This is a genomic window from Streptomyces sp. NPDC005302, assembly GCF_040607345.1.
GTDB lineage: Bacteria > Actinomycetota > Actinomycetes > Streptomycetales > Streptomycetaceae > Streptomyces.
Genome location: NZ_JBEXGN010000009.1, coordinates 1 through 57671 on the forward strand (window position 1 = coordinate 1; position 57671 = coordinate 57671).

The window sequence follows — 57671 nt, forward strand, 5'->3', positions numbered from 1 at the left end:
ACCAGGACCTCGTAGAAGACGGCGCGCTTGAACCACTCGGGATCGCGGTCCTTGGCCGGGGTGTCCTCGAACGTATCCGGGACGGGCTCATTGACGATCATGTGGTGGGTGACCCTCCGATCTGCGGTGAGGACGGTCGCAGGACGGTGAAGACGTGCGCGGGCCGGTGCCCCGGCTCCAGGCGCACATAGTTGGTCCTGCCCCAGTTGTAGGTCTCGCCGGTGAGCTCGTCGCGCACCGGCACGGACTCGTGCCAGTCCAGGCCGAGCTGTGGCATGTCCAACGAGACCGTGGCCTCCTGGGTGTGGTGGGGGTCGAGGTTCGCGACCACCACAACCGTGTTCGAACCACGTGCGTCACTGGCGGACTTCGAGTAGGCGATCACCGCGTCCCGGTCGGCGTGGTGGAAGTGCAGGTCACGCAGTTGGCGCAGGGCCGGGCTGCGCCGCCGGACCGCGTTGAGCAGCGTCACCAGCGGTGCGATGCTGCGGCCCTCCCGCTCCGCCGACTCCCAGTCACGCGGGCGCAGTTGGTACTTCTCCGAGTGGAGGTACTCCTCGCTCCCGGTGCGCAGCGCGACGTTCTCGCAGAGTTCGAAGCCGCTGTAGATGCCCCAGGTGGGGGAGAGGGTCGCGGCGAGCACGGCCCGCAGCTCGAAGGCCGGCCGGCCGCCCTGCTGGAGGAACTCGTGCAGGATGTCCGGGGTGTTGACGAAGAAGTTGGGCCGCATGTGCGCGGCCGCCTCACCGGAGAGCTCGGTGAGGTACTCCGTCAGCTCCTGCTTGGTGTTGCGCCAGGTGAAGTAGGTGTACGACTGCTGGAAACCGGCCGCACCCAGCGTGCGCATCATGGCCGGCCGGGTGAACGCCTCGGCCAGGAAGATGACGTCGGGGTCCGTCGCGTTGATCTCCGCGATCACCTGTTCCCAGAAGACGACGGGTTTGGTGTGGGGGTTGTCCACGCGGAAGATGCGGACGCCGTGGTCCATCCAGTGCCGCAGCACGCGCACGGTCTCGGTGATGAGGCCGGGCATGTCCTTGTCGAAGGCGATGGGGTAGATGTCCTGGTACTTCTTCGGGGGGTTCTCGGCGTAGGCGATCGTGCCGTCACAGCGGTGGTGGAACCATTCCGGGTGCTTCTCGACCCAGGGGTGGTCCGGGGAGCACTGGAGCGCGAAGTCGAGGGCGATCTCCAGGTTCAGCGAGGTGGCCCGGGCGACGAAGGCGTCGAAGTCCTCCAGGGTGCCCAGGTCGGGGTGGATCGCGTCGTGGCCGCCCTCGGGGGAGCCGATCGCCCAGGGCACGCCCACGTCCTGGGGGGCGGCGGACAGCGTGTTGTCCGGACCCTTGCGGAAGGTGGTGCCGATGGGGTGGATCGGCGGGAGGTAGACGACGTCGAAGCCCATCTCCGCGATGGCGGGCAGCCGTTCGGCCGCGGTGCGGAACGTGCCGTGCGTCGGCGGGTCCAGCCGGCCGGACTCCGAGCGCGGGAAGAACTCGTACCAGGAGCCGTACAGCGCCCGCTCCCGCTCCACCAGCAACGGCAACGGCTCGGACGACGTCAGCAGGTCGCGCAGCGGGTGACGGGCCAGTACCTCGTCCACCTCGGGGGTGAGCGCGGCGGCGAGCCGGGTGGCGACGGGACGGTCGGGGTCGCGCAGCGCGTCGACGGCGGCGAGGACCGTGTCCCGGTGCCGCTTCCCCGCGGGCCCCTTCGGGATGCCGGCGGCGGCCCGCTCGTACAGCCGTGCGCCCTCCTCCAGCACCAGTTCCGTGTCCTGACCGGCCGGGATCTTGATCCCCGCGTGGTGCCGCCAGGTGGTGACGGGGTCGCCCCACGCCTCCACCGTGTACGTCCAGCGGCCCTCGCCGCCGGCGCTCACGCGGGCGCCCCAGCGGTCCGTGCCGGGAGCCAGCTCGCGCATCGGCGACCAGGGACCGGGGCGGCCCTCCGGGTCGTACAGGACGACGTTCGCGGCGACCGCGTCGTGGCCCTCGCGGAACACCGTGGCCGAGACCTCGAACTCCTCGCCGGTCACGGCCTTCGCGGGCCGTCGGCCGCCCAGCACCACCGGGTGGACGTCGAGGACGGGAATGCGCCCGACGGCGGTCGCCGGAGCGACGGCGGCGGTCACGGGCGAGTCGGCGGCACGGGTGGCCGGGACGGCGGACCTGCTCTTCTTGCGGGCCGGCGCGCCCGACGCGGAGGCGGCCGCCTTGCGCGGGGCGGCCTTGCGGGGGGTGGTGGTGCGTGGCGCCGGGGCCGCGGGCACGGCGTCGCCGGTCTCCGGGACGGCGGCGGTGGCCGCGCCGTCGGCGGGAGCACCGCCCTCGGCGGCGGGTTTCTCCGGGGTGCGGGGACGGGGCTCGGTCTTGCGCTTTCGGGGCTTCTCGGAGGTGGTCGTCGGGGGTGGCGACGAGTGGTGCGTGGCGGGCATGACCGCTCCTGTCCGCGTCAACGTGGGTGGGCGGATGGGGGTGTGGGGAGGTGGACCTACGAGGTGTACCGGAGGAGTCTTCCCACCCTATGCGGGTGAGCATTCCGGCACTTTGTTAACTACTCACGCGTATGTCTACACACAAGACCGGCCTCGTCCCGGGCAGGCGAGGCCGGTGCGGTGTGGCCGAATCACCCTGGTTGTACCAGCATCCCGCCGCCGTCACCCGACGTTCAGCAGTTTGTTCGGTGAACCGGGGCCGACACCTGACAGCTTCCCCGGAACGGCTTGTTTCACCAGCGCCTTCGCGACCTGTTCCGGAGCGGCCCGCGGATGGCCGGACAGATACAGGGCGGCGGCGCCCGCGACATGAGGGCTCGCCATCGAGGTGCCGGAATAGGCCACTTGCCCCGTGTCGCTCCTGTACGAAGCTGACGTGATTGCCACCCCCGGTGCGAACAGGTCGACCGCGGGACCGGTGTTGGAGAACCTCGCCCGGGCGTCGGCGCGGTCGCTCGCGCCGACCGTGATGGCCTGAGCGACCCGCGCGGGGGAGTAGCGGGCGGCCGACCGGCCGTCGTTGCCGGCCGCGACCGTGTAGGTCACGCCGGAGGCGATGGAGTTGCGGACGGCCGCGTCCAGCTGGGCGTTGCCGTACCCGTCGAGGCTGAGGTTGGCCACGGCGGGTTTACGGGCATGCCGGGTGACCCAGTCGATTCCGGCGATGACCTGGGCGGTGGTGCCGGCCCCCCGGTCGTCCAGGACGCGGACGGCGACCACCTTCGCCTTACTGGCGACGCCGTACCGGCCGCCGACGACGGTCGCGGCCACATGGGTGCCGTGGCCGTTGCCGTCGCGGGCCGTCCGGTCGGCGTCCACGAAGTCCCATCCGTAGCTCGCCCGGCCGCCGAAGTCCCGGTGGGTGACCCGGATGCCGGTGTCAATGACGTACACCGTCACGCCCGCGCCCGCCGGCCCGGAGACCGTGTACCGCCCGTCGAGGGGCCGGCTCCGCTGGTCGATCCGGTCCAGGCCCCACGGGGGCGCGTACTTCCGGGCGCCTTCGAGGGCCACCCGGGTGTCCTGGACGACCGAGGCCACCCGGGGATCGGCGGCGAGCCGCCGGGCCCGTCTCTCGTCGACGCGTACGGCGAAGCCGTTGAGAGCCGTGCCGTAGGTGTGGCTGATTCTCGCCCCGTATTTCTCGGCGATGTCCGGGCCGGCCGCCGACGGAGCACGTGTACTCCCCTTGAGGGTCACGATGTAGCTCCCGCTGACGGAGCCGGGATCCCCCGCTCCGAGGATCCGCCCCTCGGCGGCCGCCTGAGCCGGTGGCGCGATGGCCGAAAGCACCGCGGTCGTCGTGACCGCGGCGAGACCCGCCCCCCAGCGCCGACGCCACTTCCTCGTCCGTGCCATGGCTGCTGTTCCCCTCCTCCACGTCGACGTACGCGGTCCGGGGCCCTCCTCGCGGACGGGGCCCGGCCGTACGTCACCTGGCGAGCCTCTCCCGGCGGGGCGAAGCACCACAAGGCCGCCCAGGAGGGCGGAATCGGCCATACCGAACATGGCGGCCCCGTGAAGGTCGCGGCGCGTTTCCGCCGGTGTCACACAGTCGGACGGATCCGGGGGCGTGCCGCGATGCGCCGTGTCGCGAAGGCACCCCCGCCGCTACCGTCGTGGGTGACGAAGGCCGCACAACGCCGTGCGGTCCTCTGCCGCGTACGTCCTCCGTGAAGGTGGAATCCGTGAAGGCGATCCGCAGATTCACCGTCCGACCAGTACTCCCCGAAGCCCTTCACCCCCTCAGTGACCTGGCACGCAACCTCCGCTGGTCCTGGCATGCCGAGACCCGTGACCTCTTCCAGTCCGTCGACCCGGAGCGCTGGGCAGCCTCCGACGGCGACCCCGTACGACTGCTGGGCAGCGTGTCGGCCGCCCGGCTCACGGAGCTCACCGAGGACAGCCGCTTCCTGCGCCGCCTCGCCGAGGTCTCCGACGACCTGCGGGAGTACATGACCGGCGACCGCTGGTACCAGACGCAGACTTCCGACCTGCCCGCCGCCGTCGGCTACTTCTCGCCCGAGTTCGGCATCACCGCGGCGCTCCCGCAGTACTCGGGCGGCCTCGGCATCCTCGCGGGCGACCATCTCAAGGCGGCCAGCGACCTGGGCGTCCCGCTCATCGGAGTGGGCCTGCTCTACCGGCACGGCTACTTCCGCCAGTCCCTGTCCCGCGAGGGCTGGCAGCAGGAGCAGTATCCGGTCCTCGACCCCAACGAACTGCCCGTCGTCCCCCTGCGCGAGGAGGACGGCACCGCCGCGCAGGTCTCCCTCGCCCTGCCCGGCGGCCGCGCCCTGCACGCCAGGATCTGGCTCGCCCAGGTCGGGCGCGTCCCGCTGCTGATGCTCGACTCCGACGTCGAGGAGAACGACCTCGGCGAACGCGGCGTCACCGACCGGCTGTACGGCGGCGGCAGCGAGCACCGGCTCCTCCAGGAGATGCTCCTCGGTATAGGAGGGGTGCGTGCGGTCCGGACGTACTGCCGGCTGACCGGGCACGCGCCGCCCGAGGTGTTCCACACGAACGAGGGCCACGCGGGCTTCCTCGGTCTGGAACGGATCGCCGAACTCGGTGACGCCGGACTGGACTTCGCCTCCGCCCTGGAGGCGGTCCGGGCCGGCACGGTCTTCACCACCCACACCCCGGTCCCCGCCGGCATCGACCGCTTCGACCGTGAACTCGTCGCCCGCCACTTCGGCGCCGACGCGGAACTCCCGCGCATCGACGTGGAGCGGATCCTCGCCCTCGGCATGGAGACCTACGCCGGCGGTGAGCCGAACCTGTTCAACATGGCCGTGATGGGCCTGCGGCTCGGCCAGCGCGCCAACGGGGTGTCCCTGCTGCACGGCCAGGTCAGCCGGGAGATGTTCTCCGGACTCTGGCCCGGATTCGACCCCGAGGAGGTGCCGATCACCTCCGTCACCAACGGCGTGCACGCGCCGACCTGGGTGGCCCCCGAGGTCTTCCGGCTCGGCGCCCGGCAGATCGGCGCGCCGCGCACCGAGGACGCGCTGACCGTCGGCGGCTCGGACCGGTGGGACGCGGTCGCCGAGATCGCCGACCAGGAGATCTGGGACCTGCGCCGGGTGCTGCGGGAAAAACTGGTGCTGGAGGTGCGCGAGCGACTCCAGGCGTCCTGGCGCCAGCGCGGCGCCGGTACCGCGGAACTCGGCTGGATCGACGGGGTGCTGGACCCCGACGTCCTCACCATCGGCTTCGCGCGCCGCGTCCCCTCGTACAAGCGTCTGACGCTCATGCTGCGCGACCGGGACCGGCTCATGAATCTGCTGCTGCACCCCGAGCGGCCCGTCCAGATCGTGGTCGCGGGCAAGGCTCACCCCGCCGACGACGGCGGTAAGCGGCTGATCCAGGAACTGGTCCGGTTCGCCGACGACCCCCGGGTGCGCCACCGGATCGTGTTCCTGCCCGACTACGGCATGGCGATGGCGCAGAAGCTGTACCCGGGCTGCGACATCTGGCTCAACAACCCGCTGCGTCCGCTGGAGGCGTGCGGCACCAGCGGTATGAAGGCGGCGCTCAACGGCTGTCTCAACCTCTCCGTCCTGGACGGCTGGTGGGACGAGTGGTTCCGGCCCGACTTCGGGTGGGCGATCCCCACCGCGGACGGCACCGCGACCGACGACGACCGCCGGGACGAACTGGAGGCCGGGGCACTGTACGACCTGCTCGAACAGCGGGTCGCCCCACGGTTCTACGACCGCGGTCAGCACGGCCTGCCCGACCGGTGGATCGAGATGGTCCGTCAGACGCTGACCCACCTCGGCCCGAAGGTGCTGGCCGGCCGGATGGTCCGCGAGTACGTGGAGCGCCTGTACGCCCCCGCGGCGCAGGCCCACCGCTCACTCACCGCCGACACCGCGCGCGAGCTCGCCGGCTGGAAGGCCCGGGTCCGCGCGGCCTGGCCGCAGGTGACGGTCGACCACCTGGAGGCGACCTCGGCCACCACGACCGCGGAACTGGGCGCCACCCTGTCGCTGCGCGTCCGCGTGGGGCTCGGCGATCTCGCCCCGGACGACGTGGAGGTCCAGGCCGTCGCGGGCCGCGTCGGCACGGACGACCGGATCGCGGACGCGGTGTGCGTCCCGCTGAAGCCGGCCGGCGGCTCCGACCTGGAGGGGCGCTGGGTGTACGAGGGTCCGCTGTCCCTCGACCGCACCGGCCCCTTCGGCTACACGGTGCGCATCCTGCCGGCCCACCGGCTGCTGGCCTCCGGTGCCGAACTGGGCCTGGTGGCGGTGCCGTCGGAGGAGCCGGGCGAGGGCGCCGGGCTGCTGATGCGCTGACCCGGGGGAACCACGAAAGCCTCCGGATCCACGGCCGCCGGGGCCGGACCGCACACCGCGGTCCGGCCCCGGCGGACCGCGTCCGTTCGTGGGGCGCGGGCGGGGTTCAGCTGTCGAGCCCCGCGCACAGGCGGCGCAGCACCGTTCCGCAGCGCTGCGCGTAGACGTTCTGCAGGCCCCGGGTCGCGGCTCCGCCCGCCCGGGCGTACCACTTGACCGCGCGGCTGAACGCCGTGACCGTCAGCCAGACGGTTCCGTCGCCGGTGCGGGAGACCACGAAGGCCTCCTCCCCGCATTCGGGATGACCGGTCAGCGTGCCGTAGGCCCACGCGGTGCGCCGGGGTTCCTCGGCCGTCCAGACCACGCGGCAGGGGGCCTTGACCGGGCCGATGCCGACCGTGACGTCCACGCCGGGCGCCGCCCTGTCGGCCTCGGAGACCATGGTGACCCCCATGGTGCGGTGCATCTCCCAGGTCATCAGGGCATCGGAGGCCCGTCGGAAGACGGCCTCGCCCTCGCCGATCCGGGAGCGGACGTGCAGTCGGTGGAAGCCCGGAGGGCAGCGGTCCTCGCGGGTCGCGCCCACGTCCTCGTACGTGTAGGGCATGGGGGCAAGAGTAAGGCGGCACCCGGGGGAGTCCTCGCCCCGGGTGCCGCCTCGTTCGAACCGCCGGTCCGCTAGTTGACGTTCACGGCCGACCAGGCGGCCGCGACCGTCTTGTACTCGGTGCTGGTGGAGCCGTACAGGGCCGACGCCGCGGAGAGCGTGGCCGTGCGGGCACCCGCGTACTTGGTCGTCGACGTCATGTACGTCGTCAGCGCCTTGTACCAGATCTGCAGCGCCTTGGCCCGGCCGATGCCGGTGACCGTGGAGCCGTTGGACGTCGGGGAGTTGTAGCTGACCCCGTTGATCGTCTTGGCTCCGCTGCCCTCCGAGAGGAGGTAGAAGAAGTGGTTCGCGACACCCGACGAGTAGTGCACGTCGAGGTTGCCGACGGTGGAGGACCAGGAGTCCTTCGAGCCGCCGTCCTTGCTGGGCTTGTCCATGTAGCGCAGCGGTGTGCCGTCACCGTTGATGTTGATCTTCTCGCCGATGAGGTAGTCGCCCACGTCGGAGGAGTTCGCCGCGTAGAACTCGACGCCGGTTCCGAAGATGTCGGAGGTCGCCTCGTTCAGGCCGCCGGACTCGCCCGAGTAGTTCAGGCCCGCGGTGTTGGAGGTGACACCGTGGCTCATCTCGTGGCCGGCGACGTCCAGCGAGGTCAGCGGGTGCGTGTTGCCCGAGCCGTCGCCGTAGGTCATGCAGAAGCAGCTGTCGTCCCAGAACGCGTTCACGTACGAGCTGCCGTAGTGCACGCGGGAGTAGGCGCCGACCCCGTTGTTCTTGATGCCGCTGCGCCCGAAGGTGTTCTTGTAGAAGTCCCACGTCTCCTGGGCGCCGTAGGCGGCGTCCGCGGCGGCGGTCTGGTCCGTGGTGGAGCTGGACGCGGTGCCGGTGCCCCACACGTCGTCGGCGTCGGTGAACAGCGTGCCGGTGCCCGACGTGCCGTGCTTGAGGTTGTAGGTCTTGTGGCCGCCGCGCGTGCCGTCCGTCAGGTTGTACGTCGAACCCGACAGCGTGGTGCTGAGCGTGACCGTGCCCGAGTAGAGGCTCTTGCCCGTACCGGTCTCGATGCCCTGGTACTCGTAGAGCTTCTTGCCGGTGGCGGCGTCGGTGATGACGTGCAGCTCGTTGGGGGTGCCGTCGTCCTGGAGTCCGCCGACGACGGTCTCGTAGGCGAGGGTCGGCTTGCCGGTGGCGGCCCAGATCACCTTGCGGGGCGCCTGGTCGGCCGAGGTCTTGTCCGAGCCGGCGTCCTTGGCGGCGGTGAGCGCCTGCTTCTCGGCCTTGGCGGTGGTGACCGCCGCCTTGAGCGAGGAGACCTTGATGGTCGCCTTCGTCGCCTTGGAGACGCCTTCGGTCTTCCCCGCCTTGGTCTCGTGCACGACGAGGTCGCCGCCGAGGACCGGAAGTCCGTTGTACGTCCGTTCGTACCGCGTGTGGACCGTGCCGTCGGCGTCCTTGACGACGTCTCTGACGACCAGCTTCTCCTTGGCGCCGAGACCTATCTCCTGGGCCGTCTCCGCCGTGGCGGCGTCGGCCTTCTGGATGAGCGCGGTGCGTGCGGAGGAGGAGAGCTGGACGGGCGAGCCGGCGAGGGGGGTGGTCTTGCCGGTGGGAAGCGCCGCGGTCTGGGCGGCGGCACCGGTGGTCATACCGGTGGCGAGCAGGGCTCCGGCGGCGACAGCGGTGGCGATGGCCAGAGTTGTGCGCTTGTGACGCGCGTAGAGGGGGGTCACGCAAGCTCCTTCTCGTGGGGGCGTCCGAACGGCTTGGGGATGCCGGGCGGACGATTGTGAAGTTGCGGTGCGGGTGAGCCGTGCGGTGGAAGCGTGCCACTTGGGGCGCGTACATGTCAGGAGGGCCTAAAGACCTTGGCTGAAAATCGTCGATCAGGTGAACACTGAGGGGGCGCGGGAGCGTTCAACTCCCCTCAAGGGGCGGTCAAATCAAACTCCCGCACGGGTAAAAGAGGGCGCCGCCCCGGGGAGTCGAACCTCCGGGGCGGCGTCCTGTCTCGTGGGGTTCCGCGCGGCCTGGCGCGGACCTCCGGGTCGGTCTACGGGAAGGTGATCTTCCAGCTGTTGATGTAGCCGGTGTCCTGGGCCGCCTGGTCCTGGACCTTCAACTTCCAGGTGCCGTTGGCGACTTCGGAGGACGCGTTGACCGTGTAGGTCGCGTTCACGTTGTCCGCCGAGTCGGACGAGCTGAAGTTCTTCAGGCGGTACGTGGACCCGTCCGGAGCGACCAGATCGACCACCAGGTCACCGCGCCAGGTGTGCACGATGTCCACGGCGACCGCGAGGTTCGACGGGGCGTTGCCGGTCCGGCCGCTGACCGTGATCGACGACGTGACCGCCGCGCCGTTGTCCGGAATCGATACGTCGGCCGTGTTCTCGAACGACGTGCCGCCACCGCCGCCACCGCCGGGACGCGAGCCGACGGCCACGGCCGCCCAGGCGTTCGCCACGGCCGTGTACTCGGCGCTGGTCGTGCCGTACAGCTCACCCGCCGCCGCGAGCGTGCCGGTACGGGCCGACGCGTAGTTGGTGGTCGAGGTGAACTTGGTGGTGAGGGCGCGGTACCAGATCTGCAGCGCCTTGTCGCGGCCGATGCCGGTGACCGGAAGCCCGTCGGACGTGGGCGAGTTGTAGCTGACGCCGTTGATGACCTTGGCGCCGCTGCCCTCGCTCAGCAGGTAGAAGAAGTGGTTGGCGATGCCCGACGAGTAGTGCACGTCGAGGTTGCCGACACCCGAGTACCAGGAGTCCTTGGAGCCGCCGTCCTTGCTGGGCTTGTCCATGTAGCGCAGCGGCGTGCCGTCACCGTTGATGTCGATCTTCTCGCCGATGAGGTAGTCGCCCACGTCGGTCGAGTTCGCCGCGTAGAACTCGACGCCGGTTCCGAAGATGTCGGAGGTCGCCTCGTTCAGACCGCCGGACTCACCCGAGTAGTTGAGCCCCGCGGTGTTGGAGGTGACACCGTGGCTCATCTCGTGGCCCGCGACGTCCAGCGCGGTCAGCGGGTCGGCGTTCCCGGAGCCGTCGCCGTAGGTCATGCAGAAGCAGCTGTCGTCCCAGAACGCGTTCACGTACGAGTTGCCGTAGTGGGTGCGGGAGTAGGCGCCCACGCCGTTGTTCTTGATGCCGCTGCGGCCGAACGTGTTCTTGTAGAAGTCCCACGTCTCGGCGGCGCCGTAGTGCGCGTCGGCGCCGGCCGTCGCCGCGTTCGACGTGGTGCCGTTGCCCCAGGTGTCACTCGTCTGGGAGAACAGCGTGCCGGTGCCCGACGTCCCGTGGTTCAGGTTGTACGTCTTGTGGCCGCCGCGCGCGCCGTCGGTCAGCGTGTAGTTGGAGCCCGACTGCGTGGTCGTCAGGGACACCTGGCCGCTGTACTGGGTGTTGCCGATGCCGGTCTTGATGCCCTGCCACTCGTAGAGCTTCTTGCCGGTGGCCGCGTCGGTGATGACGTGCAGCTCGTTCGGGGTGCCGTCGTCCTGGAGTCCGCCGACGACGGTCTCGTAGGCGAGGGTCGGCTTGCCGCTCGCCGCCCAGATCACCTTGCGGGGCGCGCGGTCGGCGTCCGTGCTCTTCGAGCCGGCGGCCTTGGCGGCGGACAGCGCCTGCTTCTCCGCCGTCGCGGCGGCGATGGCGGGCTTGAGCGTGGCGACCTTGAGGGAGGCCTTCGTCGCCTTGTAGACGTGCCCGGTCTTCCCGGACTTCGCCGTGTCGACGACCAGGTCGCCGCCGAGGACCGGCAGTCCCTCGTACGTCCGCTCGTAGCGGGTGTGGACGGTGCCGTCGTGGTCCTTGATGACGTCGCGGGCGACGAGGCTCTCGTCGGCGCCGAGTCCCAGGTCCTTGGCGGTGGCCGCCTTGGCCGTGTTGGCGTCGCGTATCAGCTCGGCTCGCTGCGAGGCGGTGAGCTTCATGGCGACGGCGCCGGGATTGATCCGGCCGGCCCGAGGTGCCTGCTCGGGGGCGGCGTTCGCGGCGCCCGACTGGACGGCCGCGGCCAGCAGGGCGGTGACGCCGACGAGGGCGACACCGGCGACGCGGCGCTTGGTGGTGTGGGAGGTGCGTCTGTGGGAGGAGCTGCTACTCAACACTGACTCCTTCTGCGTGGCCGCGGGTCGCGCGGCCAGGGGAGACCGGACGAAGGAAGACCCGTCCGGGCAGAACTGGGCTTTACGCGGAACCAGGTGCAATGGGGTCGTGCGGCGCGTCACAGCTGATGGAGCTGTGGGGTTGCTGTGAAGCAGCCGTGGGAAGAGTGGCAGGGGATGACGCTTTCTGTCAGGACCGCGTCAGTACTTTGGCCGGAAACGGTTCGTTGTCCGGTTCGTCATGTTCGGTATACGGACTGTCCGCCGGACCGTGCGGCGGCCTTTCGCCCCGCGTGACGAGGAGTTCACGCACCCGTTACGCCGCACCCGCCCCGGTCAGCGACCGGAGGCGGCCCGGCCGTCCCCGTGCCACGAGTGCCACAGCGCCGCGTACGCCCCCTCGGCCGCCACCAGTTCGTCGTGCGTGCCCAGTTCGGTCAGGCGGCCGTCCTCCATCACCGCCACCCGGTCGGCGTCGTGCGCGGTGTGCAGCCGGTGCGCGATGGCGATCACGGTCCTGCCCTCCAGCACGGCGGCCAGCGCCCGCTCCGTGTGCCGCGCGGTCGCCGGGTCGAGCAGCGCCGTGGCCTCGTCGAGGATCAGGGTGTGCGGATCGGCGAGGACCACGCGGGCCAGCGCCAGCTGCTGCGCGCGCGAACCGTCCACCGCGACCGCCTCGGGCCCCAGCTCCGTGTCCAGTCCCTCCGGCAGCTCCGCGGCCCAGTCGTCGGCGCCGACCGCCGCGAGCGCCGCCCACAACTCGGCGTCCCCGGCGCCCGGTTCGGCGATCAGCAGGTTGTCCCGGACCGTACCCAGGAACACGTGGTGCTCCTGGGTGACGAGGACGACCTGCCGGCGCAGCTGCTCGGGGCCGAGGGCGACGACCGGCACCCCGCCGACCGTCACCGTCCCGCTGTCCGGCGCGTCCACACCCGCCAGCAGCCGGCTCAGCGTGGACTTCCCCGCACCCGAGGGGCCCACCACGGCCAGCCGCTCCCCGGGCCGCACCGTCAGGTCGACCCCGCGCAGCACCTCACCTCCGCGGTCGTACGCGTACCGCACCCCGGCGACGTCGATCCGGTCGTCCGCCGGTGCCGGCGATCCCTCCCGCACCGCCCGCGGAGCACCCGCGAGGCCCTCCACCCGGGCGAACGAGGCGCTGCTGCTCTGCAGTTGCTCGACCTGGTTGAGCATCGTGTCGAGCGGCTCGACGAGTTGGCGCAGATACAACGTCGCGGCGACCACCGTCCCGAGGCTCAGGACACCCCGGGCGTGCAGCGCGCCGCCCACCAGCAGCACGGCGACCACCGGCAGGACGTACGAGATCTCCACCGCCGGAAAGAACACGCTGCGCAGGAACAGGGTCCGCATCCGGCTGCGACGCGACTGCTCCAGCGCGTCCCGGCCCGCCCGGATCCGGCGCTCACCGAGCCCGAACGCCTCCACCGTGCGGGCGCCGGACGCGGTGGCCGCGAGGATCTCCGCGACCTGCGAGGTCGCCGCGCCCTCGGCGAGATAGGCGGTGCGCGCCCGGCGCAGATACCAGCGCAGCGCGGCCCAGATGCCGGCGAGACCCAGCACCGCGCAGCCGCCGAGCAGCGGGTCGATGGCGAACACGGCGGCCAGGATGAACATCGACTGCGCGCCGGAGATCAGCAGCTGGGGGAGCGCGTCGCGCAGCGTGTTGCCCACCAGGGTCACGTCGGCGGTGCCGCGCGCCGTCAGATCGCCGGTGCCCGCCCGCTCCACGACCGAGGCGGGCAGGGCCAGCGTCCGCTCCACGAACTCCTCGCGCACCCGCGCGAGCGTCCGCTCCCCGAACCGGTAGCCCGCGAGGCGGGCCCAGCGCGCCAGCAGGAGTTGGGCGAGCGAGGCGACGAGGATGACGAGCGCAGGACCGTCCACCACCTCCACCCCGCCGCCGCGCCGCACGTCGTCGATGATCCGGCCGAGCAGCCAGGGCCCGACCAGGCCGGCCGCGGCGGCCAGCGCGTTCAGTGCGAGCACGGCCGCGAACACCCGGCCTTCCGCGCGGATCAGCCGGACCGTGGCCCGCCGCACGTCGGCCTGTCCCGCGACGGGCAGGTGGGTGCTCATCGAACGGCCTCCCCGGCCTCGTCCGCCGCCAGGTCGCGGGCCACCAGCGCCCGGTATCCCGGCTCCGCGCCGAGGAGTTCGCCGTGGGTCCCGGTGGCCGCGACCTTGCCGTCGACCAGGAAACACACGGTGTCCGCGCGGTCCAGCACGAGCGGCGAGGTACTGGTGAGGACCGTCGTTCGGTCGCTGCGCCCGGCCCGCAGCCGCCGCGCGACGGCCGCCTCCGTGTGCGCGTCGAGCGCCGAGGTCGGTTCCACCGCGAGCAGCACCTCCGGGTCGGCGAGCAGGGCCCGCACCAGCCGGACCCGCTGCCGCTGGCCGCCGGACAGACTGCGGCCCCCCGCGTCGACGGCCGAGCCGAGACCGTCCGGCAGCCCGAGGACGATGTCGTCGGCGGCGGCCGTGCGCACCGCCCGCGCGATCGCGTCCCCGGTGTGGTCCCGCCGCCCGCCGACCAGCTCGCGCAGGGTGCCCGCGAACAGGTCCGCCTCGTTGTCCGCCACCAGGATCCGCTCCCGCACCTGGTCCAGAGCGACCTCGTCCAGCCGGACGCCGCCCCAGGTCACGTCCGACGGCGCGTACCGGCCGAGCCGGTCCATCACGGCCTCCGACTCGGCGGGCCGGGCCCCGACCAGTACCGTCAGCCGCCCCGGGACGATCCGGACCCCGGACGCGGGATCGTGCAGCACGGCCGGGGACACCGGGGCGTCCAGCGCGTCGACGGGGGCGCGGTCGGGCTCCAGGGACAGGAACCGTACGACGCGCCGCGCGGAGACCACGGCCCGGGAGAGCTGGTAGCCGGCCTCGATGAAGAAGTACACCGGCAGCACCAGCACCGCGACATAGCCGTACACGGACACCAGCTCGCCGATGCTGATGGCGCCCTGCGCGGCGAGCCGGGCCGCGAGCCAGGTCACCACGGCCAGGAAGAGGGACGGCAGCCCGAGACCCAGTGCCTGGATCCAGCTCGTGACCGCGCCGACGCGGTATCCCTGGTCGCGCAGGTGGCGCGATTCGCGCCGGAACGCGTCCGCGAACAGCCCCTTCCCGCCCAGCCCGTTGAGGACTCGCAGGCCGCCCGCCAGATCGGCGATCCGCGCCGTCAGCACGGCCTGCCGCTCCCGGTAGTCCGTCTCGGTCCCCTGGAGCCGGCCCATCAGCGGCCCGACGAGCAGCGCGATCAGCGGCACCCCCAGCAGGATCGCCACCGACAGCGTCACCGACACCGACAGCAGCAGCGCGGCCACCACCCCGTAGGTCACGACCGAGGCCACACCGGGCCCGACGACGGTCAGCGACATACTGATCGTCTGCACGTCACCCACGCCGATCGTCACGATCTCACCGGCCCCGACCTGCCGCGGCAGCGCCGCCCCCAGCCGGACCGCGTGCTCCACCACCACCTTGACCGTGCGGAAGTTGCCGTCCATCCGCACCTTGGTCATCGTGCGGTGCCGTACGACACCCAGCCACGCGTTGAACACCCCGGCGCCCAGCACGGCCCCCGTCCACCCGGCCAGTGCCGTCCCGTCACCCGGCTCCAGACCGTCGTCGATCGCCCGGGACAGCAGATACGGCGTCAGAGCCAGGAGCCCCATCCACACCGTGGCGATCACCGCGCCGGTGGCCGAGCGGCCCGCCTGCCGGCCGACCAGCCACCACAGATACCGCCAGCCGCCCCGCCGGTCCGGCGTCCCCGGATCCGCGAACACGTCGATCATCCGTCCCCCTCCGCCCGCCGGTCCGCCGTCATACGAGGCTGTCGCGCCACGCGCGGTGCAGGTCGGCGAACCGGCCGGTGCCCGCGACCAGTTCGGCGGGTGACCCGTCCTCGACGATCCGCCCGTGCTCCATCACCAGCACCCGGTCGGCGATCTCCACCGTCGACAGCCGGTGCGCGACGACCACGGCCGTACGGCCCCTCAGCACCGTCGACATGGCGCGCTGCACCGCCCGTTCACCCGGCACGTCCAGCGAACTGGTCGCCTCGTCGAGGATCAGGACCGCCGGGTCGGCGAGCAACGCCCGCGCGAAGGCGACCAGTTGGCGCTGGCCGGCGGAGATCCGGCCGCCCCGCTTGCGGACGTCCGTGTCGTAGCCGTCGGGCAGTTCGCTGATGAACTCGTGCGCCCCGATGGCCTTCGCGGCCTGCTCGATCTCCTCGCGGGACGCCTCCGGGCGCCCGATCGCGATGTTCTCGGCGACCGTGCCCGAGAAGAGGAAGGCCTCCTGGGTCACCATCACCACCCCGCGCCGCAGCTCGGGCACCGACAGCTCACGCAGGTCGACGCCGTCGAGCAGGACCCGCCCCTCGGAAGGGTCGTAGAACCGGGCCAGCAGCTTCGCCAGCGTCGACTTGCCCGCGCCGGTCGAGCCGACCACGGCCACCGTCTGTCCCGCGGGCAGGGTCAGCGAGAAGGTGGGCAGCACCTCCCCGCCGGTGCGGTACGCGAAGCGCACCCCGTCGAAGACGACCTCGCGGCCCGGGTGTTCGGAGGCGAGCGCGGGCAGCGGGCGCGGCGCGGACGGCTCCGGGACCGTCGGTGTCTGGGCCAGCAGACCGGCGATCTTCTCCATCGAGGCGGCGGCCGACTGGTAGGAGTTCAGGAACATGCCCAGGCGGTCGATGGGGTCGTACAGCCGGCGCAGATAGAGGACCGCCGCGGCGAGCACACCGAGCGCCAGCGAACCCGAGGCCACCCGGTACGCGCCCCACAGCACGATGCCCGCGACCGCCGTGTTGGCGACGAGACGGGAACCGACGACATAGCGCGCCATCTCCAGCAGGGCGTCGCCGTTCGTCTTCTCGTGCCGTCGGTTGAGCACCCGGAAGGCGTCGTCGTTGGCCGCCTCCCGGCGGAACGCGCGGACCGGCCGGATGCCGTTCATCGTCTCCGCGAACTTCACGATCACCGAGGCGATCGCCGTCGACCGGACGGCGAAGATCCTGCCCGCCCGGCGCCGGTAGCGGCGGATGAGCAGGTACAGCGGGACGAACGAGCCCACCGCGACCGCGCCGAGACCCGCGTCCAGCCAGAGCAGCATCGCCGAGATGTAGACGAACGACAGGATGACCGTGACGAGTTCCTGGAGCCCCTCGCTGAGCAGTTCGCGCAGCGACTCGACGTCCGTGGTGGAGCGCGAGATCAGCCGGCCCGACGTGTAGCGCTCGTGGAAGTCGACGCTGAGCGCCTGGGCGTGCCGGAAGATCCGGCCGCGCAGATCGAGCAGCACGTCCTGGTTGACCCGGGCCGAGGCGAGGATGAAGGCCCACTGGAGTCCGCCGGAGAGCGCCGAACACAGCAGGTAGGCGGCGCCGACGGCGATCAGTGGCCCGTGGTCGTCGTGCCGGAGCGCCGGGACGGCACGGTCGATCGCGTACGCCACGAGCAGGGGCCCGGCCTGCACCGCCGCCTGCTGGAGCAGCAGCAGAACGGTCGTCACCACCACCCGGGCCCGCAGCGGCAGGAGCAGTGACCGCAGCAGGGCCGCCGTCGCGCCCGGGGGAGTGGGCAGGGTGTCGCGGTCGAACGGGTCCTCGTGCGGCTCGGTCGGCCGGTCCGCCCGGACCGCCGGCCGTCCTTCGACCGGATCCTCGTCCGGCGCTCCGTCCGGTTCCCGGTCCGGAGCGGTGGTCGTGGGCGCCGCGGTCATCGGTCGTCCTCCTCTGCGCCCGACATCAGGTGGGCGTACTCGGCGTTCGTGCGCAGCAGTTCGTGATGGGTGCCGACCGCCGTGATCCGGCCGCCGGAGAGCAGGGCGACGCGGTCGGCCAGCAGGACCGTGGACGGGCGGTGCGCCACGATCAGCGCGGTCGTCTCCGCCAGCACCCGGCGCAGGGCTGCCTCGACGGCGGCCTCCGTGTGCACGTCCAGGGCCGACAGCGGGTCGTCGAGGACCAGGAAGCGGGGCTGTCCGACCACCGCCCGCGCCAGTGCGAGGCGCTGGCGCTGGCCGCCGGAGAGGCTGAGGCCCTGCTCGCCGACCTGCGTCGCGGTGCCCTGCGGCAGCGCGTGCGCGAAGTCGGCCTGCGCGACGGCCAGGGCCCGGTCCAGCTCGTCCCGGCCGGCGGTGTCGGCGGCGCCCATGAGCACGTTCTCGCCGACGGTGGCCGAGAAGAGGGTGGGCTCCTCGAAGGCGACGGCGACGAGTTCGCGCAGTTCTTCGCGCGGCATGCCGGTGATGTCCCGGCCGTCCAGGGTGATCCGCCCCGAGGTGATCTCGTGCAGCCGGGGGACGAGCGCGGTGAGCGTCGTCTTGCCGGTCCCGGTCGCTCCGACCAGGGCCATGCTCTCGCCGGGTCTGATGTGCAGGTCGACCCCGGCAAGGACCGGCGGGGCGTCGGCGTCGGCGTCCGGGTACCGGAACCGGACCCCGTGGAACCGCAGTCCGCCCTCCCGGTGCGAGGCCGGAGACCCCTGCGCGAGCGCCGAACGCCGCTGCGACCCCGACACGGTGACCGGCGCGTGCGCCGGCCCGGGAACACCCCGGCCGACGGCGGGGACTACCGGGTCCGAGCCCGGTTCGCGCGCCGGGGCGGTGGCGGGTGTGTCCGCCGACGGGGGGAGGCTGTGCCCGGCCACGGTAGGCATCTGGGCCGGTGCCGGTGTCGAGCCCGGTTCGCGCGTCGGTGCGGTGGCGGGTGTGTCTGCCGACGGGGGGAGGCTGTGCCCGGCCACGGCAGGCACCTGGGCCGGTGTCGGTGCCGAGCCCGGTTCGCGCACCGGTGCGGTGGCGGGTGTGTCCGCCGGTGGGGAGACGCTGTGCCCGGCCACGGTAGGCATCTGGGCCGGTGCCGGTGTCGAGCCCGGTTCGCGTGCCGGGGCGGTGGTGGGTGCGTCCGTTGACGGGGAGAGGCTGTGTGCGGCCACGGCAGGCATCTGGGCCGGTGTGGGTGTCGGGGCCGGGGCGGTGGCCGGGCTGGCGGTCGGCGCCGGGGCGTTGTGCGTCACGGTGCCGGCCATGTGGTCCGGTGCGTGTGCAGGACGTGGCTCCGGTTCCGGTTCCGGTTCCGGTGCCGGTTCCGTGGAGGCGGAGGGGAGCGCGTCCCGTCCCGTGACGGCTGCCGTCGCGCTCGGCGTGGGCGCGAGCGACGACTCCGGCTCCGCGTCCATCACCTCGAAGTACCGCTCCGTGGCCGTCGCCGCCTCCTGGCTCATCGCGAGGAGGAAGCCGATCGAGTCGACGGGCCAGCGCAGCGCGAGCGCGGTGGACAGGAAGGCGACCAGCGTCCCGGCGGACAGGTCGCCGTCGGCGACCTGGACCGTGCCGAGCACCAGGGCGGCACCGATGGCCAGTTCCGGCAGGGTGACGATCACGGCCCAGATCGACGCGAGCAGCCGGGCCTTGGCCAGCTCCGTACCCCGCAGCGTCCCGGACAACTCGCGGAACGCGCGGGCCTGGCTCCGGTGCCGCCCGAACCCCTTGATGATCCGGATGCCGAGCACACTCTCCTCGACCACCGTCGTCAGGTCGCCGACCTGGTCCTGCGCCTGCCGTGCCACCTCCGAGTAGCGCCGCTCGAAGAGCCAGCAGACGATCATCACCGGGACCGCCGGGGCCAGCAGCACGAGTCCCAGGGTCCATTGCTGGACCAGCATGATCGCGACGCCCGCGAGGATCGTCACCGAGTTCACCAGCAGGAACGTGAGCGGGAACGCCAGGAACATGCGCACCAGCATCAGGTCGGTGGTCCCCCGGGACAGCAGCTGGCCCGACGCCCAGCGGTCGTGGAAGGCGACCGGAAGCCGCTGCAGATGCCGGAAGAGATCGGCCCGCATCGACGCCTCGACACCCGCCAGCGGCCGGGCCACCAGCCATCGGCGCAGCCCGAAGAGAACCGCCTCGGCGATGCCGAGGAGCAGCAGCCACAACGCCCCGAGCCAGACGCCCGCCGGGTCGTGGCCGGAGATCGGCCCGTCCACCATCCACTTCAGGACCAGCGGGAACAGCAGCGCGAGACAGGACGCCACCACCGCCACGAATGCCGCGACGAACAGCCGCGCCCGCACCGGCCGCACATACGGCCACAGGCGCAGCAGGCTGCGAACGGTCGATCGGTCGGGCAGGTCCGTGGTGACTGCATCTGTGGTTCCCATCACCGGCGAGCCTACGGAGTGGCACTGACAGTGCCCACCGAGTTTTGGCCGCGCCGGAAAGATCCGGACCCGCGGCGTCCGCGCCCTCGGGGCGTCGATGTCCGCGCCCTCCGGACCTGTGGTGCCCGCGCCCTCGGGACCCGTGGTGTCCGTGCCCTCAGGACCCGCGGCGGCCGTCCGGGCCGGACGTGGCACGCCCCGGATCCCCCGGCCCGGCGCCCGGGTTCCGCGGCCGGGTCGTAGTGCCGCATCAACCGATCGGCTGATGCCGCTTCGAGCGCGATGGCCGATGTGCCGGCCGGGGTCCGGGCGGGAGGCTCGGAGCATGTCAGTCATCGAAGTGAGCGGACTGCGCAAGTCCTACGGCGGCCGGGCCGTCGTCGACGGTGTCTCCTTCACCGTCGAGGAGGGCGAGATCTTCGGGATCCTCGGCCCGAACGGCGCCGGCAAGACCACCACCGTCGAGTGCGTCGAGGGCCTGCGGGTCCCCGACGCGGGCCGTGTCCGGGTCACCGGGCTCGACCCCTTCGCCGACCGCGAGGCCACCAGCCGCGTCCTCGGCGCCCAGCTCCAGCAGAGCGAACTCCAGGCCAAGCTCACCGTGCGCGAGGCCCTGGAGCTGTACGCCGCCTTCTATCCGCACCCCGCCGACTGGCGCCCGCTCGCCGAACGCCTCGGCCTCACCGACCGGCTCACCACCGGGTTCGGCAAGCTCTCAGGTGGCCAGAAACAGCGCCTGTTCATCGCGCTCGCGCTCATCGGCGACCCCCGTGTCGTCGTACTCGACGAGCTGACCACCGGACTCGACCCGCGAGCCCGCCGTGACACCTGGGAACTCATCGAGGACATCCGGGCGCAGGGCGTCACCGTCCTCCTCGTCACCCACTTCATGGAGGAGGCACAGCGGCTCTGCGACCGGATCGCCGTCATCGACAAGGGCCGGGTCGCCGCGCTGGACACCCCGGCCGGACTGATCCGCCGCTCGAACGGCTCGACCGTCATCAGCTTCACGCCGTCGGCGCCGCTGGACGAGCGGGACCTCGCCGCGCTGCCCGCACTCGCCTCCGTGGAGCACAGGGACGGCCGGATCACCCTGTCCGGCACCGACGACACGGTCAACGCCGTGATCACCCTCCTCGCCCGCCACCGCATCACCGCCCACCAACTCCGCGTCACCGACGCCACCCTGGACGACGCGTTCCTGGACCTGACGGAGGCAGCAGCATGAGCACCGCACTCGCCCGCCCCGGCACCCGCGCGGACCTCCGCTCCGGCATCCGCGGCGGCCTGAACACCGCCGTCATCCGGACCGAGATCCGGCTCTTCCGCCGCGAACCCGGCGGGATCTTCTGGATCCTGCTCTTCCCCACCATCCTCCTGGTGATCCTCGGCTCGATCCCCTCCTTCCGGCAGCCCGACCCGTCCTTCGGAGGTCTGCGCCCGGTCGACGCCTACGTCCCCGTCGCGGTCCTGCTCGGCCTCATCGTCGGCTGTCTCCAGGCGATGCCGCAGTCCCTGACCGGCTACCGCGAGCGCGGCATCCTGCGCCGCATGTCCACCACCCCCGTCAGGCCCGCGGCGCTGCTGTCCGCGCAGATGCTCGTGTTCGGCGGCGCGGCCCTGCTCTCCGCCCTGCTCGCCCTCACCGTCGGCCGGCTGGCCTTCGACGTCACCCTGCCCCGGCAGCCCGGCGGCTACCTCCTCGCGCTGGTCCTCGCCGTCCTGGCCGCGCTCGCGCTCGGCGCGGTGGTCTCCGCCGTGTCCCGTACGACGAAGATCGCGGGCGCGATCGGGTCCGCCGTGTTCTTCCCGATGATGTTCTGCGCCGGTGTCTGGCTGCCCGTCCAGGCCATGCCGGACACCCTCGCCCGGATCGTCGGCTGCACGCCGTTCGGCGCCGCCGCCCAGGCCCTGAACCAGGCCGCCGCGGGCCACTGGCCGGGCTGGTCCCATCTGGGCGTGCTCATCGCCTGGACGGTGCTGCTGTCGGCCGGGGCCGCGCGCTGGTTCCGCTGGGAGTGAGCGATGACCGGCCTCCCCTCCGTGCAGACTGAACGCATGACGACCGCACCGCGACAGGACAGCGCGGCCGCCGCGGCCCGGACCGTGGAGGAACGCTGGGCCAGCTTCCACCGCTACGGCCCCTTCGGCCTGCTCGGCGTCGCCGTCGTCCTCTCCGTGGCGACGGCCGGCGTCGTCGGCATGAACCGCACGGACTGGTACGTCGGTGTGCCGCTGGTGCTCGCCGCGCTCGCCCTCCAGCTGTGGTGGACCCGGGCGATGCGCACCAGACCGGGCCCGACACCCGCCAGCATCGGCTACTTCTGGATCCGCTGGGCCATCGCGTTCGTCCTCGCCCTGACCAACCCGTTCTACGCGTTCTACGCCGCCGCCAGCTATTTCGACGTCGAACGGCTGCTGCCCCGCCGCATGGTGCGGGTGGGGGTGATCGCCGCGGTCGTCGTCGTGGCCGGCTCGCAGTCCGGCGGGCTGCCGCCCCACGGGGCCGTCGGCTGGGCCGTGTTCGGCGGACTCCTCGCCGTCAACGTCACCCTGGCCGCGATCATGGGCCACCTCAACGCCAAGGAGAACGAGCGGGCCCTGGTCCAGGCCGCCACCATCGCCGAACTGGAGCGCACCAACACGGCGTTGCAGCAGGCACTCGACGAGAACGCCGCCCTGCACGCCCAACTCCTCGTCCAGGCACGGGAAGCCGGGGTCGCCGACGAGCGCCGCCGGCTCGCCGCCGAGATCCACGACACCATCGCCCAGGGACTGACCGGCATCATCGCCCAGCTCCAGGTCGTCTCCAACACCCCGGACCCGGCCGCCGCCCGCGACCACCTGACCCGTGCCGCCGACCTCGCCCGGCACAGCCTCGGCGAGGCCCGCCGCTCCGTGCAGAACCTCGCCCCCGTGGCCCTGGCCGACGACGGGCTGCCCGAGGCGCTGAAGAAGACCGTCGCCGAATGGGGCGAACGCAACGGCATCCGGGCCGAGTTCACCGTCACCGGCACCGCCGAGCAGCTTCACGACGAGGTGTCGGCCACCCTCCTGCGGATCGCCCAGGAAGCCCTCTCGAACGCCTCCCGGCACGCCCGCGCCGGCCGGGTCGGGGTGACCCTGAGTTTCATGGTCGACGAGGTCACCCTCGACGTCCGCGACGACGGACACGGCTTCGACCCGCTCGCCCTCCCGGCCCGCACCGGCACCGGCGGATTCGGCCTCGACGGCATGCGGGCCCGCGCCGAACGCATCGCCGGCTCCCTCACCGTCGAGTCCGAGCCGGGCCACGGCACGGCGGTCTCCGCTCGCGTACCGTTGGTGCGCCATGACCGATGACCCCGCGGCCCGCCGCTCCGACGCCGTGATCACCCTCCTGCTCGTCGACGACCATCCCGTCGTACGCGACGGACTGCGCGGCATGTTCGAGTCCGCCCCCGGCTTCACGGTCCTCGGCGAGGCGTCCGACGGCGTGGAGGCGGTGGCGCTCGCGGCGTCCCTCGACCCGGACGTCGTCCTGATGGACCTGCGGATGCCCGGAGGCAACGGCGTCGAGGCCATCGCCGAACTCACCCGCCGCGGCGCCCGCGCCAAGGTCCTCGTCCTGACGACGTACGACACCGACTCCGACACCCTCCCCGCCATCGAGGCGGGCGCGACCGGCTACCTCCTCAAGGACGCGCCCCGCGACGAGCTGTTCACGGCGGTCCGCGCGGCGGCGGAGGGCCGCACCGTCCTGTCCCCGGCGGTCGCCTCCCGCCTGGTGTCCGCGGTACGCGCGCCCGCCCCCGCCGAGTCCCTGTCCGCCCGCGAGCGCGAGGTGCTGGCGCTGGTCGCCAAGGGCACCTCCAACCGCGAGATCGCCCGCGTGCTGTTCATCAGCGAGGCCACGGTCAAGACCCACCTCACCCACCTGTACAACAAGCTCGGCGTCAAGGACCGCGCGGCCGCGGTCGCCAGGGCCTACGACCGCGGCATCCTCGGCTGACGGGCCGGGTCCGAGCCGGACCCGCCGCTCCCGCGTCCTCTTCTCAGCGGCCCCTCAGCACACCTTCAACAGCAGCACCGACCGCGCCGGCACCGTGATCGCCGTCCCCGCCCGGTGCACGACACCGGGCTCCTCGCCCTGCTCCTCCCGCGAGGTGTCCACGACCACCTCGTACCGCGCGGCCCACGGCAGCCCCGGCAGCTCGAAGGAGGCCGGACGGTCCCCGGCGTGCAGCACGGCGAGGAAACTGTCGTCCGTGACGGGGACACCCACCGCGTCCCGGCCCGGGATGTCCCGCCCGGACAGATACATCCCGAGCGTCGCGGCGGGCGCGTACCAGTCGCGTTCCGTCATCTCGGTGCCCCGCGCGGTGAACCAGGCCAGGTCCCGCAGCCCGTCGGCCGAATGGGCCCGCCCGGAGAAGAACGCCCGGCGGCGCAGCACCGGATGCTCGTGCCGCAGCGCGATCAGCCGGGACGTCAGCTCGAACAGCGCCCGCCAGCCGGGGTCCTCCAACTGCGCCCAGTCGACCCAGCTGATCTCGTTGTCCTGGCAGTACGCGTTGTTGTTGCCCCGCTGGGTCCGCCCGAACTCGTCACCGGCGACCAGCATCGGCACGCCGGTCGACAGCAGCAGGGTGGTCAGCAGGTTCCTCAACTGCAGCCGCCGCAGCGCCTGGACGCGTTCGTCCCCGCTCTCGCCCTCCACCCCGCCGTTCCACGCGCGGTTGTCGTCCGTGCCGTCCCGGTTGCCCTCGCCGTTCGCCTCGTTGTGCTTGCGCTCGTAGGACACCATGTCCCGCAGGGTGAAACCGTCGTGCGCGGTCACGAAGTTCACCGACGCGTACGGGCGCCGGCCGCCCCAGGCGTACAGGTCGCTCGACCCGGACAGCCGGTACCCCAGGTCCCGTACGTCGGGCAGGGCACCGCGCCAGAAGTCCCGGACGGCGTTGCGGTAGCGGTCGTTCCACTCCGTCCACAGGGGCGGGAAGGCGCCCACCTGGTAGCCGCCGGAGCCCACGTCCCACGGCTCGGCGATCAGCTTGACCCGGCGCAGCACGGGATCCTGCGCGATGACGGCGAGGAACGGCGACAGCATGTCGACGTCGTGCATGGACCGGGCGAGCGCCGCCGCCAGGTCGAAGCGGAAGCCGTCGACGCCCATCTCGGTCACCCAGTACCGCAGCGAGTCCGTGATCAGCCGCAGCACCTGCGGCTGCACCACGTGCAGGGTGTTGCCGCAGCCCGTGTAGTCCGCGTAACGGCGGGCGTCGGACTGGAGCCGGTAGTAGCCGCGGTTGTCGATGCCGCGCAGCGACAGCATCGGGCCCAGCTCGCCCGCCTCCGCGGTGTGGTTGTAGACGACGTCGAGGATGACCTCGATGCCGGCAGCGTGCAGCGCGCGCACCATCCGCTTGAACTCGCCGACCTGCTGGCCCGTCGTCCCGGAGGCCGCGTAGCCCGCGTGCGGGGCGAAGTAGCCGATCGAGTTGTAGCCCCAGTAGTTCTTCAGGCCCCGGCGCAGCAGATGGTCCTCGTGGGCGAACTGGTGCACCGGCAGCAGCTCGACCGCCGTGACCCCGAGCTTCACCAGGTGCTCGATCGCGGCCGGGTGCGCGAGTCCCGCGTACGTGCCGCGCAGTTCCTCCGGGATCCCGGGGTGCAGACGGGTGAACCCGCGGACGTGCAGCTCGTAGATCACCGAGTCGGCCCAGGGGGTCTTCGGGCGGTGGTCGTCGGCCCAGTCGTCGTCGTCCTGCACGACGACGCCCTTGGGGACGAACGGCGCCGAGTCCCGGTCGTCGCGCACGGTGTCGGCGACGTGCTGCTGCGGCCAGTCCCGGACGTGCCCGTACACCTCGGGCGGCAGGGTGAAGTCGCCGTCCACCGCGCGCGCGTACGGGTCGAGCAGCAGCTTCGCCGGGTTCCAGCGGGCGCCGGTCCAGGGGTCCCAGCGGCCGTGCACCCGGAAGCCGTAGCGGCGCCCGGGCACCACACCGGGGACGAAGCCGTGCCAGATCTCGTGGGTGAGTTCGGTGAGCGGGACGCGCGTCTCGGCGCCCGCCTCGTCGAAGAGGCACAGGTCGACGGCCTCCGCTCCGCCCGCCCACAGGGCGAAGTTGGTGCCCGTGGTGCCGTCCGGGCCCACCCGGAAGCGTGCTCCGAGCGGAGTCGGGGCACCCGGCCACACAGCGACGGGAGGCGCCTTCGGGCGCCGGGCACCGTTCAGCGCGGGAGCGGCCGGTTCCGGCTCCGTGGTCGCGGGCACGGCTGTGGACCGCCCCGCCGGTTCCGTGGCGGTCTGCGTGGGCAGTTCAGCGGCATGTCCCTGGTGGACTGCCTCCTGCTCGGGTGCGCTCGACACCGTTCAGCCTCCCGCGGCTCGTGGAACGCAACGAAAAGGGGCGTACGGCGTCCCGGCCGCAGCTCCTTGTCGCGTCGTCCTCCCCACTGTTCTGCCCACCGCGTGGCTCGCACTCACGTTTCCCCGGCGGGGCGCCGTCGTTGGGTCCCTTGTGAACCACGTACCGACGCGCGCGCGGCGCGCAGGGGCCGCGCTGGCCGCCGCTTTGACCTGGGCCGGTCTGCTGGCCGGAGCCGCCGGCTGCTCCTCCGACGGGATCTCGAAAGGGATCGGTGAGGCGTTCGGCAAACCACGCTCGCCCGAGGACGTCATCCACGTCACGCCCGACGACACCGCCAAGGGGGTCCGCCCGCAGGAGAAGCTGACGGTGCGGGTGCCCAGCGGTCGCCTGGAGTCCGTGACGGTCGTCAAGTCCCAGGACGCCCAGGAGTCGAAGGTGCCCGGGCGCCTCTCCGACGACGGCCTGTCCTGGAAACCGGACGACCCGCGGCTCGCCCTCGCCGCCAAGTACACGGTCGACGCGGTGGCCCTCGACGGGCACGGGCGCCGCTCGGCCCGGCACACCACCTTCACCACGGAGGTCCCCGACGAGCGCTTCATCGGCTATGTCACCCCGGAGAACCGGTCCACCGTCGGCACCGGGATGATCGTCTCCCTGGAGTTCAACCGCGAGATCGAGAACCGGGCCGCCGTCGAGCGGGCCATCCGGGTGGAGGCGAGCCCGGCCGTCGAGATCCGCCCGCACTGGTTCGGCAAGGACCGCGTCGACTTCCGCCCCGAGACGTACTGGAAGCCCGGCACGAAGGTCACCGTCGCGTTGCGCCTGCGCGACGTCGAAGCGGCGCCCGGCGTGTACGGACTCCAGTCGAAGACCTTCGCCTTCACCGTGGGCCGCAGCCAGGTCTCCCTCGTCGACGCCCGCGCGCACACCATGCAGGTCCGCCGCGACGGCGCCCTGCTCGCCACGGTGCCGATCACCGCGGGCGCGCCCAAGACGACGACGTACAACGGGAAGATGGTCGTCACCGAGATGCTCGAGGTGACCCGGATGAACAGCCGCACGGTCGGTTTCGGCGGCGAGTACAACATCCCGGACGTCCCGCACGCGATGCGCCTCACCGACTCCGGGACCTTCCTGCACGGCAACTACTGGGCGCCGGACGCCTTCGGCCACACCAACGTCAGCCACGGCTGCGTGGGCCTGCTGGACGTGAAGGGCGGCGGCTCGGACACCCCCGCCGGCTGGTTCTTCGACCGCAGCCTGGTCGGGGACGTCGTCGAGGTCGTGCACAGCAACGACAAGCAGGTCGCGGCCGACAACGGGCTCGGTGGCTGGAACATGAGCTGGAAAGAGTGGAAGGCGGGCTTCCGGCGATGAAGTGACCCGAAATGCGGGTATGCGCACGATGCACTCCAGCGGCGCCCCGCACGGCCGAAGTTGGGACTGAACGGTGACCTTCCCGGGGAGCCATCGCTCCAGGCCGTGTGATTAATTAGCGCGATACGCGCGTGGGACGCGCTGGAGTGCGGGCCTGATCAGGCCGTGCGAGGGGAGAACGACTTGAACGGGCGACCGATATCGGGGGCGTCGGTTGGCGCACGGACCCACCGGAGCAAGGGAATCCTGGCACTGCTGCTGGGAGTTCTGCTGCTCGCGGTGACCGCGTGCGGCGGGGGAGGAGGCTCGGACCGGGAAGCCGGTTCGGGCGACGGCAAGGGCAAGGGGTCGAGCGGTACGGCGGACACCAAGGTCTCGCAGGCCGTGGTGAAGATCGCCCCCAAGGACGGCGCCGGCGACGTGGAGACGAGCGGTGCGCTCAAGGTCACCGCGGCCAAGGGCAAGCTGACCGAGGTGCGCGTCGAGGACACCAAGGGAAACGCTGTCAAGGGAAGCATCACCGACGGGGGCGCCACCTGGACGCCGTCGTCGCACCTGGCCGCGGCCACCAAGTACACGGTCCACGCGGTGGCCAAGGACTCCGGGGGACGTGAGGCCGCCGAGGAGTCGGCGTTCACCACGCTGACCCCGAAGAACACGTTCGTGGGCATCTACACGCCCGAGGACGGCTCCAAGGTGGGCGTCGGCATGCCCTTCTCGGTCCGCTTCACCCGGGGCATCACGCACCCGGACGACGTCGAGAAGGCCATCAGGATCAAGACCGAGCCCGCCGTCGACGTCGAGGGCCACTGGTTCGGCAACGACCGGCTCGACTTCCGTCCCGAGGAGTACTGGGCGGCCGGTACGAAGGTCACCGTCACCCTCGACCTGGACGGTGTCGAGGGCCGCCCCGGTGTCTACGGCAAGCAGGCCAAGACGGTGAAGTTCACCATCGGCCGCAGCCAGGTCAGCACCGTCGACGTCAAGACCCACAAGATGACCGTCAAGCGGGACGGCAAGGTCCTCAAGACCATCCCCGTCACCACGGGCAAGCCGGGCTACGACACCTGGAACGGCAAGATGGTCATCAGCGAGCGCCTCAAGGTGACCCGCATGAACGGCGAGACGGTCGGCTACGGCGGCGAGTACGACATCAAGGACGTGCCGCACGCCCAGCGTCTGACCAACTCGGGCACCTTCATCCACGGCAACTACTGGGGCGGCGACGCCTTCGGCAACTACAACGCCAGCCACGGCTGCATAGGTCTGCGCGACGTGCGCGGGGGCTACGACGGCAAGGTGGCGGCGGCCTGGTTCTTCGACAACTCGATGACCGGTGACGTGGTCGTCGTGAAGAACTCGCACGACAAGACGGTCGACCCGGCCAACGGCTACAACGGCTGGAACATGTCCTGGTCGGACTGGACCAAGTAACCGGTCTCCGGCGGGCCGGGTGTGCTGTGACTCAGCACACCCGGCCCGTTGCCGTTAACGGCCACTAACCTGCTTCCATGACTGTGCATCTCGAAGTGGCCGAAGGCGTGGGCACCATCCGCCTGGACCGCCCGCCCATGAACGCCCTGGACGTCGCGACGCAGGACCGTCTCAAGGAGCTCGCCGAGGAGGCCGCGACCCGCACGGACGTCCGTGCCGTCGTGCTCTACGGCGGGGAGAAGGTGTTCGCGGCCGGCGCGGACATCAAGGAGATGCAGGCCATGGACCACGCGGCGATGGTCGTACGGTCCCGGGCCCTGCAGGACTCCTTCACCGCCGTCGCCCGCATCCCCAAGCCCGTCGTCGCCGCCGTCACCGGCTACGCGCTCGGCGGCGGCTGCGAGCTCGCCCTCTGCGCCGACTACCGCATCGCCGGGGACAACGCCAAGCTGGGCCAGCCGGAGATCCTGCTCGGCCTGATCCCCGGAGCCGGTGGCACCCAGCGCCTGTCCCGGCTGATCGGCCCCTCCCGGGCCAAGGACCTCATCTTCACCGGCCGCATGGTCAAGGCCGACGAGGCGCTCACCCTCGGCCTCGTCGACCGGGTCGTCCCCGCCGCCGAGGTCTACACGGCCGCCCACGCGTGGGCCGCCCGGCTCGCGCAGGGCCCGGCGATCGCGCTGCGCGCCGCGAAGGAATCCATCGACGCGGGTCTGGAGACGGACCTGGAGACCGGACTCGCCATCGAACGGAACTGGTTCGCGGGCCTGTTCGCGACGGAGGACCGGGACCGGGGGATGCGGAGCTTCGTCGAGGAGGGCCCGGGCAAGGCGAAGTTCCTCTGACCGGAGGGCGAACGCCACCCCTCTCGTTCCGCTGATCCACTCGCAGTTGACGCGGTGTCTTACCCGGCGTCCCCCGATGGAGCGTTTTATGCCAGCCTTAAGGCAACCTTAAGCGCACCTTGTCGGTGGTCGCCGGGCATTGCCCCCAACCGCCCCTCATCCGCAGGTCGGAAGGGTTGTCCGACCTCCTGAAATGCCTGGGGCATATGCCGATCAACGGCGTCGGAATGTACCGTTCCGGGTGGCGTATTCCTCCGGAACGGCCCCCAAGTGAGGTCGGGGCGGCCATGATGGGGGACATGGCGGGGCTGGAGGGTATCGAACAGCCGCGGCGGCACGGGAGTGCGACCGCGGCACGCTGGACGCCTGCGGTCGAGGACGAACGGGCGCTCAGGGCACTGGAGTTGTTCGGCAATCCGACCGAGGCCGAGGTGCGGCTGCCGTCCCGCCCGGAGTCCGCGGCGTCCGCGCGACGGCTCGCCCAAGTGGTGGTGTTGCGGCACTGGGGTCTCTCGCCGAAGATGACCGAGGACGCGGTCCTGCTCGTCTCCGAACTCGTGGGCAACGCCGTGCGGCACACCGGCGCCCGCCATTTCGGACTCCGGATGCGCCGTCGCCGTGGCTGGATCCGCGTCGAGGTGCGTGATCCCTCCCGCGGCCTTCCCTGCCTTCTGCCCGTCCAGGAACTGGACCTGAGCGGGCGCGGCCTCTTCCTCGTCGACAAGCTCTCCGACCGCTGGGGCGTCGACCTGCTGCCGCGCGGCAAGACCACCTGGTTCGAGATGCGCGTCGCCGACCGCTGAACCGTCCGTCGTACGCGGAAACCCCGGCCGCTGGGCAGCCGGGGCTTCGGGGCTCCGCGGAACGAATGGGGTGTGATCCGCGGTGCCGACGACAACCATGGCCCGGGTCAATGGGTGGAGGTCGCATCGCTGACTATCGCAGACCCGCCGGATTGATCCAAAACCAGGGGATGTTGGTCCCGACTCCCTCCGCGCAACCTCCACCCGATCCCCCTCGGCCCCGCCCCGCCCGAGGTTCTTCACCCCCGTCGCCTCCACCCGTCCCGCACCCGGGGCTCCACCCCGCACCCCGTCCCGCGAACGCCGGAAGGGCTGAGTCCTCCCCGCCGGACCCCCCGGCCGAGGGAACCGGGCGTGCCGCACCCGGCCCCGGTCCACCCGCCGGAGAGCACTCGGACCGCCCGGCGCGCAGCCGCCCGCAGACGGACCAATCGCCGGTTTCCAGGACGAGCACCCCTTAAATGGACCGGTGACCACGCCCGCCGAAGATCCCGCAGCCGCCCCACCCCGGCGCGCGGCCCTGCTCACGGGACTCGCGCTCACCGCAGGAACCCTCACCGCAGGCTGCTCCGCCCAGGCGGCCCCCGACGCAGCACGGACCCAGCCCCGAACAACACCCCCGACACCCCCCGCCGCGCCGAGCGCGCCCGTCGTACCCCCCGCCCCCGCCCCCCGCCGCTTCCCCGCCCAGCCCTCCGAGATCACCCACGGCCCCCGCACGAACCCCCCGAAAGTCGCCCTCACCTTCCACGGCCAGGGCGATCCCGCCATCGCCACGTCGGTTCTCGGCGAGGCCGAGAAGGCCGGCGTCCGCGTCACCGTCCTCGCCGTGGGCACCTGGCTCGACGAGCACCCCGGCATCGCCCGCCGCATCCTCGACGGCGGCCACGACCTCGGAAACCACACGCTCCACCACCTCGACATCAACGCGATGTCGCGGACGGAGGCCGCCGCCGAGATCCGGGGCTGCGCGGACCGGCTGAAGCGGCTGACCGGCTCGATCGGCACCTGGTTCCGGCCCTCCCGCAGCCCGACGGCCTCCGCCCTGGTCCAGCGCCTCGCGCAGGACGCCGGCTACCCGCACACCCTGTCCTACGACGTCGACTCCCTCGACTTCACGTCGCCGGGGGCCGCCGCGGTCACCCGGAACGTCCTGGCGACGGTCCGCCCCGGCTCCGTGGTGAGCCTGCACTTCGGCTACGCCGACACGGTCGCCGCCCTCCCCGACCTCCTGCACGAGCTCGACCGGCGCGGCCTGCGCCCGGTCACCACAACGGAGTTGCTGAGCTGATGCTGACGCCCCCCTCCTCCCCGCGCTCCGCCCGTGGCGTGCTGGCCGCCGGCGCCGCCCTCACCACGCTGGCCGTCCTGGCCGGCTGCGGCGGCCCCGGCGGGAAGCACGCCGACGAGGCCCTCGGAACGAAGGCCGCCGTCCAGCCCGCCCCCGTGAAGAAGAAGACGCCCGAGGGACTGCCCGGCATGCCCCCGCTGCTGGACCCGACGGACGTCTACGCCGCCGACCGGCCGGGCCGGCTCTCCCCGGTGGTCAAGGACTTCCCCTCCCGGGTCTACGTGCCGAACACCGAGTCCAACACGGTCTCGGTCATCGACCCGAAGACGTACGAGGTCATCGAGACGATCAAGGTCGGAGTGCAGCCCCAACACGTCGTCCCCTCCTGGGACATGAAGACGCTGTGGGTCAACAACGACAAGGGCAACAGCCTCACGCCCATCGACCCGAAGACGGGGAAGGCGGGCAAGGCGGTCGACGTGCACGACCCGTACAACCTGTACTTCACGCCCAACGGCAAGTACGCCATCGTGATGGCTTCCCTCGACCGTGAGCTGGTGTTCCGCGACGCGCACACGATGAAGCGCGTCAAGACGGAGCCGGTCAGCTGCTACGGCGTCAACCACGCCGACTTCTCCCCGGACGGCAGGTACTTCATCGTGTCCTGCGAGTTCAGCGGCGAACTGCTGAAGGTCGACACCGAGAAGATGAAGGTGGTCGCCCAGCAGAAGCTGCCGTTCCAGGGGGCCATGCCGCAGGACGTGAAGATCTCCCCGGACGGCAAGAAGTACTACATCGCCGACATGATGGCCGACGGCGTGTGGGTCCTGGACGGCGACAAGTTCACCAAACCGACCCTGCTGCACACCGGCAAGGGCACACACGGCCTCTACATCAGCCGCGACTCCCGCGAGATGTACATCTCCAACCGCGGTGAAGGCACCATCTCCATCTTCGACTTCACCCAGAACCGGCTCACCAAGAAGTGGCGCCTGCCCGACGGCGGCAGCCCGGACATGGGCGGCGTCTCGGCGGACGGCAAGGTCCTGTGGCTCTCCGGCCGCTACAACGCCGAGGTGTACGCCATCGACACCCGCACCGGTGTGCAGCTCGCCCGCATCCCGGTCGGCAGCGGCCCGCACGGCCTCGCCGTGTACCCGCAGCCCGGCCGCTACTCGCTCGGCCACACCGGCATCTTCCGCTAGAACGGCGCCTGTTGACCCGCTTGAGCTGACACGCCGTCGTACGGGTGACGGTCCACGGCCCGCCCCCGCGGAACGGAGATCGTGCTCCCCATGATCATCCATCGCCCGCGGCGGCGGGCCGCCGCCGTCGTCCTGTCCCTCGGGGCCGTCCTCGCGACGACCGCCGCCACGCCCGCCGCCCCGGCCACCCCTGCCACCAGGGCCGCGGCACCGAGCTGCCCCCAGTTCACCGACCCGGTCAAGGCCGCCGCCGACCGGCGGGTGGACGTCGGGCGCATCACGCCGGAGCCGGTCTGGCGCAGGACCTGCGACACCCTGTACCGCAGCGACACCCGTGGTCCGGCGACCGTCTTCGAGCAGGGCTTCTACCCGAAGGACGTCGTCGGCGGACAGTACGACATCGAGCAGTACGCCCGCGCCGACCAGCCCTCGCCGTACGTGGCGGCGACGTACGACCACGATCTCTACAAGGCCGGCAACACGGCGGGCTTCAACTACTACATCGACGCTCCCGGCGGCGTCGACGTCAACAAGACCATCGGCGACACCCACCGCCGGGCCGGCCAGGACGAGGTGGCCTTCCCCGGCGGCATCGCCCGCCAGTACGTCGTCGGCGTCTGCCCGGTCGACAGGAGGACCAGGACCGAGATCATGAGCGACTGCCAGAGCAACCCGTACTACGAGCCCTGGCACTGACGCCCGCCGCTCGGCGGCACCGGAACCGGCGGTCCGCTCCGGACGCCCGCTCCGCACGCTCCTTCAGACCGCCGTGAGCAGCGCCTCCGCCCCGACGGGACGGAAACCGGCCGCCTGGAACGCCCGCAGACTGCGGGCGTTCCCTGCCGCCACCTGCGCCCAGACCGGCCCGCCGGCGAGGTGCCGCGCCGCCGTCGCGAGCGCCCGGCCCAGCCCCCGGTGCCGTACGGCCTCGTCCACCTCGACCGAGGCCTCCAGGCGTCCCCCGATCCCGTGTCCGAGGACGACCACCCCGCCGTCCGCGGCCCAGGCCCGCACGCGGTCCCGCCGTCCGAGCGCACCGGCGATCCGCGGATGGCCCGTACCGGAGAGTTCCGTGAGCGTCAGAGGCGGCGGCCCGGGCAGGGGCGCGGCGACGGACATCACGTCGACGGTGTCGTGCGCGCGTCCCGTCCGTTCCATGAGCGCGGCGAGGAACCGGGGATTCATGGCCGCGGCGAGCGGATCGCAGCCGACGGCGGCCAGCGTCGCGCGCACCCAGCCCTCGTCCTCGTCGGTGAAGACCACGGAGTGCGCGGTGAAGGCGAGCACCCCGGCATCGCGCGCGCAGTGCTGCCGTACGACCGTGACGGAGCCGTCGGGCGGTGGGAAGATCCCCCCTGCCGCGGCCTCCACGACGGCCGCCAGCCTGTGTGCGGTGCCGGTCACGACCGTCCCCCTCGGCGCTTGAGTCTCCACCCACTGGAAGGCCCAGACTCGCAGACATGACCGACGACGGCACCGGCCTTCTCACCATCGGCGCACTGTCCCGGAGCACGGGCCTGTCCGTCCGGACCATCCGTTACTGGTCGGACGAGGGCGCGCTGCCCCCGGTGGCCCGCTCGTCCGGCGGCTACCGGCTCTACGACGCCGGGTCCGTGGCCCGGCTGGAGCTGGTCCGCACCCTGCGCGAGCTCGGGCTCGGGCTGGACGACGTACGGGCGGTGCTGGCCGGCGGGACCACGGTGGCGGAGGTGGCGGCCGCGCACGTGACCGCGCTGGACGCGCAGATCAGGTCCCTGAAGGTGACCCGGGCGGTGCTGTCGACCGTGGCGCGACGCGCCTCGACCGCGGAGGAGATGACGCTCATGAACCGACTGGCCCGGCTCTCGGCCGCCGAACGCGGCCGCATCGTCGACGACTTCATGGAGGAGACCTTCGGGGGCCTGGACACCGCCGACCCCGACATCAGGACGCGGCTGCGGTTCAACGTCGGCGGTCTGCCCGACGACCCGTCCCCCGAGCAGGTGGACGCCTGGGTGGAGCTGGCGGAACTCATCCAGGACCCGGCGTTTCGCGCCAGGATGCGGGAGACGGTCGAGTTCAACGCGGCCGACCGGGGCCCGGACGTGGCGCCCGGCACGTCCCTGTGGTTCATGAGCCGCCTCGTGCAGCTCGCGGGTGAGGCGCTGGAGCGCGGTGTCGACCCCGTCTCCCCGGAGGCGGACGAGGTGCTCGCCGGGCTGCTCGGCGACGCGGACGCGGCTGTGCTGCTGTCCCGCGTCGAGTCCGCGGCGCACGCCGAGCTGGCCCGGTTCCGGGAGTTGTGCGCGCGGGTCCGCGGCCTGGAGCCGCTGTCGGCGCACCGCACGGAGTTCGCCTGGGTGGTCGCGGCACTGCGGGCTCGCGCGGACCGTTAATCTGACCTCCGTACACAACGCAGTGACGCACGCAGTGATGCACGACGAAGGGGCGGATCGGTGGCCGACATCGAGGAAGCACGTAAGCAGTTCGAGCGGATCGATACGGACGGTGACGGTTTCATCACCGCCTCCGAGTTCAAGACCGCGCTCGCCCAGGGCGGTGACTGGAACGTCACCGAGTCGGTGGCGGAGGTCATCATCGCCGCCCGCGACCTCAACGGCGACAAGCTCCTCTCGTTCGACGAGTTCTGGGTCCACCTGAACAAGTGACGCACCGCGAAGGGGCGCCCACCGGTCAGTCCGGCGGGCGCCCCTTCGGCGTCACCGGACCCGGCGGGCAGCCGCCGGCCCGGCCCGAAGCAGCCGGAGACCGTGGTGTTCTCGGCCTCTTCACCCGGATGCCGCGGGGCCCGGAATAGGGCATCCGTCCCCGGGGTTGGTGATCCCCATCAGGAGCATCAACCCCGGAAGGGTCTGTCTCTCATGAAGATCGGCATCATCGGCGCGGGCAACATCGGCGGCAACCTCACCCGGCGGTTCACCGCAGCCGGGCACGACGTCTCCGTCGCCAACTCCCGCGGTCCCCAGACGCTCACCGCGCTCGCCGAGGAGACCGGGGCGACCCCCGTCACGGTCGAGGAGGCGGCGCGCGGCGCCGAGATCGTGGTCGTCACGGTCCCCCTCAAAGCGGTCCCGAACCTGCCGGACGGCATCTTGGACGGAGCCGCCGAGGGCGTCGCCGTCATCGACACCGGCAACTACTACCCCCAGCAGCGGGACGGCCGCATCGACGCGATCGAGGACGACGGTCTCACCGAGAGCCGCTGGACCGCGCAGCAGATCGGCCACACGGTCGTGAAGGCCTTCAACGGCACCTACGCCCAGGACATCCTGGACCGCGGCCGCCCGGCGGGCGCCCCCGACCGCATGGCACTCCCGGTGGCCGGTGACGACGCCGCGGCCAAGCAGCGGGTGCGCGACCTGATCGACGAGATCGGCTTCGACACCGTCGACGCGGGCGGCCTGGACGACTCCTGGCGCCAGCAGCCCGGCACCCCCGTCTACGGCCTCCAGGAGGGCCTCGACGCGGTCACGAAGGCCCTGGCCGAGGCGCCCCCGGAGCGCCCGGCGGACTTCCGCGGCTGACCCGCACGGCACGGGCCCGGAGGTCAGACGATCTCCAGGGGCCGGTGCGGCCCGTCCGGCAGCTCCACCGTCACGGAGTCGCCGGGCCGCACCGGCCCGCCGGTGAGGACGACGCTCATGATCCCCGCCTTGAAGCGGACCGCCCCGTCCTCGTCCCGTCCGACGACCTGCTTCATGAGGCCCTTGTGGAAGGTGTCGATCTGGGCGCACGGATTGCGCAGCCCGGTCACCTCGACGACGGCCTCCGGCCCCAGGTGGAGCAGGGTTCCCGTGGGCAGCGCCAGCAGGTCGACTCCCCGGGTGGTGACGTTCTCCCCGAGCTGACCCGCGGTGACCTCGAAACCCGCCGCGCGGACCTCGTCGAACAGTTCCTCGTGGATGAGGTGCACCTGCCGCAGGTTCACCTGCGACGGATCCTTCAGCATCCGGAAACGGTGCTTCACCGTCGTCCCGGCGTGCACGTCCCCCTCCACGCCGAGCCCGGCGAGGAGCGTGACGCCCGCCCGGTTCGGCTTGGTGAAGGAGTACGTCCCGTTGCTGCTGACCGCGGCGACCGTTCCGCCCATGTGTCCACTCCCCGCTCGGCCGGCGCCCTGCCCGCACCGGATGACCAGCGAAAGCGTAGGCGCCGACGGGAACGGGGCACAGGGCGCGGGACAAAAGGCGAGGGCTCGGGCGGACCGGGCGGACTTGCGGCCCTACGCCCCGCCGGCCCAGGTGCGCAGCGCGGCCTTGCTCGCGAAGTCCGCCACGTCCTTGTCCACCGGGTCGGACGTGTACTGGTGGAAGCGCCACTTCGCCTTGATACGGGGCTTGCCCGCGGAGACGTAGTCGGCGATCCACAGACCGTCCCCGGCGTACGACGTGGTGTCGATGTTCAGCCAGAAGTTCCGGTTCGTGTAGAGCACCACCCGGTTGTGCGGACGCAGCTCCTTCACCTTGCGGATGAAGCGGTCCTTCTCCGCGTTGCTCGCGTGGGTGCCCTCGCCGGTGGTCTCCCAGTCGACGGCGAGCACGTCGCCCGCCTTCTCGGGGGCCTTGCCGACGAAGTACTCGGCCTGGGCGGTGATGTCGCCGGGCCACAGGAAGTGGTAGAAGCCCACGACGCACCCGGCGTCGCGAGCGGTCTTCACCTGGGCGGCGAGCTTCGGATTGACGTACGAGCGGCCTTCGGTCGCCTTGATGAAGACGAACGACAGACCGTCGGTTCCGTACGCGGACGACTGATAGGCGCTGACGTCGATGCCTCGCAGCATGGGGAGAGCCTCCGTGCAGGGGACGGGCCACACACCGTGGTGCCCGGGGTTCGTGGGGAACAACTGCCTTTCGAGTTCCCCGACTTCACCCTTGTCACCCTCGTACGGAGGAGCGACCCGTACCCGGCGGAGGTGATCAGCACTCGATGATGTTCACCGCGAGCCCGCCCCGGGCCGTTTCCTTGTACTTGACGCTCATGTCGGCGCCCGTCTCCTTCATGGTCTTGATGACCTTGTCGAGGGAGACCTTGTGGGAGCCGTCGCCGCGCATCGCCATCTTCGCCGCGGTCACGGCCTTCACGGCGGCCATGCCGTTGCGCTCGATGCAGGGGATCTGCACGAGTCCGCCGACCGGGTCGCAGGTCAGGCCGAGGTTGTGCTCCATGCCGATCTCGGCGGCGTTCTCCACCTGCTCGGGGCTGCCGCCGAGGACCTCGGCGAGCGCGCCGGCCGCCATCGAGCAGGCCGAGCCGACCTCGCCCTGGCAGCCGACCTCGGCGCCGGAGATGGACGCGTTCTCCTTGAAGAGCATGCCGATGGCACCGGCCGCGAGGAGGAACCGCACGACGCCCTCCTCGTCGGCGCCCGGCACGAAGTTGATGTAGTAGTGCAGCACCGCCGGGATGATGCCGGCCGCGCCGTTGGTCGGGGCGGTCACCACCCGGCCGCCGGCGGCGTTCTCCTCGTTGACCGCCATCGCGTAGAGGGTGATCCACTCCATCGCGTGGGCCAGCGGATCGCCCTCGGCGCGCAGCTGGCGGGCCGAGTGGGCGGCGCGCCGGCGGACCTTGAGGCCGCCCGGCAGGATGCCCTCGCGGGCCATGCCGCGTGAGACGCACGCCTGCATCACGCGCCAGATGCCGAGGAGCCCCTCGCGGATCTCCTCCTCGGTGCGCCAGGCCCGCTCGTTCTCCAGCATCAGCGCGGAGATCGACAGGCCGGTCTCCTTCGTCAGCCGCAGCAGCTCGTCACCCGTGCGGAACGGGTACTTCAGGACGGTGTCGTCGAGCTTGATGCGGTCCTCGCCGACGGCGTCCTCGTCGACGACGAAGCCGCCGCCCACCGAGTAGTAGGTCTTCTCCAGGACGAGGCCGCCCTCGGCGTCGTAGGCGAAGATCGTCATGCCGTTCGCGTGGTACGGCAGGGCCTTGCGGCGGTGCAGGATCAGGTCGTCGTCGAAGGAGAAGCCGATCTCGTGCTCGCCGAGCAGGTTGATCCGCCCGGACGTCCTGATCTGCTCCACGCGGTCGTCGGCGCCCTCCACGTCGACCGTGCTGGGTGAGGCGCCCTCCAGGCCGAGCAGCACCGCCTTGGGGGTGCCGTGGCCGTGGCCGGTCGCGCCCAGCGAGCCGTACAGCTCGGCGCGTATCGAGGTCACCGGGGCCAGCAGCCCCTCGTTGCGCAGCCGCCGGGCGAACATGCGTGCGGCGCGCATCGGGCCCACCGTGTGGGAGCTGGACGGGCCGATGCCGATCGAGAACAGGTCGAAGACCGAGATGGCCACGGGGAACTCCTTGGTGGTTTCGCCGGACGCCGTTGTCCGGCGGGGGTGGTGCGGGACTGCATGGGACGGGGCACCGCGCTGCTTCCAGTGTGCGCGGTGCCCCGGACGCCCGTACGGAACGAACCGTACGAACAAAAACCGTACGCGGGAAAAACGTACGAACAAAAACGTACGGCCTGAAGCGTACGAAACTACTTCAGGCCGGGGTACAGCGGGTGCTTGTCGGCCAGAGCGGACACCCGGGCCTTGAGGCCCTCGGCGTCGTAGGCCGGCTTGAGCGCCTCGGCGATGATGTCGGCGACCTCGGTGAAGTCCTCCGTCGTGAAGCCGCGGGTGGCGAGCGCCGGCGTGCCGATGCGCAGCCCGGAGGTGACCATCGGCGGGCGCGGGTCGTTCGGGACGGCGTTGCGGTTGACCGTGATGCCGACCTCGTGGAGCCGGTCCTCGGCCTGCTGCCCGTCCAGCGCGGAGTTGCGCAGGTCGACCAGGACCAGGTGCACGTCCGTGCCGCCGGACAGCACGTCCACGCCCACGGCCTTCGCGTCGTCCTGGACCAGGCGCTCGGCCAGGATGCGCGCGCCGTCCAGCGTGCGCTGCTGGCGCTCCTTGAAGTCGTCGGTGGCGGCGACCTTGAAGGAGACGGCCTTGGCCGCGATCACGTGCTCCAGCGGACCGCCCTGCTGACCGGGGAAGACCGCGGAGTTGATCTTCTTGGCCAGCTCGGCCGTCGAGAGGATCACGCCGCCGCGGGGGCCGCCGAGGGTCTTGTGAGTGGTGGTCGTGACGACGTGGGCGTGCGGCACCGGGTTCGGGTGCAGGCCCGCGGCCACCAGGCCGGCGAAGTGCGCCATGTCGACCATGAGGTACGCGCCGACCTCGTCCGCGATCCGGCGGAACGCGGCGAAGTCCAGCTGACGCGGGTAGGCGGACCAGCCGGCGACGATCAGCTTCGGGCGCGACTCCTTGGCGAGGCGCTCGACCTCGGCCATGTCGACCTGGCCGGTCTCGTCGTCCACGTGGTACGCGACCACGTCGTAGAGCTTGCCGGAGAAGTTGATCTTCATGCCGTGGGTGAGGTGCCCGCCGTGCGCGAGGTTCAGTCCCATGATCGTGTCGCCCGGCTTGAGCAGCGCGAACATCGCGGCGGCGTTGGCCTGGGCGCCCGAGTGCGGCTGCACGTTGGCGTGCTCGGCGCCGAACAGCGCCTTCACCCGGTCGATGGCGATCTGCTCGACGACGTCGACGTGCTCGCAGCCGCCGTAGTAGCGGCGGCCGGGGTAGCCCTCGGCGTACTTGTTCGTCAGGACCGAGCCCTGGGCCTCCATGACCGCGACCGGAGCGAAGTTCTCCGAGGCGATCATCTCCAGGGTGGACTGCTGGCGGTGCAGCTCGGCGTCGACGGCGGCCGCGACGTCCGGGTCCAGCTCGTGCAGGGGGGTGTTCAGAAGCGACATGCGGGGACTCCTCAGCCGGCGGTGAAGGCGGCGTACTCGTCGGCGGACATCAGGTCCTCGGGCTCGTCGGCGACGCGGACCTTGAACAGCCAGCCGCCCTCGAAGGGGGCCGAGTTCACCAGCGACGGGTCGTCCACCACGTCCTGGTTCGCCTCGACGACCTCGCCGCCCACGGGGGAGTACAGGTCGCTGACCGACTTGGTCGACTCCAGCTCGCCGCAGGACTCGCCCGCGGTCACCGTTTCACCGACCTCGGGAAGCTGGGCGTAGACGACATCGCCGAGCGCGTTGGCCGCGAACTCGGTGATGCCCACGGTCGCGACGCCGTCCTCGGCGACGGACAGCCACTCGTGCTCCTTGCTGTAGCGGAGCTGCTGGGGGTTGCTCATGGCCTGAATTCTCCTGTACGCGGGGGAGTGCTGATGAAAGGGGGAGTCGGTCGTCCGGACGAGCCCGCCCGGGAGTGCCGTCGGTGCCCGCCGGGCCGGGTGGCCCGTGGTCCGTTGCGGCCCGTCATGTGCGGCCCGCACGGCCGACCGGTGTCACGGCCCGCCGGTGCGGACCGGTGTCACGGCCCACGTGCGGACCAGTGTCACTTCCGGCGCTTGTAGAAGGGCAGCGCCACGACCTCGTAGGGCTCGTGGGTGCCCCGGATGTCCACACCGACACCGGTGCTGCCCGGCGCGGCGTGCGCGGCGTCGACGTACGCCATCGCGATCGGCTTGCCCAGCGTGGGCGAGGGGGCGCCGGAGGTGATCTCGCCGACGACCTGTCCGCCGGCGACGACCGGGTACCCGGCGCGCGGCACGCGACGCCCCTCGGCGATCAGGCCGACCAGGACCCGCGGCGGGTTCTGCTCGGCACGCTCGGCGGCCTCCTGGAGCGCGGCGCGGCCCACGAAGTCGCCCTCCTTCTCGAACTTCACGACCCGCCCGAGGCCGGCGTCGAAGGGGGTCAGCGAGGTGGTCAGCTCGTGCCCGTACAGCGGCATGCCCGCCTCCAGGCGCAGCGTGTCGCGGCAGGACAGACCGCACGGGATGAGTCCGACGGGAGTGCCCGCGTCGGTCAGCGCCTGCCACACCTTCTCGGCGTCGGCGGGCGCGACGAACAGCTCGAAACCGTCCTCGCCCGTGTAGCCGGTACGGGCGATCAGCGCCGGGACGCCGGCGACGGTGCCCGGCAGACCCGCGTAGTACTTCAGGCCGTCCAGGTCCGCGTCGGTCAGCGACGCGAGGATGCCGGGGGACTCGGGGCCCTGCACGGCGATCAGTGCGTACGCGTCACGGTCGTCGCGCACGACCGCGTCGAAACCGGCGGAGCGCCCGGTCAGCGCGTCCAGCACGACCTGGGCGTTGGAGGCGTTCGCCACCACCATGAACTCGTGCTCGGCCAGCCGGTAGACGATCAGGTCGTCCAGGATGCCGCCGTCCTCCTGGCAGATCATCGTGTAGCGGGCGCGGCCCACGCCCACGGTGGCGATGTTGCCGACCAGCGCGAAGGCGAGGAGTTCGGCCGCCTGCGGGCCGGTGACGGTGATCTCGCCCATGTGCGAGAGGTCGAAGAGCCCGGCCTTCGTGCGGACGGCGAGGTGCTCGTCGCGCTCCGAGCCGTAGCGCAGCGGCATGTCCCAGCCGGCGAAGTCGGTCATCGTCGCGCCCAGCGAGCGGTGCAGGGCGTCGAGCGCGGTGAGACGGGGGGTGTTGCTGCTCATCGGTGGGGCTCCCAAGGCATGACGGCGAGGTCGTTCCTCCCCATCTGTCATCGGAACCTGAGAGGTTCATCACGACCCCGCGAAACGGTGGTCCTGATTTGCACCTTGGGTGGAGCCACCGGAGAGCGGCCCGCTTTTCAGATGTGCCTCGCCCGCGCGGTAACGGGGCCTGAGAGATTCAAGGGAGGGACTTGCTCCTTCGGCGCCCGGGTACACGTACCCAGGACTCTCCCGCGCGGATTCAAGCGGCCGGTATGCAGTTGGCGCGGCCATCATTGCACGCCCCGTCCGATCAGGGCAGTCCGCATCTGTAACCGTGCTGTGGCAGTCCGCTCACCGAAACGGGAAGCGCCGCGCATTACCTTCTCTTTACACTCGACGGGGATGGGACTCCACATCCAAGGGGAGGACGGCCACGGTGAACAGGACCACGGTGTACGCGACGACCTCGGGTCTCGCGCTGCCCGAGCAGCCAGGCGCACCGGCCCGGGAGGCGTGCGGCCCGTTCCCGGCGGCCGTCGTCCGGGATCTCAGGGACCGCGCGGGGCACAGCCCGCACGGCCTGCGCTTCGGCACCCGCGACCTCGTCGTGGTCACCGGACTGCCCGGCAGCGGCAAGTCGACGCTGATGCGCCGGGCCGTCGAGGGCGAGCGCGTCGACTCGCAGGACACCCGCGACCGCTGGGACGGCCGGATGGCCCGACTGCTGCCGTACGCGGTGTACCGCCCCTTGGTCCGCCTCGCGCACTACGCCGGGCTGCGCCGGGCGCTGCGCGGAGCGGGCGGAGTCGTCGTGCACGACTGCGGCACCCAGGCCTGGGTGCGCCGCTGGCTCGCCCGGGAGGCCCGCCGCCGGGGCGGCGCACTGCACCTGGTGCTGCTCGACGTCGCGGCGGACACCGCGCTGGACGGCCAGCGCGCGCGGGGCCGGGGCGTCTCGCGCTACGCGTTCGCGCGCCACCGCGGCGCGGTCGCCCGGCTGTTGCGTTCCGTGGAGCGCGGGAACCTTCCCGAGGGGTGCGGCTCAGCGGTCCTTCTCGACCGGGAGGCGGCGGACGTGCTGCGCAGGATCGACTTCGGCCACTGACCGGCCGGAGCGTCCCATTAACCTTTCCAGCCGGAACAGTGGTTCGAAGCAGGCGGTAGAGACAGATGGACTTCCCGGCACAGGCACACCCCCATCCGCACGGCGGCTGGCCCGGCAACGAGCTGGAGGAGGTGCTGTCCGCGGCCCTCGGTATGGGCGGAGCGGCTTCGGCCGGCGCCCGCATCGTCGAGGTGCTCGGCCGCAGCTTCGTCTGGGTGCCGCTGCCCAGCGGCGGCGGCCCCGACAGCGGCCCGCTCGATCTGCCGACGATGGAGCTCGAAGGACAGGTGTACGTGCCCGTCTTCAGCTCCGAGGAGCAGTTCCGGCAGGTCACCGGCGGCCACATGGCGTTCACCATCGCGCCCGCCGCGGAGTTCGCGCGCGGACTCCCGCCACAGGTCGGTATCGCGGTGAACCCGGACGGCGTGGTCGGTGTGCCCCTGCCGCCGATCGCCGTCGCCGAGCTGTGCCGGGCCGGACGGACCGCGCTGGACGGACCGGCGAGCGGCGGCAGGGTGCGGCTGTTCGAGCCCGACTGGCAGGAGGATCCGGTGGACTTCCTCGCCGCGGCCTCGGCGGAGTTCGCCGGGACCGGCGTCGTCGTGAGCGCCCGCCGCTGTCTGGCCAGCATCGAGGGCGACGCCCCGGTCATGTTCGTCGGCGTCGAACTCTCCCTGTGGGAGGGCGAGGCCCGCACCCTCCCGCTCGACGCCCTCGGCCGGGCCCTCGGCCGCGTCCCGATGAACATCCCGGTGAACCTGGTGCTGCTCGACGTCACACAGGACCCGGTGGGCGACTGGATGCGCGCCCAGGTCCGGCCCTTCTACCAGGCAGGTCACTGAACGGCCGCCCGCCGCCCGGCCGTCGCGCGGCGCCTTCCCGGTCGTCCGGCGGCACCCGTTCCGCACGTACCGGGCGCTCCTCGGCACCGGTCGCGGGAGGCCCGTGCCGCCCCGCCGTGACGGAAAGGAGCGCGCGACGGCGTCCCCCGGCGGAGGACGTTCGCCGCATAAGCTGGTTTCATGGCCCGGTCGAGGTGTTGACGCACGTTCTCACCGGTACCGCAGGTGTATTGGATGAGTTCGTCGTGATTTGTTCGCGAAGGGGCGGTTGAAGGGTGAGCGCGTCGGGCACGGCCGCGGCCGGGCAGGTCGAGCACATGCTGCGCCAGGTGACGCCCGGGCGTTACGACGCCTACGAGGCGCTCCTTCGCGCGCTCGCGACCCCCTCGTCCGGCCAGGTGTGGATGCTCCTCTGGCACGGCCAGGCCGGCTCCCCGGACGCGCAGTACGGCAACATGCAGGTGGACGGCTTCGGTTACGCGCCGTGTGTCACCTCCGCCCAGGAACTGTCGGCCAGCGGCTGGAACCGCTCGTACGAGGTCGTCGACGGCCTCGACGTGGCCCGCACCCTCTACCCCGACCACTTCGGTCTGTGGCTGAATCCGCACGCCCCCGGCGGCGGCCTCGGCATCCCCTGGCTCGATCTGCGCCGGATCGCCACCGGGCTGGAACGCCAGCCCGCGGGCCCGCTCCGGCTCTCCGAACCCGGCATCGAGATTCCCCAGTTCTACGCCCTGATCACGCAGAACGCGCATCTCACCCCGGCCGTGCGCTCGTTGCGCCGCGCCTGGGTGCAGCCCGCGCTCGGGGCGCCGTATCTCGCCATCGGCCTGGACGTGTACGACACCTCGCCGCCCGCCGTCGACTCGGTGCGGGCGATGATGCAGCAGTCGATCGGTGCCGTCCCGGAGGGGCTGCCCGTCTCGACGGTCGCCATGTCGGACGCGTTCGACCCGGTCGCGATGTGGCTGCGCGCCAACGCCCGGCCGTTCTACGACCGGGAGGCCCACGCGGCCCCCGCGCAGGCCCCGGTGGCGGGTGGCTACGGCTATCCGCCGGCCCGCGGCGGCTACTGAGGCCGTCCCGTATTCCGGACCGCTCGTACGATCGTGCGAGCGCTGCTGGCATCATGACCTCATGCACGGCCTTCCAGTGCCGTACGCACGATGGTGCTGACCTGCGGGGGAGCAGGCGCATGGGGTGGTTGTCCCGATTCGGGACTATTTGAGGCCAAAAGGATCAGCGTGGACCCTTCACGCCCAACTGCCCCTCGTCCGACTCGCGTTACCCACTGTTCGGATAACGGAATCCCCCTACAAGCATCACGGTTGCGCATACTTTCTCCATGAGACCTGGCACGTGATCGTGGCGGCACTGAAGACTCGCCCATCAGACACGGGGTCATCGATTCCGTGAGCGAGTGCAAGTCGAACGATCAGCCGGGTCATCGGGCCGCATCATCTGCGGCCGACTTCCCGGCGAGCAAGTGAACCAAGCCGCAGACAGCGGCAGGCGTAGGCCGGTCACCACCGGCGAGAAGGGTCGGGTCACTGTGACCGCACCGATCGAGACCACCGGGGCGGCGACGGAAGTTCAGCCAGAGGCTGTGCTCGCCGGAGTCGACAAGGGGCAGATCGAGGGTCGTTCCCTGGGACAGATCGCCTGGACGCGCTTCAAGCGCGACAGAGTGGCGGTCGCCGGCGGTGTCATCGTCGTGCTGCTCATCCTGCTGGCCGTGCTCGCCCGGCCCGTCCAGGCGATGTTCGGGCTCGACCCGAACGCCTTCCACCAGGACCTGATCGACCCCAACACCTCGCTGCCCACGGGCGGGTTCGGCGGAATGAGCTGGGACCACCCGCTCGGCGTCGACCCGAAGTTCGGGCGCGACATCGCCACCCGAGTCCTCGAGGGTTCCTGGGTCTCCCTGGTGGTCGCCTTCGGCGCCACCGTCCTGTCGAACGTGATCGGCGCGATCCTCGGCGTCGTCGCGGGCTACTACGGCGGGCGGGTCGACGCGGTCATCAGCCGGCTGATGGACACGTTCCTCGCCTTCCCCCTCCTGCTCTTCGCGATCGCCATCTCCGCCACCCTGCAGGGCGGCGCGTTCGGCCTCGAAGGGCTCCCGCTCCACCTGAGCGTGCTGATCTTCGTGATCGGCTTCTTCAACTGGCCCTACCTGGGCCGCATCGTCCGAGGCCAGACGCTCGCGCTGCGCGAGCGGGAGTTCGTGGACGCCTCGCGGGGCATGGGGGCCAGGGGCCCGTACATCCTGTTCCGGGAACTGCTGCCCAACCTGGTCGGCCCGATCATCGTCTACTCGACGCTGCTCATCCCGACCAACATCCTCTTCGAGGCGTCCCTGAGCTTCCTCGGGGTCGGCATCCAGCCCCCGCAGGCGTCGTGGGGCGGCATGCTCCGTGAAGCGGTCACCTATTACGAGGTCGACCCGCAGTTCATGATCGTGCCCGGCCTCGCCATCTTCGTGACCGTCCTGGCGTTCAACCTGCTGGGTGACGGTCTCCGCGACGCTCTCGACCCGCGCAGTCGCTGATGCCTGACGCGCACCGAGAGATCCACAAGTTTCCGACAATGGAGGGGAACCCGCCCATCATGCGAAGGTCAGCGCTGGCCGCGATTGCGGCCATCGGCTCCGCGAGTCTGCTCGTTGCAGGCTGCAGCAAGGCCGATGACAACAAGAACAACGACAACACGAAGTCAGCTGGGGCCAACGCAGCGACCACGGACGTCGTCAACGCCTCCACCCAGAAGGGGGGCACGGTCACGTACGAGTACTCGGACGTGCCGGACTCCTTCGACCCGGGCAACACGTACTACGCGTACATGTACAACCTCTCGCGTCTGTACGCCCGTCCGCTGATGACGTTCCAGCCCGGCGCCGGCGAGAAGGGCAACACCCTTGTCCCCGACCTCGCCGCGGGCAAGGGTGTCCCGAGCGACGGCGGCAAGACCTGGACGTACAAGCTGCGTTCGGGCCTGAAGTACCAGGACGGCGCCGCGATCACGTCCAAGGACGTGAAGTACGCGGTCGAGCGTTCGAACTTCGCGCGTGACGTCCTCTCCCTCGGCCCGAACTACTTCCAGCAGTTCCTCGTGGGCGGCGACAAGTACAAGGGTCCCTACAAGGACAAGAGCGCCAAGGGCCTCTCGTCCATCGAGACCCCGGACGACACCACGGTCGTCTTCCACCTGAAGACCGCGTTCCAGGAGTTCGACTACCTGGTCGCTTCGCCGCAGACCGCTCCGGTCCCGCAGGCGAAGGACAACGGCGTCGACTACGTCAAGAACATCGTGTCCTCGGGCTCGTACAAGTTCCAGAGCTACTCGGACGGCAAGCAGGCCGTCCTCGTGCGCAACGAGAACTGGGACGCGAAGACCGACCCGCTGCGCAAGCAGTACCCGGCCAAGATCGTCGTCAACCTGAAGGTCAACGCCGAGACGATCGACAAGGACGTCCTCGCGGGCGACGCGATCGACCTCGGTGGCGGCGGTGTCCAGGCCGCGACCCAGGCGCAGCTGCTCAGCTCGGCCGACAAGAAGGCCGGCACGGACAACACCTACGGTGGCCGTCTCGTCTACATGGCGATCAACACCAAGGTGAAGCCGTTCGACAAGGTCGAGTGCCGCAAGGCCGTGCAGTTCGCGATCGACAAGGTCTCGGTGCAGACCGCCGAGGGCGGCCCGGTCCGCGGCGACGTGGCCTCCACCGTTCTCCCGCCCGACATCCCGGGCTACGCCAAGGCCGACGCCTACGCGTCCGCCGGCAACAAGGGTGACGCGGCCAAGGCCAAGGAGCAGCTCAAGGCCTGTGGCAAGACGGCCATCAACACGAACATCTCCGCGCGCAGCGACCGCCCGCAGGAGATCGACGCGGCCACCGCGATCATCAACTCGCTGAAGACGGTCGGCATCAACGCCAGCCTGAAGCAGTACCCGTCGGGCAAGTACTTCACCGACTACGCGGGTGTCCCGAAGTTCACCGAGAAGAACAACATCGGTCTGATCATGATGCAGTGGGGTGCCGACTGGCCCTCCGGCTACGGCTTCCTGCAGCAGATCCTGAACGGCAGCGCCATCGGCGCCTCGGGTAACACCAACCTGTCGCAGTACGACAACAAGGACGTCAACGCCCTTCTCGAGAAGGCCATCGGCACGCAGGACGACTCTGCGCGCAACAGCCTCTACACCGAGATCGACAAGAAGACCATGGACGACGCCGTCCTCGTTCCGCTGACCTACTTCAAGGTGCTCCTGGCCCGCCCGAAGTACGCCACGAACCTGGTCTCCACGGCTGCCTTCAGCGGTCAGTACGACTACCTCAACATCGGCACCACGAAGAAGTAGTAGCCCCGGAAGGCAGGTGAAGGCATTGGTGCCCGCGGGCTTTGCGGCCCGCGGGCACCAGCGCCGATCCCCGTGATCTCGTACATCCTCCGTCGGACGGCAGCGGCAGCGATCCTGCTCCTGGTCGTCTCCGCGGTCACCTTCGCCATCTTCTTCCTGCTCCCCAGACTGGCCGGTCAGACCCCCGACCAGCTGGCCCAGCAGTACATCGGGAAGAGCCCGTCGAAGGCCGACATTTTCGCGGTCAAGCACAACCTCGGTCTGGACCAGCCCGTCTACGTCCAGTACTGGCACTTCATCAAGGGGATCGTCACAGGCGCTACCTACGACCTCGGCCCCACCACGGCACACTGCAGCGCGCCGTGCTTCGGGTACTCCTTCAAGACCCACCAGGCGGTCTGGCCGGAACTCACCTCCCGCCTTCCGATCACCCTCTCGCTGGCCGGCGGCGCCGCCGTCCTGTGGCTGGTCTCGGGTGTGACCATCGGCGTCATCTCCGCGCTCAAGCCCCGCTCGATCTTCGACCGTGCCTTCATGGGCGTCGCGCTCGCCGGTGTCTCGCTGCCCATGTTCTTCACGGGCAACCTGGCGCTGCTGCTCTTCGCCTACCAGTGGCCGATCTTCGGCACCACGTACGTGCCGTTGACCGAGAACCCGGCGCAGTGGGCCAACACGCTCTTCCCGGCGTGGTGTTCACTCGCTCTGCTGTACTCCGCCATCTACGCCCGGCTCACCCGTTCGGGCATGATGGAGACGATGAACGAGGACTTCATCCGCACGGCCCGCGCCAAGGGTCTGCGCGAGGGCAAGGTCGTGGTCCGGCACGGACTGCGCGCCGCTCTCACCCCGATCATCACCGTCTTCGGCATGGACCTCGGTCTGCTGCTCGGCGGCGCCGTGATCACCGAGACGGTGTTCTCGCTGCATGGGGTCGGGCAGTACGCGGTGCAGGGCATCACCGACAACGACCTCCCGAAGATCCTCGGCGTGACCCTCCTCGCCGCCTTCTTCGTCGTCATCGCAAATCTCCTGGTGGACCTGCTGTACGCAGCCGCCGACCCGCGGGTGAGGCTCTCGTGACCGAACTGTCCAAGACCGGCGCCGCGGTCGGCGAGCCCGTCTCCTCCCCCTCGAACGCCTCGCGCTCCTTCCTCGAAGTGCGCGACCTCAAGGTGCACTTCCCGACCGACGACGGTCTGGTCAAGTCCGTCGACGGCCTGACCTTCTCGGTGGAGAAGGGCAAGACCCTCTCCATCGTGGGCGAGTCCGGCTCCGGCAAGTCCGTCACCTCGCTGGCGATTATGGGCCTGCACCGGCTCGGCGCACGCGGCAAGAACGTCCAGATGTCCGGCGAGATCTGGCTGGACGGCAAGGAACTGGTCAACGCCGACCCGGACGAGGTGCGCAGGCTCCGCGGCCGCGAGATGGCGATGATCTTCCAGGACCCGCTGTCCGCGATGCACCCGTACTACACGATCGGCAGCCAGATCGTGGAGGCGTACCGCGTCCACCACAAGGTCGACAAGAAGACCGCCCGCAGGCGGGCGATCGAGATGCTCGACCGTGTGGGCATCCCCGAGCCGGCCAAGCGTGCCGACAGCTACCCGCACGAGTTCTCCGGCGGTATGCGGCAGCGCGCGATGATCGCCATGGCGCTCGTCAACAACCCCGAGCTGCTCATAGCGGACGAGCCGACGACCGCCCTCGACGTCACCGTCCAGGCGCAGATCCTCGACCTCATCCGCGACCTGCAGAAGGAGTTCGGCTCCGCGGTCGTCCTCATCACCCACGACCTCGGCGTGGTCGCCGAGATCGCCGACGAGGTGCTGGTGATGTACGGCGGCCGCTGCGTGGAGCGCGGCACCGTCGAGCGGATCTTCGAGCAGCCGCAGCACCCCTACACCTGGGGGCTGCTCGGCTCGATGCCGCGTATCGACCGCGAGACCTCCGACCGGCTCATCCCGGTCAAGGGCCAGCCGCCGAGCCTCATCAACGTCCCCTCGGGCTGCGCCTTCCACCCGCGCTGCCCGTACGCGGACCTGCCCAAGGGCGATGTCACCCGTACCGTGCGCCCCGAACTGCAGCTGATCGGCAGCGGCCACTACACCGCCTGCCACCTCTCGCAGGAGGACCGCACGCGGATCTGGACCGAAGAGATTGCGCCGAAGCTGTGAGTGAGACGAAGAAGACGGACGCCGCCGAGGCGGTGATCCCGCAGCAGGCAGCGGCCTCCGACGACCGCGCGGCCCGCGCGAAGTCGCTGGAGGACCGCGAGGTCCTGCTGCGGGTCCAGGGTCTGAAGAAGCACTTCCCCATCCGCAAGGGTGTTCTTCAGCGCCAGGTCGCCGCGGTCAAGGCGGTCGACGGCATCGACTTCGAGGTCCGCAAGGGCGAGACGCTCGGCGTCGTCGGCGAGTCCGGCTGCGGAAAGTCGACCATGGGCCGGGTCATCACCCGCCTCCAGGACCCGACCGGCGGCAGCATCGAGTTCGAGGGCCAGGACATCACCCGGCTCAAGGCCTCGGGGATGCGTCCGCTGCGCCGCGACATCCAGATGATCTTCCAGGACCCGTACGGGTCGCTGAACCCGCGCCACACCATCGGCTCGATCGTCTCGGCGCCGTTCCGGCTGCAGAGCGTCACGCCCGAGGGCGGAGTGAAGCGGGAGGTCCAGCGGCTCCTGGAGCTGGTGGGTCTGAGCCCCGAGCACTACAACCGCTACCCGCACGAGTTCTCCGGCGGTCAGCGCCAGCGCATCGGCATCGCCCGCGCGCTCGCGCTGAAGCCGAAGCTGGTCGTGGCGGACGAGCCGGTCTCGGCGCTGGACGTGTCGATCCAGGCGCAGGTCGTGAACCTGATGGACGACCTGCAGTCCGAGCTCGGTCTCACGTACGTGATCATCGCGCACGACCTCTCCGTCGTCCGCCATGTCTCGGACCGCATCGCGGTGATGTACCTCGGCAAGATCGTCGAACTCGCCGACCGCACCTCGCTGTACGAGGCGCCGATGCACCCGTACACCAAGGCCCTGATGTCGGCCGTGCCGGTGCCGGACCCCAAGCGCCGGGGTGCCAAGAGCGAGCGGATCCTGCTCAAGGGCGACGTTCCCTCGCCGATCTCGCCGCCGAGCGGATGCCGCTTCCACACCCGGTGCTGGAAGGCCACGGAGATCTGCAAGACGACCGAGCCGCCGCTCATCGAGCTGAAGCCCGGTCAGCAGGTCGCCTGCCACCACCCGGAGAACTTCGAGGACCAGGCTCCTCAGGACACCGTGCTGCTGTCGGCGGCGCGGGAGGCTGTCGAGCTCGTGGGCGAAGCGGTGCTCAAGGAGTCGGCCGCGGCGCCCGTCGCCGTGGCGGAGCCCGAGCCCGCGGCGGTCCCCGCCGAGAAGCCCGTGAAGCCCGCGGCGGACGACACGGTCGCCGAGACGGCTGCCGTGCCCGAGACGGCTGCGGTGCCCGAGGCGGCCGACGCGGCGGAGGACGGCAAGAAGTAGCGTCCTCGGCTGTCAGGAGTCACCGGCCTCCCAGCCCGTGACGACTTGGCAAAGTCATGAACATGCCCGAACGGGAGAGTGCAGAGTCCTGCGTGTCCGTCTGATCGAAGTTGATCAGCACACGTACGAAAGGGACGCGAAATGGCACTCTCCCGTTCGGCACGTTTAGGGGCCCTCGCCACCGCGGCGGCCTCCTTCTTCCTTGTCGCCGCCTCCTCCGCCCCCACCCCGGGCGCCGACGGCATCGGCGACACCTACTTCCCCCAGCTCGGCAACGGCGGCTTCGACGCCCGCCACTACGCCCTCGACGTGGCGTACGACCCGGCCACCGACCGCCTCGACGGCCGGACCACCCTCACCGCCCGCGCCACCCAGAACCTCTCCTCCTTCGACCTCGACCTCCAGAAGCTGGATGTCACCAAGGTCGAGGTGAACGGCAGACGCGCCCGCTTCACGCGGTCCGGCGACGAGATCCGCATCACCCCGCGGGGCCCGCTGGCCAAGGGCCGTACCTTCACGGTCGCCGTCACCTACGGCGGAGTGCCCGAGGCACTCAGCGGCCCCATCGTGTTCGGCTCCGACTACGGGTGGATGAAGACCGCCGACGGCGTCTTCGTCGCCTGCGAACCCAACGCCGCCTCCACCTGGTTCCCCTCCAGCGACCACCCGTCCGACAAGGCGACCTACGACATACGCATCACCGCGCCCAAGGGCCTGACGGGCGTCTCCAACGGACGCCTCGTATCGACCCGCGACCACGGCGCGAACACGGTCACGCACTGGCGCGAGAGCCGGCCGATGGCCACCTACCTGGCGACCGCGACCATCGGGAAGTTCGACGTGAAGACGGGCCGGACGCCCGCCGGGACGCCGATCTACGTCGCCATCGACCCCGTGCTCGCCAACAGCAACAGCGTCGACGTGTACGCCGTCACCGCCGCCGCCACCGACTACTGGTCCCAGGTATTCGGCCCGTACCCGTTCGAGGAGACCGGCGCGATCGTCGACGACATGCCGCAGGCCGGCTTCTCGCTGGAGGTCCAGTCGAAGCCCGCGTACTCGGCGGTGCGTTCGGAGTCGACCATCGTGCACGAGCTGGCCCACCAGTGGTTCGGCGACTCCGTGTCGGTCGCCCACTGGAAGGACATCTGGCTGAACGAGGGCTTCGCCACCTACGCGCAGTGGCTGTGGGCGGAGCACCAGGGCGTCCGATCCGCCCACGACTCGTTCGTCGCCGGCTACGACTCCCGGCCCGCGGACTCCTCCTTCTGGCAGACGACCGTCGGCGACCCGCAGCGGGACACGATGTTCGCCTCCGCCGTCTACCAGCGGGGCGCGATGACCCTCCAGATGCTGCGCGAACGCATCGGCGACGCCGCGTTCTTCAAGCTGCTGCCCGCCTGGACCAAGCTGCACCGCTACGGCAACGCGAGCACCGCCGACTTCATCTCCCTCGCGGAGCGCGTCTCCGGCAGGCAGCTCGACGACCTCTTCCAGACCTGGCTCTTCACCACCGGTAAGCCCGCCGTCTAGACCTTTCTTCGTAAGGCGCACGCCCCGCGGCAGGTGAGAATGTGGGGGTGCTTCTGCAACTCTTCAGCCCCTCCGTCCAGCACACGCTCGACCTGATCGGCATTTTCGTCTTCGCGATCTCCGGCGCGCTGCTGGCCGTCCGGAAGAACTTCGACGTCTTCGGCATCGCCGTTCTCGCGGAGATCACCGCGCTGGGCGGAGGGCTGCTGCGCGACATCATCATCGGCGCGGTACCCCCGGCCGCCTTCACCGACCTGGGGTACTTCACCACACCGTTCGTCGCCGCCCTGCTCGTGTTCTTCCTGCACCCCCATGTGGAGCGCATCCAGGTCGGCGTGAACGTCTTCGACGCGGCAGGACTCGGACTGTTCTGCGTCACGGGCACCGTGAAGGCGTACGACTACGGGCTGGGCCTCACCGCCTCGGCCGCCCTCGGTCTCGCGACCGCCGTCGGCGGCGGTGTGCTGCGCGACGTCCTCGCCAACGAGGTTCCCTCGCTGCTGCGCTGGGACCGTGACCTCTACGCGGTTCCCGCGATCGTCGGCGCCACCATGGTGGCGCTGTGCATCCGCTACGACGCGCTCACCCCGTTCACCAGCGGCCTCGCCGTGGTCACGGCCTTCGTGCTGCGGCTGCTCGCGATGCGGTTCCACTGGCGTGCTCCGCGGGCCTGGAACCGCCGTTCGACGGTGAGGGAGGAAGAGACCCCCTGACCCGGCCGGCTCCGACGACGTCCCGGGAGCCCTCGGAGTCGCCGGTTTCCACGAGGTTGCCGGTGCCGCCGGGGCCGCGGACACCGTCCCCGGGCGCGCCCGGCGCGCCGCCGGCGGCGGCCCGCGTGCGGAAGCGGTCCGTCAGCCAGCGGAACACCTCCGGCAGCTGCGGCCGCCACAGGCCCATGTCGTGGCCGCCCGCGCTGCGCGGCAGCAGCACCACGTCCACCCGCGTGGGCGCCTTCGCGATCCGCTGGATCGCCGCGCCCGCCTCGTAGCCGTCGCCGGACTCGCCGGAGAAGTAGAGCGCGACGGGCGGGGGCACACGGTCGGCGCGCAGCCGTACGGAGGGATCGTTCCGCAGGCGCAGCTCCGGGTTCCGGCCGGCGAGCGAACTGCGTTCCTCCCGCGGGTCGTTGTACCCGGACATGCTCACCGCGGCCCCGTAGCGGTCGGGGTGGGCGACGGCCAGCTTGGTCGCGCAGTGCGCCCCGGCCGAGTACCCGGCGGTGGCCCAGCCGTCGGGCGCGGCCTCGGCGCGGAAGTTGTCCCTGATCATCCTCGGCACGTCGACGCTGAGCCAGCTCTCCGCGTTGACCGTGCCGGGGACGTTCGCGCAGCCCGTGTCCGCCCGGGCCAGCAGGTTGGTGCGCGGCGCGACCAGGATGAACGGCGCCACACGGCCGTCGCGCATCAGCGGCACCAGCTGCCGGTGCACCTTCAGCGAACCGAACCAGGCCCTCGCGGAGCCCGGGTAGCCGGGCAGCAGCTCGACGACGGGGAACGAGCGGTGGCGGAACGCGGGGTCGCCGTACTGCGGCGGCAGCCAGACGTAGACCTCGGCGTTCACGCCGGAGACCCGTCCCCTCAGCTCGGTGACGCGCACCCCGCCCGCCTCGCGCATACCCGGCCCGACCGCCGGCTCGAAGGTCTGCCGCACCCGGGGCAGGCTCTCCGGCGCGATCCCGCCGGTGCCGTCCGCGCCCAGGTCGGCGGCCCGCTCCACGTGGTCGCCGGTGCCGAGGAGGTCGGCCCAGTCGTCGTAGAGGCTGTTCGCGTTGTTCACCAGGACGAAGACCACGCTGATCGCGGTGGCCTGCGCGAACAGCAGCATCAGCAGGCGTGCCGTGCCGCGCACCGGCCGCGGTCCGGGAACCCGGGACCACAGGGTCAGGGGCAGCACGATCGCGACGGCACACAGCGCGATCGTGGTCAGGAGGAACGGCGTCCCGGTGAGACTCATGTCCTGTCAGAGGAGCACCCGGACCGATTGGTCACGGGTGATTCCGGACACTTGCCGAGAAAATGGCGAACGATCACCCACCTGGACGGTCACTCGGAGGGACCGGCGTCTCGGGGCGGCCGGCCGCCGGTGTCCGGGGTGGGGGCCCGCGTGGACCGGCGGGCGAACGCGTGGGCCGACGTGCGCTCGCGTGGCTCCGCGGGCGTCCGCGGGCGTTCATCCCCCCGAAACAGTAAAAGCTACCGCTTAGTAATTTCCTGTTGTACCGTTCAGGTATGCCAGAAGCAGCTTCGGTACAGGCCACGCGGGCCACGATCGGCGACAGCGAGTTCGACCGCGACACCGCGGTCACCCTGCGCGCCCCGGGCGTCTACGACGTGGACCTCTCGCCCGGGTGGACGATCATCACCGCCGTCAACGGCGGCTATCTGCTGGCCCTCCTCGGCCGCGCGCTCGCCGACGCCCTGCCGCACTCCGACCCCTTCACGGTCTCCGCGCACTATCTCACCGCGTCCCAGCCGGGCCCCGCGGTCGTGCGCACGGACGTCGTCCGCACCGGCCGGACGCTGTCGACCGGCCAGGCGTCCCTCTTCCAGTACGACGACGAGGGCCGCGAGGTCGAGCGGATCCGCGTCCTCGCCTCGTACGGCGACCTCGACGCGCTGCCCGACGACGTCCGGACGACCGCGCGGCCGCCCGCGATCCCGCCCATGGACCAGTGCTTCGGCCCGCAGGACGCGCCCGCGCCGATCCCCGGCAGCTCGGCGATCACCGACCGGCTCTTCCTCAAGCTCGACCCCGCGACCCTGGGCTGGGCCCTCGGCGCCCCCTCCGGGAAGGGCGAGATGCGGGCGTGGTTCGGGCTCGCCGACGGCCGTGACGCCGACCCGCTCTCGCTGCTCCTCGCCGTCGACGCGCTGCCGCCGACCGCGTTCGAGATCGGGCTGTCCGGCTGGGTGCCGACCGTCGAACTGACCGTGCACGTGCGCAGCCGTCCGGCCCCCGGCCCGCTGCGGGTGTCGATCACCACCCGCAACCTCGCCGGCGGCTTCCTGGAGGAGGACGCCGAGGTGTGGGACAGCGCGGACCGGCTGGTCGCCCAGTCCCGCCAGCTCGCGCGCGCACGGCTCGGCTGACCGAGCACCTCTCTCGGGGGTACGACCCGGTCGAGCCGGGCCCCGGTCGGGGGGCCCGGCTCGACCGATCGGGACCGCCGGCCGGCTGTCCGGCGGTCGGCGAGCGAGACCGGCCGGCCGCGGACTCCGGGTAGGAGCGCGGCTCGGCCGCGCGCGATCTCCTCACGGTCCGGCTCGCTCGCGCGCGATCCCCGGGCGAGGAGTACGGCCGCGCCGGGTCCGGCGTCCGGTCACGCGACGACGAACGGCCGACGGCCCGTCCAGGCCGCCAGCCGGCCGTACGCGTCCGCCCCCTCCGGCGCCGGGAGCGCCGGGCCGAAGGGCAGCTCGGGGTCCTCGCGGCCCTCGTCGGGCAGCACCCGGCAGGCGGTCGCGAGCGCGAACTCGGCGAGGGCCGGGTCGAGTTGGAGCGGCCGGCCGAGCGCCTCCGACAGGTCCCAGGTGTGGATGACGGCCTCCATGACGTACCCGGCCAGAGCCTGGCGCCCGGGAGTCTCGCCCCACGGCACCCGCACGAGCGCCTCCAGGCGCGCGTCGTCGGCCCACGCCGTCCGCACCTCCGTCCTGACCTCGTCGTACGCGGCGGCCCAGCCGTCGTCCGGGACGCCGTCGACGAACGGCCGCACCGCGAGCCCGTCGCCGCCCGCGCCGATCACGGCGATCCGCCGGGTGCCTCCGACCAGGTGCGACAGCAGCAGGCGGACGTCGAAGCCGGCGCACGGCGTGGCTCCGGAGAGCTGATCCGGGCGGACGGTCCCGATGAGTTCGGCGATCCGTCCTGCGGCGCGGGTGTA

45 protein-coding genes and 1 riboswitch (1 of these 46 running past the window's edge) are annotated in these 57671 nt (G+C 71.3%); of the genes, 26 read left to right on the forward strand and 19 right to left on the reverse strand.

Features of this window, described 5'->3' with window-relative positions; genetic code table 11:
• Positions 1-97 precede the first annotated feature (97 nt).
• Both ABZT74_RS15495 and ABZT74_RS15500 read right to left on the reverse strand, forming a co-directional pair.
• On the reverse strand, positions 98-2437 hold the full coding sequence (locus ABZT74_RS15495) for an alpha-1,4-glucan--maltose-1-phosphate maltosyltransferase (RefSeq protein ID WP_356435353.1): 2340 nt from the start codon (positions 2435-2437) through the stop codon (positions 98-100).
• A 222-nt stretch (positions 2438-2659) separates the two neighbouring features.
• Positions 2660-3856, reverse strand: coding sequence for a S8 family peptidase (locus ABZT74_RS15500; protein WP_356435356.1), 1197 nt, complete (start codon positions 3854-3856; stop codon positions 2660-2662).
• A gap of 329 nt (positions 3857-4185) precedes the next feature.
• On the opposite strand from ABZT74_RS15500, the gene ABZT74_RS15505 reads away from it, so the two are divergent.
• Entirely contained in the window at positions 4186-6804 is a 2619-nt protein-coding gene (locus ABZT74_RS15505; RefSeq protein ID WP_356435359.1) for a glycosyltransferase family 1 protein, read from the forward strand.
• A gap of 106 nt (positions 6805-6910) precedes the next feature.
• Here the strand turns inward: ABZT74_RS15505 and ABZT74_RS15510 are convergent, their stop codons facing one another.
• From ABZT74_RS15510 to ABZT74_RS15540, 7 genes are all read right to left on the reverse strand, one after another.
• Positions 6911-7411, reverse strand: a complete 501-nt coding sequence (locus ABZT74_RS15510) for a DUF1990 domain-containing protein (RefSeq protein WP_355867459.1) — start codon at positions 7409-7411, stop codon at positions 6911-6913.
• Between the two features lie 71 nt (positions 7412-7482).
• Positions 7483-9144, reverse strand: coding sequence for a M4 family metallopeptidase (locus ABZT74_RS15515; RefSeq protein WP_355867462.1), 1662 nt, complete (start codon positions 9142-9144; stop codon positions 7483-7485).
• A 320-nt stretch (positions 9145-9464) separates the two neighbouring features.
• Positions 9465-11510 (reverse strand): M4 family metallopeptidase, encoded by a 2046-nt coding sequence (locus tag ABZT74_RS15520; protein WP_356169513.1) that lies wholly within the window; start codon positions 11508-11510, stop codon positions 9465-9467.
• Between the two features lie 336 nt (positions 11511-11846).
• Positions 11847-13607: an ABC transporter ATP-binding protein gene (locus ABZT74_RS15525; RefSeq protein WP_356435362.1), complete on the reverse strand. Its 1761-nt coding sequence runs from the start codon at positions 13605-13607 to the stop codon at positions 11847-11849.
• Positions 13604-15328, reverse strand: a complete 1725-nt coding sequence (locus ABZT74_RS15530) for an ABC transporter ATP-binding protein (RefSeq protein WP_356435365.1) — start codon at positions 15326-15328, stop codon at positions 13604-13606. The genes ABZT74_RS15525 and ABZT74_RS15530 overlap by 4 nt, the downstream gene beginning before the upstream one ends.
• Before the next feature lie 28 nt (positions 15329-15356).
• Positions 15357-17261, reverse strand: coding sequence for an ABC transporter ATP-binding protein (locus ABZT74_RS15535; protein ID WP_356435369.1), 1905 nt, complete (start codon positions 17259-17261; stop codon positions 15357-15359).
• Complete coding sequence (locus ABZT74_RS15540; RefSeq protein ID WP_356435372.1) at positions 17258-19705, reverse strand: ABC transporter transmembrane domain-containing protein; 2448 nt, start codon at positions 19703-19705, stop codon at positions 17258-17260. Before ABZT74_RS15540 ends, ABZT74_RS15535 begins: the two co-directional genes overlap by 4 nt.
• A gap of 325 nt (positions 19706-20030) precedes the next feature.
• Here ABZT74_RS15540 and ABZT74_RS15545 point away from each other — a divergent pair, with 325 nt between their 5' ends.
• Genes ABZT74_RS15545 through ABZT74_RS15560 form a run of 4 tightly spaced genes read left to right on the forward strand, consistent with a single transcriptional unit; the run spans position 20031 to position 23696 of the window.
• On the forward strand, positions 20031-20933 hold the full coding sequence (locus ABZT74_RS15545; protein ID WP_356435375.1) for an ABC transporter ATP-binding protein: 903 nt from the start codon (positions 20031-20033) through the stop codon (positions 20931-20933).
• Between the two features lie 59 nt (positions 20934-20992).
• Complete coding sequence (locus ABZT74_RS15550) at positions 20993-21727, forward strand: ABC transporter permease (protein WP_356435604.1); 735 nt, start codon at positions 20993-20995, stop codon at positions 21725-21727.
• Positions 21728-21763: 36 nt separating this feature from the next.
• A complete protein-coding gene (locus ABZT74_RS15555; RefSeq protein ID WP_356169525.1) occupies positions 21764-23047 on the forward strand; it encodes a sensor histidine kinase in 1284 nt (427 codons plus the stop codon).
• The gene (locus ABZT74_RS15560; RefSeq protein ID WP_355867487.1) at positions 23037-23696 is read left to right on the forward strand and encodes a response regulator transcription factor; all 660 of its coding nucleotides are present in this window, start codon (positions 23037-23039) and stop codon (positions 23694-23696) included. The genes ABZT74_RS15555 and ABZT74_RS15560 overlap by 11 nt, the downstream gene beginning before the upstream one ends.
• Positions 23697-23750: 54 nt before the next feature.
• On the opposite strand, the gene glgX is transcribed toward ABZT74_RS15560, so the two are convergent.
• Positions 23751-25964, reverse strand: a complete 2214-nt coding sequence (gene glgX / locus ABZT74_RS15565) for a glycogen debranching protein GlgX (RefSeq protein WP_356435606.1) — start codon at positions 25962-25964, stop codon at positions 23751-23753.
• Positions 25965-26211: 247 nt separating this feature from the next.
• On the opposite strand from glgX, the gene ABZT74_RS15570 reads away from it, so the two are divergent.
• The 7 genes from ABZT74_RS15570 to ABZT74_RS15600 all read left to right on the forward strand — a co-directional run bounded on the left by ABZT74_RS15570 (position 26212) and on the right by ABZT74_RS15600 (position 33712).
• Entirely contained in the window at positions 26212-27438 is a 1227-nt protein-coding gene (locus ABZT74_RS15570; protein WP_355867490.1) for an Ig-like domain-containing protein, read from the forward strand.
• A gap of 183 nt (positions 27439-27621) precedes the next feature.
• Positions 27622-28872, forward strand: coding sequence for an Ig-like domain-containing protein (locus tag ABZT74_RS15575; protein WP_356435379.1), 1251 nt, complete (start codon positions 27622-27624; stop codon positions 28870-28872).
• Positions 28873-28949: 77 nt separating this feature from the next.
• Entirely contained in the window at positions 28950-29717 is a 768-nt protein-coding gene (locus ABZT74_RS15580) for an enoyl-CoA hydratase-related protein (RefSeq protein WP_355867496.1), read from the forward strand.
• Positions 29718-30016: 299 nt separating this feature from the next.
• A complete protein-coding gene (locus ABZT74_RS15585) occupies positions 30017-30520 on the forward strand; it encodes an ATP-binding protein (protein ID WP_355867499.1) in 504 nt (167 codons plus the stop codon).
• A 469-nt stretch (positions 30521-30989) separates the two neighbouring features.
• Complete coding sequence (locus tag ABZT74_RS15590; protein WP_355867501.1) at positions 30990-31811, forward strand: polysaccharide deacetylase family protein; 822 nt, start codon at positions 30990-30992, stop codon at positions 31809-31811.
• Positions 31811-33016 (forward strand): hypothetical protein, encoded by a 1206-nt coding sequence (locus tag ABZT74_RS15595; protein WP_356435382.1) that lies wholly within the window; start codon positions 31811-31813, stop codon positions 33014-33016. The genes ABZT74_RS15590 and ABZT74_RS15595 overlap by 1 nt, the downstream gene beginning before the upstream one ends.
• 90 nt (positions 33017-33106) lie before the next feature.
• The gene (locus ABZT74_RS15600) at positions 33107-33712 is read left to right on the forward strand and encodes an ADP-ribosyltransferase (RefSeq protein WP_356435385.1); all 606 of its coding nucleotides are present in this window, start codon (positions 33107-33109) and stop codon (positions 33710-33712) included.
• 63 nt (positions 33713-33775) lie between these two features.
• On the opposite strand, the gene ABZT74_RS15605 is transcribed toward ABZT74_RS15600, so the two are convergent.
• Positions 33776-34420 (reverse strand): GNAT family N-acetyltransferase, encoded by a 645-nt coding sequence (locus ABZT74_RS15605; RefSeq protein WP_356435388.1) that lies wholly within the window; start codon positions 34418-34420, stop codon positions 33776-33778.
• A gap of 56 nt (positions 34421-34476) precedes the next feature.
• On the opposite strand from ABZT74_RS15605, the gene ABZT74_RS15610 reads away from it, so the two are divergent.
• The 3 genes from ABZT74_RS15610 to ABZT74_RS15620 all read left to right on the forward strand — a co-directional run bounded on the left by ABZT74_RS15610 (position 34477) and on the right by ABZT74_RS15620 (position 36540).
• Positions 34477-35391: a MerR family transcriptional regulator gene (locus ABZT74_RS15610; protein WP_356435391.1), complete on the forward strand. Its 915-nt coding sequence runs from the start codon at positions 34477-34479 to the stop codon at positions 35389-35391.
• Between the two features lie 60 nt (positions 35392-35451).
• Positions 35452-35664 carry an EF-hand domain-containing protein gene (locus ABZT74_RS15615; protein WP_355867516.1) on the forward strand — a complete coding sequence of 71 codons (213 nt, stop codon included), beginning with the start codon at positions 35452-35454 and terminating at the stop codon, positions 35662-35664.
• Positions 35665-35769: 105 nt separating this feature from the next.
• Positions 35770-36540 carry an NAD(P)-binding domain-containing protein gene (locus ABZT74_RS15620; RefSeq protein ID WP_356435394.1) on the forward strand — a complete coding sequence of 257 codons (771 nt, stop codon included), beginning with the start codon at positions 35770-35772 and terminating at the stop codon, positions 36538-36540.
• 23 nt (positions 36541-36563) lie between these two features.
• Here the strand turns inward: ABZT74_RS15620 and ABZT74_RS15625 are convergent, their stop codons facing one another.
• The 6 genes from ABZT74_RS15625 to gcvT form a co-directional block, all read right to left on the reverse strand.
• A complete protein-coding gene (locus ABZT74_RS15625; protein WP_356169540.1) occupies positions 36564-37106 on the reverse strand; it encodes an MOSC domain-containing protein in 543 nt (180 codons plus the stop codon).
• 132 nt (positions 37107-37238) lie between these two features.
• The gene (locus ABZT74_RS15630) at positions 37239-37796 is read right to left on the reverse strand and encodes a glycoside hydrolase family 25 protein (RefSeq protein WP_355867524.1); all 558 of its coding nucleotides are present in this window, start codon (positions 37794-37796) and stop codon (positions 37239-37241) included.
• Between the two features lie 136 nt (positions 37797-37932).
• Positions 37933-39300 (reverse strand): L-serine ammonia-lyase, encoded by a 1368-nt coding sequence (locus tag ABZT74_RS15635; RefSeq protein ID WP_355867536.1) that lies wholly within the window; start codon positions 39298-39300, stop codon positions 37933-37935.
• Between the two features lie 191 nt (positions 39301-39491).
• Complete coding sequence (glyA, locus tag ABZT74_RS15640; protein WP_355867538.1) at positions 39492-40754, reverse strand: serine hydroxymethyltransferase; 1263 nt, start codon at positions 40752-40754, stop codon at positions 39492-39494.
• A gap of 11 nt (positions 40755-40765) precedes the next feature.
• Positions 40766-41143 carry a glycine cleavage system protein GcvH gene (gcvH, locus tag ABZT74_RS15645; protein ID WP_356169542.1) on the reverse strand — a complete coding sequence of 126 codons (378 nt, stop codon included), beginning with the start codon at positions 41141-41143 and terminating at the stop codon, positions 40766-40768.
• A 203-nt stretch (positions 41144-41346) separates the two neighbouring features.
• Positions 41347-42465, reverse strand: coding sequence for a glycine cleavage system aminomethyltransferase GcvT (gene gcvT / locus ABZT74_RS15650; protein ID WP_356435397.1), 1119 nt, complete (start codon positions 42463-42465; stop codon positions 41347-41349).
• A gap of 147 nt (positions 42466-42612) precedes the next feature.
• Positions 42613-42709, reverse strand: a riboswitch (glycine riboswitch).
• 174 nt (positions 42710-42883) lie between these two features.
• On the opposite strand from gcvT, the gene ABZT74_RS15655 reads away from it, so the two are divergent.
• From ABZT74_RS15655 to ABZT74_RS15700, 10 genes are all read left to right on the forward strand, one after another.
• Entirely contained in the window at positions 42884-43552 is a 669-nt protein-coding gene (locus ABZT74_RS15655; RefSeq protein ID WP_356435400.1) for an AAA family ATPase, read from the forward strand.
• A 65-nt stretch (positions 43553-43617) separates the two neighbouring features.
• Positions 43618-44394 (forward strand): enhanced serine sensitivity protein SseB, encoded by a 777-nt coding sequence (locus tag ABZT74_RS15660; protein WP_355867550.1) that lies wholly within the window; start codon positions 43618-43620, stop codon positions 44392-44394.
• A 275-nt stretch (positions 44395-44669) separates the two neighbouring features.
• Positions 44670-45470, forward strand: a complete 801-nt coding sequence (locus ABZT74_RS15665; protein WP_355867553.1) for an enhanced serine sensitivity protein SseB C-terminal domain-containing protein — start codon at positions 44670-44672, stop codon at positions 45468-45470.
• A 476-nt stretch (positions 45471-45946) separates the two neighbouring features.
• Entirely contained in the window at positions 45947-46945 is a 999-nt protein-coding gene (locus ABZT74_RS15670) for an ABC transporter permease (RefSeq protein WP_355867556.1), read from the forward strand.
• Positions 46946-47004: 59 nt separating this feature from the next.
• Positions 47005-48756, forward strand: coding sequence for an ABC transporter substrate-binding protein (locus ABZT74_RS15675; RefSeq protein WP_356435403.1), 1752 nt, complete (start codon positions 47005-47007; stop codon positions 48754-48756).
• Positions 48757-48828: 72 nt separating this feature from the next.
• A complete protein-coding gene (locus ABZT74_RS15680; protein ID WP_355867562.1) occupies positions 48829-49836 on the forward strand; it encodes an ABC transporter permease in 1008 nt (335 codons plus the stop codon).
• Positions 49833-50930, forward strand: a complete 1098-nt coding sequence (locus tag ABZT74_RS15685) for an ABC transporter ATP-binding protein (protein ID WP_356169552.1) — start codon at positions 49833-49835, stop codon at positions 50928-50930. The genes ABZT74_RS15680 and ABZT74_RS15685 overlap by 4 nt, the downstream gene beginning before the upstream one ends.
• Positions 50927-52252, forward strand: coding sequence for a dipeptide ABC transporter ATP-binding protein (locus tag ABZT74_RS15690; RefSeq protein WP_356435407.1), 1326 nt, complete (start codon positions 50927-50929; stop codon positions 52250-52252). The genes ABZT74_RS15685 and ABZT74_RS15690 overlap by 4 nt, the downstream gene beginning before the upstream one ends.
• 141 nt (positions 52253-52393) lie before the next feature.
• Positions 52394-53785, forward strand: coding sequence for a M1 family metallopeptidase (locus ABZT74_RS15695; protein WP_356169558.1), 1392 nt, complete (start codon positions 52394-52396; stop codon positions 53783-53785).
• Between the two features lie 47 nt (positions 53786-53832).
• Positions 53833-54498, forward strand: coding sequence for a trimeric intracellular cation channel family protein (locus ABZT74_RS15700; protein ID WP_355867575.1), 666 nt, complete (start codon positions 53833-53835; stop codon positions 54496-54498).
• Here the strand turns inward: ABZT74_RS15700 and ABZT74_RS15705 are convergent.
• Positions 54398-55741 carry an alpha/beta hydrolase-fold protein gene (locus tag ABZT74_RS15705; protein WP_356169561.1) on the reverse strand — a complete coding sequence of 448 codons (1344 nt, stop codon included), beginning with the start codon at positions 55739-55741 and terminating at the stop codon, positions 54398-54400. The two genes, ABZT74_RS15700 and ABZT74_RS15705, sit on opposite strands and share 101 nt — an antisense overlap.
• Positions 55742-56016: 275 nt before the next feature.
• On the opposite strand from ABZT74_RS15705, the gene ABZT74_RS15710 reads away from it, so the two are divergent.
• Positions 56017-56877 carry a thioesterase family protein gene (locus ABZT74_RS15710; RefSeq protein WP_356169562.1) on the forward strand — a complete coding sequence of 287 codons (861 nt, stop codon included), beginning with the start codon at positions 56017-56019 and terminating at the stop codon, positions 56875-56877.
• A 230-nt stretch (positions 56878-57107) separates the two neighbouring features.
• On the opposite strand, the gene ABZT74_RS15715 is transcribed toward ABZT74_RS15710, so the two are convergent.
• Positions 57108-57671, reverse strand: partial view of a TIGR03086 family metal-binding protein gene (locus ABZT74_RS15715; RefSeq protein WP_356435410.1) — the 3' portion only. The gene runs 27 nt beyond the window's last position; only the last 564 of its 591 coding nucleotides appear in the window; its start codon lies off the right edge, out of view; its stop codon occupies positions 57108-57110.

Coding starts and splice junctions, on each gene's coding strand:
- ABZT74_RS15495 (WP_356435353.1), bottom strand. CDS start 2,437: ATGCCCGCCACGCACCACTCGTCGCCACCCCCGACGACCACCTCCGAG.
- ABZT74_RS15500 (WP_356435356.1), bottom strand. CDS start 3,856: ATGGCACGGACGAGGAAGTGGCGTCGGCGCTGGGGGGCGGGTCTCGCC.
- ABZT74_RS15510 (WP_355867459.1), bottom strand. CDS start 7,411: ATGCCCTACACGTACGAGGACGTGGGCGCGACCCGCGAGGACCGCTGC.
- ABZT74_RS15525 (WP_356435362.1), bottom strand. CDS start 13,607: ATGAGCACCCACCTGCCCGTCGCGGGACAGGCCGACGTGCGGCGGGCC.
- ABZT74_RS15530 (WP_356435365.1), bottom strand. CDS start 15,328: ATGATCGACGTGTTCGCGGATCCGGGGACGCCGGACCGGCGGGGCGGC.
- ABZT74_RS15535 (WP_356435369.1), bottom strand. CDS start 17,261: ATGACCGCGGCGCCCACGACCACCGCTCCGGACCGGGAACCGGACGGA.
- ABZT74_RS15540 (WP_356435372.1), bottom strand. CDS start 19,705: ATGGGAACCACAGATGCAGTCACCACGGACCTGCCCGACCGATCGACC.
- ABZT74_RS15545 (WP_356435375.1), top strand. CDS start 20,031: ATGTCAGTCATCGAAGTGAGCGGACTGCGCAAGTCCTACGGCGGCCGG.
- ABZT74_RS15555 (WP_356169525.1), top strand. CDS start 21,764: ATGACGACCGCACCGCGACAGGACAGCGCGGCCGCCGCGGCCCGGACC.
- ABZT74_RS15560 (WP_355867487.1), top strand. CDS start 23,037: ATGACCGATGACCCCGCGGCCCGCCGCTCCGACGCCGTGATCACCCTC.
- ABZT74_RS15580 (WP_355867496.1), top strand. CDS start 28,950: ATGACTGTGCATCTCGAAGTGGCCGAAGGCGTGGGCACCATCCGCCTG.
- ABZT74_RS15585 (WP_355867499.1), top strand. CDS start 30,017: ATGGCGGGGCTGGAGGGTATCGAACAGCCGCGGCGGCACGGGAGTGCG.
- ABZT74_RS15595 (WP_356435382.1), top strand. CDS start 31,811: ATGCTGACGCCCCCCTCCTCCCCGCGCTCCGCCCGTGGCGTGCTGGCC.
- ABZT74_RS15600 (WP_356435385.1), top strand. CDS start 33,107: ATGATCATCCATCGCCCGCGGCGGCGGGCCGCCGCCGTCGTCCTGTCC.
- ABZT74_RS15610 (WP_356435391.1), top strand. CDS start 34,477: ATGACCGACGACGGCACCGGCCTTCTCACCATCGGCGCACTGTCCCGG.
- ABZT74_RS15625 (WP_356169540.1), bottom strand. CDS start 37,106: ATGGGCGGAACGGTCGCCGCGGTCAGCAGCAACGGGACGTACTCCTTC.
- ABZT74_RS15630 (WP_355867524.1), bottom strand. CDS start 37,796: ATGCTGCGAGGCATCGACGTCAGCGCCTATCAGTCGTCCGCGTACGGA.
- glyA (WP_355867538.1), bottom strand. CDS start 40,754: ATGTCGCTTCTGAACACCCCCCTGCACGAGCTGGACCCGGACGTCGCG.
- gcvH (WP_356169542.1), bottom strand. CDS start 41,143: ATGAGCAACCCCCAGCAGCTCCGCTACAGCAAGGAGCACGAGTGGCTG.
- gcvT (WP_356435397.1), bottom strand. CDS start 42,465: ATGAGCAGCAACACCCCCCGTCTCACCGCGCTCGACGCCCTGCACCGC.
- ABZT74_RS15660 (WP_355867550.1), top strand. CDS start 43,618: ATGGACTTCCCGGCACAGGCACACCCCCATCCGCACGGCGGCTGGCCC.
- ABZT74_RS15675 (WP_356435403.1), top strand. CDS start 47,005: ATGCGAAGGTCAGCGCTGGCCGCGATTGCGGCCATCGGCTCCGCGAGT.
- ABZT74_RS15695 (WP_356169558.1), top strand. CDS start 52,394: ATGGCACTCTCCCGTTCGGCACGTTTAGGGGCCCTCGCCACCGCGGCG.
- ABZT74_RS15705 (WP_356169561.1), bottom strand. CDS start 55,741: ATGAGTCTCACCGGGACGCCGTTCCTCCTGACCACGATCGCGCTGTGT.
- ABZT74_RS15710 (WP_356169562.1), top strand. CDS start 56,017: ATGCCAGAAGCAGCTTCGGTACAGGCCACGCGGGCCACGATCGGCGAC.